At 60.5% G+C, this 57,671-nt stretch carries 51 protein-coding genes (1 of these 51 running past the window's edge); 27 read left to right on the forward strand and 24 right to left on the reverse strand.

Annotated features, from left to right (window positions below; translation table 11 throughout):
- Positions 1–34: 34 nt before the first annotated feature.
- Complete coding sequence (gene tyrS / locus NTD89_RS20145; protein ID WP_145157402.1) at positions 35–1,234, reverse strand: tyrosine--tRNA ligase; 1,200 nt, start codon at positions 1,232–1,234, stop codon at positions 35–37.
- Between the two features lie 209 nt (positions 1,235–1,443).
- Here tyrS and NTD89_RS20150 point away from each other — a divergent pair, with 209 nt between their 5' ends.
- Positions 1,444–2,856 (forward strand): peptidoglycan DD-metalloendopeptidase family protein, encoded by a 1,413-nt coding sequence (locus tag NTD89_RS20150; RefSeq protein ID WP_262209296.1) that lies wholly within the window; start codon positions 1,444–1,446, stop codon positions 2,854–2,856.
- Between the two features lie 3 nt (positions 2,857–2,859).
- Positions 2,860–3,951: an anhydro-N-acetylmuramic acid kinase gene (locus NTD89_RS20155; RefSeq protein ID WP_262209297.1), complete on the forward strand. Its 1,092-nt coding sequence runs from the start codon at positions 2,860–2,862 to the stop codon at positions 3,949–3,951.
- A gap of 63 nt (positions 3,952–4,014) precedes the next feature.
- On the opposite strand, the gene erpA is transcribed toward NTD89_RS20155, so the two are convergent.
- Both erpA and argC read right to left on the reverse strand, forming a co-directional pair.
- Positions 4,015–4,365, reverse strand: coding sequence for an iron-sulfur cluster insertion protein ErpA (gene erpA, locus NTD89_RS20160; RefSeq protein WP_003176443.1), 351 nt, complete (start codon positions 4,363–4,365; stop codon positions 4,015–4,017).
- Between the two features lie 165 nt (positions 4,366–4,530).
- The gene (gene argC / locus NTD89_RS20165) at positions 4,531–5,565 is read right to left on the reverse strand and encodes an N-acetyl-gamma-glutamyl-phosphate reductase (RefSeq protein WP_145157408.1); all 1,035 of its coding nucleotides are present in this window, start codon (positions 5,563–5,565) and stop codon (positions 4,531–4,533) included.
- Between the two features lie 136 nt (positions 5,566–5,701).
- Between argC and hemJ the strand changes: the two genes are divergently transcribed.
- The 6 genes from hemJ (at position 5,702) to coq7 (ending at position 10,154) form a co-directional block, all read left to right on the forward strand.
- Positions 5,702–6,130 (forward strand): protoporphyrinogen oxidase HemJ, encoded by a 429-nt coding sequence (gene hemJ, locus NTD89_RS20170; RefSeq protein ID WP_119737710.1) that lies wholly within the window; start codon positions 5,702–5,704, stop codon positions 6,128–6,130.
- Positions 6,131–6,154: 24 nt separating this feature from the next.
- Positions 6,155–7,117 carry an NAD(P)H-dependent flavin oxidoreductase gene (locus NTD89_RS20175; RefSeq protein WP_262209299.1) on the forward strand — a complete coding sequence of 321 codons (963 nt, stop codon included), beginning with the start codon at positions 6,155–6,157 and terminating at the stop codon, positions 7,115–7,117.
- Positions 7,118–7,188: 71 nt separating this feature from the next.
- Positions 7,189–8,154, forward strand: coding sequence for a DUF805 domain-containing protein (locus NTD89_RS20180; RefSeq protein ID WP_262209301.1), 966 nt, complete (start codon positions 7,189–7,191; stop codon positions 8,152–8,154).
- Positions 8,155–8,216: 62 nt separating this feature from the next.
- Positions 8,217–9,005, forward strand: a complete 789-nt coding sequence (locus NTD89_RS20185) for an SDR family NAD(P)-dependent oxidoreductase (protein ID WP_145157415.1) — start codon at positions 8,217–8,219, stop codon at positions 9,003–9,005.
- Positions 9,006–9,050: 45 nt separating this feature from the next.
- Positions 9,051–9,389, forward strand: coding sequence for a histidine triad nucleotide-binding protein (locus NTD89_RS20190; RefSeq protein WP_106575496.1), 339 nt, complete (start codon positions 9,051–9,053; stop codon positions 9,387–9,389).
- Positions 9,390–9,506: 117 nt separating this feature from the next.
- Positions 9,507–10,154 (forward strand): 2-polyprenyl-3-methyl-6-methoxy-1,4-benzoquinone monooxygenase, encoded by a 648-nt coding sequence (gene coq7, locus NTD89_RS20195; protein ID WP_262209304.1) that lies wholly within the window; start codon positions 9,507–9,509, stop codon positions 10,152–10,154.
- 66 nt (positions 10,155–10,220) lie between these two features.
- On the opposite strand, the gene NTD89_RS20200 is transcribed toward coq7, so the two are convergent.
- Complete coding sequence (locus NTD89_RS20200; protein ID WP_005792019.1) at positions 10,221–10,643, reverse strand: OsmC family protein; 423 nt, start codon at positions 10,641–10,643, stop codon at positions 10,221–10,223.
- A 250-nt stretch (positions 10,644–10,893) separates the two neighbouring features.
- On the opposite strand from NTD89_RS20200, the gene crp reads away from it, so the two are divergent.
- Entirely contained in the window at positions 10,894–11,538 is a 645-nt protein-coding gene (crp, locus tag NTD89_RS20205) for a cAMP-activated global transcriptional regulator CRP (protein WP_106575498.1), read from the forward strand.
- Here the strand turns inward: crp and NTD89_RS20210 are convergent.
- From NTD89_RS20210 to NTD89_RS20225, 4 genes are all read right to left on the reverse strand, one after another.
- A complete protein-coding gene (locus NTD89_RS20210; protein WP_262209306.1) occupies positions 11,535–12,230 on the reverse strand; it encodes a biotin/lipoate A/B protein ligase family protein in 696 nt (231 codons plus the stop codon). The genes crp and NTD89_RS20210 overlap by 4 nt on opposite strands.
- A 157-nt stretch (positions 12,231–12,387) precedes the next feature.
- Positions 12,388–13,224: an indole-3-glycerol phosphate synthase TrpC gene (trpC, locus tag NTD89_RS20215; RefSeq protein ID WP_145157423.1), complete on the reverse strand. Its 837-nt coding sequence runs from the start codon at positions 13,222–13,224 to the stop codon at positions 12,388–12,390.
- Positions 13,221–14,270, reverse strand: coding sequence for an anthranilate phosphoribosyltransferase (trpD, locus tag NTD89_RS20220; protein ID WP_010206948.1), 1,050 nt, complete (start codon positions 14,268–14,270; stop codon positions 13,221–13,223). Before trpD ends, trpC begins: the two co-directional genes overlap by 4 nt.
- Before the next feature lie 9 nt (positions 14,271–14,279).
- The gene (locus tag NTD89_RS20225) at positions 14,280–14,873 is read right to left on the reverse strand and encodes an aminodeoxychorismate/anthranilate synthase component II (protein WP_262209308.1); all 594 of its coding nucleotides are present in this window, start codon (positions 14,871–14,873) and stop codon (positions 14,280–14,282) included.
- A gap of 421 nt (positions 14,874–15,294) precedes the next feature.
- On the opposite strand from NTD89_RS20225, the gene estP reads away from it, so the two are divergent.
- Positions 15,295–17,217 carry an esterase EstP gene (estP, locus tag NTD89_RS20230; protein WP_262209310.1) on the forward strand — a complete coding sequence of 641 codons (1,923 nt, stop codon included), beginning with the start codon at positions 15,295–15,297 and terminating at the stop codon, positions 17,215–17,217.
- 133 nt (positions 17,218–17,350) lie between these two features.
- Here the strand turns inward: estP and trpE are convergent, their stop codons facing one another.
- The 10 genes from trpE to NTD89_RS20280 form a co-directional block, all read right to left on the reverse strand.
- Entirely contained in the window at positions 17,351–18,832 is a 1,482-nt protein-coding gene (trpE, locus tag NTD89_RS20235; protein ID WP_262209311.1) for an anthranilate synthase component I, read from the reverse strand.
- Between the two features lie 68 nt (positions 18,833–18,900).
- Complete coding sequence (locus NTD89_RS20240) at positions 18,901–19,719, reverse strand: phosphoglycolate phosphatase (RefSeq protein WP_145157430.1); 819 nt, start codon at positions 19,717–19,719, stop codon at positions 18,901–18,903.
- Complete coding sequence (gene rpe, locus NTD89_RS20245) at positions 19,716–20,390, reverse strand: ribulose-phosphate 3-epimerase (protein WP_262209313.1); 675 nt, start codon at positions 20,388–20,390, stop codon at positions 19,716–19,718. Before rpe ends, NTD89_RS20240 begins: the two co-directional genes overlap by 4 nt.
- Positions 20,391–20,474: 84 nt before the next feature.
- Complete coding sequence (locus NTD89_RS20250; RefSeq protein WP_242201934.1) at positions 20,475–21,623, reverse strand: iron-containing alcohol dehydrogenase; 1,149 nt, start codon at positions 21,621–21,623, stop codon at positions 20,475–20,477.
- Positions 21,624–21,818: 195 nt separating this feature from the next.
- Positions 21,819–22,643, reverse strand: coding sequence for an ABC transporter permease (locus NTD89_RS20255; RefSeq protein ID WP_028618151.1), 825 nt, complete (start codon positions 22,641–22,643; stop codon positions 21,819–21,821).
- Between the two features lie 12 nt (positions 22,644–22,655).
- Positions 22,656–23,903, reverse strand: a complete 1,248-nt coding sequence (locus NTD89_RS20260; protein ID WP_242201933.1) for an ABC transporter permease — start codon at positions 23,901–23,903, stop codon at positions 22,656–22,658.
- A gap of 213 nt (positions 23,904–24,116) precedes the next feature.
- Complete coding sequence (locus NTD89_RS20265) at positions 24,117–25,157, reverse strand: ABC transporter substrate-binding protein (protein ID WP_262209317.1); 1,041 nt, start codon at positions 25,155–25,157, stop codon at positions 24,117–24,119.
- A 43-nt stretch (positions 25,158–25,200) separates the two neighbouring features.
- Entirely contained in the window at positions 25,201–26,313 is a 1,113-nt protein-coding gene (locus NTD89_RS20270) for an ABC transporter ATP-binding protein (RefSeq protein WP_145157440.1), read from the reverse strand.
- Positions 26,314–26,542: 229 nt separating this feature from the next.
- Complete coding sequence (locus NTD89_RS20275; protein WP_106575511.1) at positions 26,543–27,172, reverse strand: response regulator transcription factor; 630 nt, start codon at positions 27,170–27,172, stop codon at positions 26,543–26,545.
- An 18-nt stretch (positions 27,173–27,190) separates the two neighbouring features.
- Positions 27,191–29,185 carry an ATP-binding protein gene (locus tag NTD89_RS20280; RefSeq protein ID WP_262209318.1) on the reverse strand — a complete coding sequence of 665 codons (1,995 nt, stop codon included), beginning with the start codon at positions 29,183–29,185 and terminating at the stop codon, positions 27,191–27,193.
- A 77-nt stretch (positions 29,186–29,262) separates the two neighbouring features.
- Here NTD89_RS20280 and NTD89_RS20285 point away from each other — a divergent pair, with 77 nt between their 5' ends.
- Positions 29,263–30,237: an alpha/beta hydrolase family protein gene (locus NTD89_RS20285; protein ID WP_262209320.1), complete on the forward strand. Its 975-nt coding sequence runs from the start codon at positions 29,263–29,265 to the stop codon at positions 30,235–30,237.
- Between the two features lie 56 nt (positions 30,238–30,293).
- Here the strand turns inward: NTD89_RS20285 and NTD89_RS20290 are convergent, their stop codons facing one another.
- The 3 genes from NTD89_RS20290 to NTD89_RS20300 are packed head-to-tail and all read right to left on the reverse strand — an operon-like array spanning position 30,294 to position 32,759.
- Positions 30,294–31,061 (reverse strand): TerB family tellurite resistance protein, encoded by a 768-nt coding sequence (locus NTD89_RS20290; protein WP_145157446.1) that lies wholly within the window; start codon positions 31,059–31,061, stop codon positions 30,294–30,296.
- Position 31,062: 1 nt separating this feature from the next.
- On the reverse strand, positions 31,063–31,737 hold the full coding sequence (murU, locus tag NTD89_RS20295; RefSeq protein WP_262209322.1) for an N-acetylmuramate alpha-1-phosphate uridylyltransferase MurU: 675 nt from the start codon (positions 31,735–31,737) through the stop codon (positions 31,063–31,065).
- Positions 31,734–32,759, reverse strand: a complete 1,026-nt coding sequence (locus NTD89_RS20300) for an aminoglycoside phosphotransferase family protein (RefSeq protein WP_242201927.1) — start codon at positions 32,757–32,759, stop codon at positions 31,734–31,736. Before NTD89_RS20300 ends, murU begins: the two co-directional genes overlap by 4 nt.
- A 130-nt stretch (positions 32,760–32,889) precedes the next feature.
- Here NTD89_RS20300 and NTD89_RS20305 point away from each other — a divergent pair, with 130 nt between their 5' ends.
- The 11 genes from NTD89_RS20305 to NTD89_RS20355 all read left to right on the forward strand — a co-directional run bounded on the left by NTD89_RS20305 (position 32,890) and on the right by NTD89_RS20355 (position 47,072).
- On the forward strand, positions 32,890–35,715 hold the full coding sequence (locus tag NTD89_RS20305; protein WP_262209324.1) for an LPS-assembly protein LptD: 2,826 nt from the start codon (positions 32,890–32,892) through the stop codon (positions 35,713–35,715).
- A complete protein-coding gene (locus NTD89_RS20310; RefSeq protein ID WP_119737679.1) occupies positions 35,690–37,030 on the forward strand; it encodes a peptidylprolyl isomerase in 1,341 nt (446 codons plus the stop codon). The genes NTD89_RS20305 and NTD89_RS20310 overlap by 26 nt, the downstream gene beginning before the upstream one ends.
- The gene (gene pdxA / locus NTD89_RS20315) at positions 37,027–38,016 is read left to right on the forward strand and encodes a 4-hydroxythreonine-4-phosphate dehydrogenase PdxA (RefSeq protein ID WP_145157456.1); all 990 of its coding nucleotides are present in this window, start codon (positions 37,027–37,029) and stop codon (positions 38,014–38,016) included. The genes NTD89_RS20310 and pdxA overlap by 4 nt, the downstream gene beginning before the upstream one ends.
- Positions 38,013–38,825: a 16S rRNA (adenine(1518)-N(6)/adenine(1519)-N(6))-dimethyltransferase RsmA gene (rsmA, locus tag NTD89_RS20320; RefSeq protein ID WP_197626593.1), complete on the forward strand. Its 813-nt coding sequence runs from the start codon at positions 38,013–38,015 to the stop codon at positions 38,823–38,825. The genes pdxA and rsmA overlap by 4 nt, the downstream gene beginning before the upstream one ends.
- A gap of 231 nt (positions 38,826–39,056) precedes the next feature.
- A complete protein-coding gene (gene apaG / locus NTD89_RS20325) occupies positions 39,057–39,437 on the forward strand; it encodes a Co2+/Mg2+ efflux protein ApaG (protein ID WP_106575521.1) in 381 nt (126 codons plus the stop codon).
- Positions 39,437–40,285 (forward strand): symmetrical bis(5'-nucleosyl)-tetraphosphatase, encoded by an 849-nt coding sequence (locus NTD89_RS20330; RefSeq protein WP_262209328.1) that lies wholly within the window; start codon positions 39,437–39,439, stop codon positions 40,283–40,285. The genes apaG and NTD89_RS20330 overlap by 1 nt, the downstream gene beginning before the upstream one ends.
- Before the next feature lie 9 nt (positions 40,286–40,294).
- Positions 40,295–40,624, forward strand: coding sequence for a thiosulfate sulfurtransferase GlpE (gene glpE / locus NTD89_RS20335; RefSeq protein ID WP_262209329.1), 330 nt, complete (start codon positions 40,295–40,297; stop codon positions 40,622–40,624).
- A 285-nt stretch (positions 40,625–40,909) separates the two neighbouring features.
- Entirely contained in the window at positions 40,910–42,832 is a 1,923-nt protein-coding gene (locus tag NTD89_RS20340) for a PrkA family serine protein kinase (protein WP_003194732.1), read from the forward strand.
- A gap of 113 nt (positions 42,833–42,945) precedes the next feature.
- Positions 42,946–44,217: a YeaH/YhbH family protein gene (locus NTD89_RS20345; RefSeq protein ID WP_106575524.1), complete on the forward strand. Its 1,272-nt coding sequence runs from the start codon at positions 42,946–42,948 to the stop codon at positions 44,215–44,217.
- A complete protein-coding gene (locus NTD89_RS20350; protein ID WP_106575525.1) occupies positions 44,214–45,779 on the forward strand; it encodes a SpoVR family protein in 1,566 nt (521 codons plus the stop codon). The genes NTD89_RS20345 and NTD89_RS20350 overlap by 4 nt, the downstream gene beginning before the upstream one ends.
- Before the next feature lie 63 nt (positions 45,780–45,842).
- The gene (locus tag NTD89_RS20355) at positions 45,843–47,072 is read left to right on the forward strand and encodes a multifunctional CCA addition/repair protein (RefSeq protein ID WP_262209331.1); all 1,230 of its coding nucleotides are present in this window, start codon (positions 45,843–45,845) and stop codon (positions 47,070–47,072) included.
- 191 nt (positions 47,073–47,263) lie between these two features.
- Here NTD89_RS20355 and folK read toward each other — a convergent pair whose 3' ends face one another.
- Together folK and folB are read right to left on the reverse strand one after the other, a co-directional pair.
- Positions 47,264–47,782 (reverse strand): 2-amino-4-hydroxy-6-hydroxymethyldihydropteridine diphosphokinase, encoded by a 519-nt coding sequence (folK, locus tag NTD89_RS20360; protein ID WP_262209333.1) that lies wholly within the window; start codon positions 47,780–47,782, stop codon positions 47,264–47,266.
- Positions 47,773–48,126 carry a dihydroneopterin aldolase gene (folB, locus tag NTD89_RS20365; protein ID WP_106575528.1) on the reverse strand — a complete coding sequence of 118 codons (354 nt, stop codon included), beginning with the start codon at positions 48,124–48,126 and terminating at the stop codon, positions 47,773–47,775. The genes folK and folB overlap by 10 nt, the downstream gene beginning before the upstream one ends.
- 72 nt (positions 48,127–48,198) lie before the next feature.
- Here folB and plsY point away from each other — a divergent pair, with 72 nt between their 5' ends.
- Positions 48,199–48,768, forward strand: coding sequence for a glycerol-3-phosphate 1-O-acyltransferase PlsY (plsY, locus tag NTD89_RS20370; RefSeq protein ID WP_262209336.1), 570 nt, complete (start codon positions 48,199–48,201; stop codon positions 48,766–48,768).
- Between the two features lie 32 nt (positions 48,769–48,800).
- On the opposite strand, the gene tsaD is transcribed toward plsY, so the two are convergent.
- Positions 48,801–49,826 (reverse strand): tRNA (adenosine(37)-N6)-threonylcarbamoyltransferase complex transferase subunit TsaD, encoded by a 1,026-nt coding sequence (gene tsaD, locus NTD89_RS20375; protein WP_106575530.1) that lies wholly within the window; start codon positions 49,824–49,826, stop codon positions 48,801–48,803.
- 203 nt (positions 49,827–50,029) lie between these two features.
- Here tsaD and rpsU point away from each other — a divergent pair, with 203 nt between their 5' ends.
- The 4 genes from rpsU to NTD89_RS20395 all read left to right on the forward strand — a co-directional run.
- Entirely contained in the window at positions 50,030–50,245 is a 216-nt protein-coding gene (rpsU, locus tag NTD89_RS20380; RefSeq protein WP_002551877.1) for a 30S ribosomal protein S21, read from the forward strand.
- Positions 50,246–50,688: 443 nt separating this feature from the next.
- Positions 50,689–52,659: a DNA primase gene (gene dnaG / locus NTD89_RS20385; protein WP_262209338.1), complete on the forward strand. Its 1,971-nt coding sequence runs from the start codon at positions 50,689–50,691 to the stop codon at positions 52,657–52,659.
- A 67-nt stretch (positions 52,660–52,726) separates the two neighbouring features.
- On the forward strand, positions 52,727–54,577 hold the full coding sequence (gene rpoD / locus NTD89_RS20390; RefSeq protein WP_106575532.1) for an RNA polymerase sigma factor RpoD: 1,851 nt from the start codon (positions 52,727–52,729) through the stop codon (positions 54,575–54,577).
- Between the two features lie 135 nt (positions 54,578–54,712).
- Positions 54,713–57,671 carry the 5' portion of a bifunctional diguanylate cyclase/phosphodiesterase gene (locus NTD89_RS20395; protein ID WP_145157467.1) on the forward strand. 785 nt of this gene lie beyond the right edge of the window, so the window shows 2,959 of its 3,744 coding nt (coding positions 1–2,959); it begins with the start codon at positions 54,713–54,715; its stop codon lies off the right edge, out of view.

Consider the following 57,671-nt stretch of genomic DNA (forward strand, 5'->3'; position numbering starts at 1 on the left):
AGATATAAAACGCCGTCAACACTTAATTTCAGGTTTATTCGGATTTAAGCGTAATACGCGCAAATGCCTTCTTACCTGCCTGGCAAACGTGGGTAGCCCCCAGCTCGTATATAAAGGTGCGATCAACAACCTCACCATCTATACGCACGCCGCCGGAACCCAGCAGGTCACGCGCAACCGCCGAGTTCTTCACCAGGCCAGCCTTATTAAGGACAGCAGCGATCGGCATAGCTTCAGCAGCAGTCAGTTCGATCTCCGGCAGATCATCCGGTAACTCGCCATCCTTCATGCGATTGCCTGCCGCACGGTGAGCACTTGCCGCAGCCTCTTCACCATGAAAGCGCGCCACAATCTCTTCGGCCAACTTGATCTTCACGTCACGCGGATTGGCACCCGCCTCGACATCAGCACGCAGCGCATTGATCTCGTCCATCGAGCGGAAACTCAACAGCTCGAAGTAACGCCACATCAACGCATCCGGAATCGAAACCAGCTTGCCGTACATCACACCCGGCGCTTCCTGGATGCCTACATAGTTACCCAAGGACTTGGACATCTTCTTGACGCCATCCAACCCCTCCAGCAACGGCATGGTCAGAATGCACTGCGCCTCTTGCCCATACGCACGCTGCAGCTCACGCCCCATCAGCAGGTTGAACTTCTGATCGGTACCCCCCAACTCAACGTCCGCGCGCAACGCCACCGAGTCATACCCTTGAACCAGCGGGTACAGGAACTCGTGAATCGCGATCGGCTGATTAGTGGAGTAGCGCTTGTCGAAGTCATCGCGCTCAAGCATGCGTGCCACGGTGTACTGGGATGTCAGGCGGATAAAGTCAGCCGGCCCCATCTGGTCCATCCAGGTGGAGTTGAAGGCCACTTCGGTCTTGGCCGGATCGAGAATCTTGAACACCTGAGTCTTGTAGGTCTCGGCATTATCGAGAACCTGCTCACGGGTCAGCGGCGGGCGCGTCGCGCTCTTGCCGCTTGGATCACCGATCATCCCGGTGAAGTCACCTATAAGGAAGATGACTTGATGCCCCAGCTCCTGGAACTGACGCAGCTTATTAATAAGCACGGTGTGGCCCAGGTGCAGATCCGGCGCCGTTGGATCGAAGCCAGCCTTAATACGCAGGGGTTGGCCACGCTTGAGCTTTTCGATCAGCTCGGCCTCGACCAACAGTTCTTCCGCACCACGTTTTATCAGCGCTAGCTGCTCTTCAACCGACTTCATAACAGACCCGCAAGGCTCAGATTCAAAAGGGAACCAACCATACAAGATCAGGGACTAATTACAAGTTTTGCCCTGCGCACGGACACCGTTCAGCAAGCCCAGCATTCGCAAGCTTGCGCCACAGATGATTTGGTTATATTTTATACAGTTATTTCATCTTCATCATGTCATTCATCTTTTCCATTTCATCTTCAAAGTCAAAATTACTTATGACCACAGAACCGTCTAAAGCGCCGCCGCTTTACCCGAAGACCCACCTGCTCGCCGCAAGTGGTATCGCCGCTCTTCTCAGCCTGGCACTCCTGGTATTCCCTTCCAGTGACGTAGAAGCCAAACGAACATCCCTGAGCCTTGACCTGGAAAGTCCCGTTGAACAACTGACACAAGATCAAGACGCTGCCGACGCGCAACAAGCCACAAATGCACCCACTGAATCACCCTTTGCGCAGATAGAAAGCACTCCCGAAGACACTCAACACGCCACTCAAGAGCCGCCTGCGCCCGTCGCGACCAAGAATTCCCTGCACCGCGAAGTGATCGTGGCCAAAGGCGACACTCTCTCGACGCTGTTCGAGAAAGTGGGCCTGCCCGCCTCTACTGTTAATGAGGTGCTGGCCAGCGATAAACAAGCCAAGCAATTCACTCAACTCAAGCACGGGCAGAAGCTTCAGTTCGAGTTGGCACCCAACGGCCAGCTGAACAACCTGCACAGCAATGTCAGCGACCTCGAAAGCATCACGCTGACCAAAGGCGCCAAAGGCTTTGCCTTCAACCGCGTCACCACCAAACCGGTGATGCGCTCGGCCTACATACATGGCGTGATCAACAGTTCGCTGTCGCAATCGGCCGCCCGCGCGGGCTTGTCCCACAGCATGACCATGGACATGGCCAGTGTGTTTGGCTATGACATCGACTTCGCTCAGGACATTCGCCAAGGCGACGAATTCGACGTGATCTACGAGCAGAAAGTCGCCAACGGCAAAGTGGTCGGCACCGGCGCCATCCTTTCCGCGCGCTTCACCAATCGTGGCAAGACCTACACCGCCGTTCGCTATACCAACAAACAAGGCAACACCAGCTACTACACGGCTGATGGCAACAGCATGCGCAAGGCCTTCATCCGTACGCCGGTAGACTTCGCCCGCATCAGCTCGCGTTTCTCCATGGGCCGCAAACACCCGATCCTCAACAAGATCCGCGCTCACAAAGGCGTCGACTATGCCGCCCCGCGTGGCACGCCGATCAAAGCAGCCGGCGATGGCAAGGTGCTGCTGGCTGGGCGTCGCGGTGGCTACGGCAATACCGTGATCATCCAGCACGGCAACACCTACCGCACGCTGTATGGCCACATGCAAGGGTTCGCCAAAGGCGTATCCACAGGCAGCAACGTCAAGCAAGGCCAGGTGATCGGCTACATTGGCACCACTGGGCTGTCCACTGGGCCGCACTTGCACTATGAATTCCAGGTAAATGGCGTCCACGTCGATCCATTGGGCCAGAAGCTGCCAATGGCCGACCCGATCGCCAAAGCCGAGCGCGCACGCTTCCTGCAGCAAAGCCAGCCGTTGATGGCCCGCATGGACCAGGAGCGCTCTACCCTGCTGGCCTCGGCGAAGCGCTAAGGTATGCCGCGCTATATAGGTGTGATGTCCGGGACCAGCCTTGATGGCCTGGATATCGCCCTGATCGAACAAGACCCGGCGATCAACTTGATCGCCACGCACTACATCCCGATGCCCGAGACCCTGCGCGCCGAGTTGCTAAGCCTGTGCGCCAGCGGCCCGGACGAGATCGCCCGTTCAGCGATTGCCCAGCAACACTGGGTAACGCTCGCCGCCCAAGGCATCCATGCCTTGCTGCAACAGCAGAACCTCAAGCCCGAAGACATTCGCGCCATTGGCAGCCACGGGCAGACGATCCGCCACGAGCCGGCCCGCGGCTTTACCGTGCAGATCGGTAACCCTGCGCTGCTCACCGAGCTGACAGGCATCACCGTGGTCAGCGACTTCCGCAGCCGCGACGTCGCCGCCGGCGGCCAGGGCGCGCCGCTCGTGCCGGCCTTTCATGAAGCGTTGTTCGGTGAGCGTACCGGCAACCGTGCCGTATTAAACGTTGGCGGGTTCAGCAACCTCAGCCTGATCGAGACCGGCAAACCGGTGGCCGGCTTCGACTGCGGCCCCGGAAACGTCTTGCTGGATGCCTGGATTCACCAACAGCGCGGCGAGCACTTTGACCGTGACGGCCAGTGGGCCGCCAGTGGCAAGGTTGAGCCTCAGTTGCTCAGCCGCCTACTCAGCGACCCCTTCTTCCTCACCCAAGGCCCGAAAAGTACCGGACGTGAAGTCTTCAACCTGAGCTGGCTGCAGCACCACCTTGGCACACTGCCCACGTTTAAGCCTCAGGACGTACAGGCAACCCTGCTTGAACTCACGGCGCTGACCATCGTTGAATCCTTGCAAACTGCACAGTCCGAGACTGAAACGCTACTGGTCTGTGGTGGCGGCGCGCATAACGCCACACTGATGAACCGTCTGGCGGCGCTGCTGCCGTCCACCCAAGTCAGCAGCACCGCCACTTATGGCGTCGATCCCGACTGGGTCGAAGCCATGGCCTTCGCCTGGCTGGCCCATTGCTGCCTTGAAGGCATTGCCGCCAACCGCCCCAGCGTCACCGGCGCACGCGGGCTGCGGGTACTGGGCGCGATTTACCCGGCCTAACTCCCAGACAGCAAAACGCCGCTTGGCTTTCAAAGCCAAGCGGCGTTTTTTATCTGCCGTGGATCAGATCGAGAACGAAGACCCGCACCCACATGTCGTGGTGGCATTCGGGTTCTTGATCACGAAACGCGAACCTTCCAGACCTTCCTGATAATCCACCTCGGCACCTGCCAGGTATTGGAAGCTCATCGGGTCCACGACCAGGCTGACGCCTTCGCGCTCGACGATAGTGTCATCATCGGCCACATCTTCATCGAAGGTAAAACCGTACTGAAACCCTGAACAACCGCCGCCCGTAACAAATACGCGCAGCTTCAAGCGATCATTACCCTCTTCATCGACCAGGCTCTTCACCTTGTGCGCAGCACCGTGGGTGAATTGCAAAGCCGTGGGGGTGAAGGACTCAACGCTCATGCTGATAATCTCCCGGCGTACCGCCGCCATATGCGTAATGGCGGGCATTATCCGCTTCTCCTAGAAAAGCGGTCAACTATTGTTACGGTATATCAATCTGCGTTGCCGCCATTAAAAACACAAAAGGCCCGATCAACGGGCCTTTTGCACACCAGCAGTCAAGCCTTACGGCAGCATGCCCGCGTGGGACAGGCCCAGCTTCTCATCCAGACCAAACAGGATGTTCAGGTTCTGCACCGCCTGGCCCGAGGCGCCCTTGACCAGGTTGTCGATGACCGACAACACCACCACCAGGTCGCCATCCTGGGGACGGTGCACGGCGATGCGGCAAACGTTGGCACCGCGCACGCTGCGGGTTTCCGGATGGCTGCCAGCTGGCATTACATCGACGAACGGTTCGTTGGCATACCGCTTTTCAAACAGCGCCTGCAGATCTACCGAACGATCGACCACGGTTGCGTACAGCGTGGAGTGAATGCCACGAATCATCGGCGTCAGGTGCGGCACGAACGTCAGACCGACATCCTTGCCAGCAGCACGCCGCAGCCCTTGACGAATTTCCGGCAAGTGGCGGTGCCCTTTTACCGCATAGGCCTTCATGCTTTCCGACGTTTCGGAGTACAGCGAACCTACAGCTGCCCCGCGACCGGCGCCGCTCACACCCGACTTGCAGTCTGCGATCAGGCGCGAAGTGTCCGCCAGCCCGGCTTCGAGCAATGGCAGGAAACCCAACTGCGTGGCAGTCGGATAGCAACCCGGCACCGCGATCAGGCGTGCTTGCTTGATCTGCTCGCGATTGACTTCAGGCAGACCGTATACCGCCTCTTCCAGCAATTGAGGCGCGCCGTGCGGCTGGCCGTACCACTTGGCCCATTCGTCAGCATCCTGCAGACGGAAATCGGCCGACAGGTCGATGACCTTGGTGCCCGCCGCCAGCAGTTCACCGGCCAGTGCATGCGCCACCCCGTGAGGCGTCGCGAAAAACACCACGTCACAGGCGCCAAGGGTCTTGATGTCCGGCACGCTGAACGCCAGGCCGTCGTAGTGGCCTCGCAGGTTCGGGTACATATCGGCCACGGCCAGCCCGGCCTCGGATCGGGAAGTGATAACCACCACCTCAGCTTGCGGATGCTGAGCCAACAGACGCAGCAATTCGACACCGGTGTAACCCGTGCCGCCGACGATACCGACCTTGACCATAAACCTGCCCTCAACGAACCCACTGGAAAGCCGTCGATAATAGGGGCCACATCGTCCTGCGACAACCGTCAACGTGACGTACGGGCGCATGAGCCACTACTATCTTCAGTTACCGTGAACCTGGGAATAACTAGAAATGCTCTATCTATGGATCAAAGCCTTCCACATCGTCGCCATCGTCTGCTGGTTTGCCGGGCTGTTCTACCTGCCACGCCTGTTCGTCTATCACGCCCAAAGTGAAGACACCGTCAGCAAGGAACGCTTCAGCGTCATGGAGCGCAAGCTCTACCGCGGCATCATGGGCCCGGCGATGATCGCCACGCTGATATTCGGCGGCTGGCTGATCTACCTCAACCCTGCGATCTTTCAATCCGGTGCCTGGATCCACGCCAAACTGACTCTGGTGGTGCTGCTCATCGGTTACCACCATATGTGCGGCGCACAGGTAAAACGCTTTGCCCGTGGCGAAAACACCCGCAGCCATGTCTTTTATCGCTGGTTCAATGAAGTACCGGTTCTGATATTGCTGGCTATCGTAATTTTGGTCGTGGTCAAACCGTTCTAACTTCAATCACTCGGGGTACCTCCAATGTCGCTGCCCGCTTTGCTTGAACAACGTCTGCGCCTGCCCGTGGTGGCAGCGCCGATGTTCCTGATTTCCAACCCGCAACTGGTACTGGCCTGCTGTCGCAATGGCGTGGTCGGGAGTTTCCCGGCACTGAACCAACGTGAAAGCAGCGGCTTCAAGGCCTGGCTGGAAGAAGTCGAAGCAGGCCTGGCGCAGCTGGATAACCCCGCGCCGTATGCCGTCAACCTGATCGTGCACAACAGCAACCCTCGCCTGGAGGCCGATCTGGCGATCTGTGTGGCGCACAAAGTGCCGATCGTCATCACCAGCCTGGGTGCGGTGAAAGAACTGGTCGATGCCGTGCACAGCTACGGCGGTCTGGTGTTTCACGACGTCACCACGCGGCGCCACGCCGAGAAAGCCGCAGAGGCCGGTGTCGACGGCCTGATCGCCGTGGCTGCAGGCGCCGGTGGCCATGCCGGCACCTGGAGTCCGTTCGCGCTGATCGCCGAGATTCGACAGTTCTTCGACAAAACCCTGCTGTTGGCAGGCTGCCTCAACCATGGCCACGAGATCCTCGCCGCCCAGTTGTTAGGCGCAGACCTCGCTTACTTCGGTACACGCTTTATCGGCACCACTGAAAGCCATGCCCCGGATGCGTATAAAGAGATGCTGCTCACATCGCGTGCTGCCGACATCGTGCACACTCCCGCTGTGTCCGGCGTGCCCGCCAGCTTTATGCGCCAGAGCCTGGAAAACGCCGGTTTCGACCTCGCAGCCTTACAGGGCAAAGGCGAAGTCAACTTCGGCTCCAAGCTCAAGCCGTTGAGCGACGAGGCCAAGGCATGGAAAACGGTGTGGTCTGCGGGCCAGGGCGTCGGTGAGATTGATGATCTGCCCGGCGTCGATGAACTGATTGCCCGCCTGGATGCCGAATACCGCAAGGCCCGCGAACAGGCGACACAACTGCGCTGGCCACGCTGATACACTCGCCAGGCCTGCCGATTGAAGCGGGCCGGCAACTCCCCTCCTTTACCAGTGACAAGGATGCCCGCATGAGCGACAACCGTTTCAAGATCGTGTTTGACGGAGCCTTGCTCCCGGGTGTCGAAAGCACCACGGCCAAACTCAACCTGGCCGAGCTGTTCAAGAGCGATGTCGAGTCGATCGAAAAGCTCTTCACCGGACGCCCGGTTGCGCTCAAGCGTGACCTGTCGCGCGCCGATGCCGAGACCTACCTGACGGCGCTGAAAAACGCCGGTGTTGATGCCCGCATCGAAGATGAACAACCCGTGGCGTTCAGCCTTGCCGAAACCCACGAAACGCAGACCAGCGCCGCTGATTTTTCGCGCGCCGCCTCCTCGCCTTACGCGCCACCCCGTGCAGCCGTGGGGGACAACACCGAGGCATTCGCAACGCTCAAGGTTTTCACCATTCACGGGCGTATCGGTCGCCTGCGCTACCTGGCCTGGACGCTGGTATTGACCCTCGCCATGCTGGTCGCCGCGGGCATCATCAGCACCGCCAGTTTCGCCGTGGCCACCGCCTCGCCAACAGCCGGCGCTATTCTCGGCGCGCTGCTGGGTTTCGCGTTGTTTGTTGCGCTGGTCTGGGTCAGCGTGCAAATCGGCGTGCAACGCCTGCACGATCTGGGCTGGTCTGGCTGGCTGTATTTCCTGAACCTGGTGCCATTTGTGAACAGCATTTTCCCGCTGTTGCTGCTGGTGCTGCCCGGTAATCCAGGTGCCAACCAATACGGCCCTCCGCCACCACGCAACTCCACTGCGGTGAAGGTGCTGGCTACCTTGTGGCTGGCGTTCATTCCGGTGATGCTCGCCATCCTGGTCACACTGGGCATGAACGGCTACCTGAATCAACTCGAAGCCAACATGAGCAATAGCTACGAAAGCAGCTCCATCAATGCCGATGACGACACCGATCAAAGCGTCATCGTTGATGAAGAAGACGGCGCGCAAAGTGCTGACGACGCAGCCGAACCTGTAGACTCTCCAGAACAGTGAGAAACGCCCGGCGCCTGTGATGCCTCTGTCACAGGCCCGGCGGCGTTGCGATGGAGAAAGGCATGACCCGTTACGCTCTGATCACCGGTGCCTCCAGCGGCATTGGCCTGGCCTTGGCCGAAGCATTGGCCCGTCGCGGCCGCAGCTTGATTCTGGTGGCCCGCCAGCGTGATCAGTTGGAAAGCATTGCAATCGAATTGACTCAACGCTTCGGCGTCGAGGTGTTGTTTCGCGCCTGCGATCTGGGCGAACCGCTGCGCTTGTCCGGGTTCCTGCTGGAGCTTGAAGAGGGCGAGCGGCAGATCGATCTGCTGGTCAACTGCGCCGGCATCGGCACCAGCGGACCATTCCTGGCCCAGGACTGGATGACCGAACAAGACCTGATCGAAGTCAACATCCTGGCCCTGACCCGTATGTGCCATGCCCTGGGCAATGCCATGGCGCTGCATGGCGGCGGGCAGATTCTGAACGTTGCTTCGGTCGCCGCGTTTCAGCCGGGCCCCTGGATGAGCAGCTATTACGCCAGCAAGGCGTATGTGCTGCACTTCTCCGAAGGGCTGCGCGAAGAATTGAAGACCTGTGGCATCAAGGTCTCGGTGCTGTGCCCTGGCCCTACGCGCACAGCCTTTTTTGGTACCGCGCAAATGGACACCGCCAAACTCGACCGCAGCCAACAACTGATGAGCCCGGAAGAAGTCGCGCTCTATACCGTGCGGGCCTTGGAAAGAAACAAAGCCATCATCATTCCCGGGCGGCGTAACCGTTGGCTGGCGTTCAGCCCACGCCTGAGCCCCCGCTGGCTGACGCGCAAGATTGCCGGCGCCATCAACAAGGCCTATTGCCCACGTTGACGGCCTGGGTACACTCCCCTGCACTTTCACAATGGAGAAAAAGCTGTGGATACTCTGTTCACCAAGATCATCAACAGGGAAATACCGGCGAAGATCATCTATGAAGATGACCAGGTCCTCGCTTTCCACGACATTGCCCCGATGGCGCCCGTGCATTTTCTGGTCATTCCAAAAAAGCCGATCCGCACCCTCAATGACCTCACCGAAGACGATAAAGCCCTGGCTGGCCATATTCTGTTTACCGCTCAGCGTCTGGCTGTGGAACAGGGCTGCGAGAAAGGCTTTCGCGTGGTGATGAACTGCAATGAAGAAGGCGGGCAGACCGTTTATCACATTCATATGCACGTGCTGGGGCAGCGCCAGATGAACTGGCCACCGGGCTGATCAGCCTTCCTGCAGAGGTCGCGGCCCAGGGCTGCGACTTCATGCCCTTGACTCAGCGCAAACGCTTCGCCCTCTCTTGCGGTAAACTGGCCGCCGAGATTCTTCCCGGAGGTCAGCATGACTACCCAACGTCACTACTCGCCGATTGATCGTCTGTTGCTGCAAGCCGACATGGCCATGCGCACGCTGTTGCCGTTCAGCGGCCAACCGTACCGCCCATCGCCCGCAATCGTGCAGCCGGATTCGCAGATGAGCAAGACCGACACCCGCCACGTCGTCGGCCTGATGCGCATCAACCATACCGGCGAAGTCTGTGCCCAGGCGCTGTACCAGGGCCAGGCGCTGACCGCCAAGCTGCCGCAGGTGCGTGCGGCGATGGAACATGCCGCCGAGGAAGAAATCGACCACCTGGCCTGGTGTGAGCAGCGCATTCGTCAGTTGGGCAGCCATACGAGCGTGCTGAACCCACTGTTTTACGGTTTGTCGTTTGGTATCGGCGCCGCTGCCGGCCTGATCAGTGACAAGGTCAGCCTGGGCTTTGTCGCTGCGACGGAACATCAGGTGTGCAAGCATTTGGATGAACACCTGGAACAGCTGCCGGCCGAGGATGAAAAGTCCCGGGCCATCCTCGAGCAGATGCGCATCGATGAAGAACACCACGCAGAAAGCGCACTGGATGCGGGGGGGTTCCGCTTCCCGGCACCGGTGCGGTTTGGCATGAGCCTGTTGGCCAAAGTCATGACCAAGAGCACCTATCGCATCTAAGTGCATTGAATCTGAGTCACAAAAAAGGGCACCACACAGGCGCCCTTTTCTTTTGCCGTTTGGCGATCAACCCAACTCGATGATTTCATAATCATGAGTGATTGCCACACCGGCCGCGCCCAGCATGATCGACGCCGAGCAATACTTCTCGGCCGACAGCTCGATGGCACGCTTGACCTGCGCTTCTTTCAGCGCCCGGCCCTTCACCACGAAATGCATGTGGATCTTGGTGAACACCTTCGGGTCTTCAGTGGCGCGCTCGGCTTCCAGGAAGGCTTCGCAGCTTTCCACGGCCTGGCGGGATTTCTTCAGGATGCTGACCACGTCGAAATTGCTGCAACCGCCGACACCCAGCAGGAGCATTTCCATCGGACGTACGCCCAGGTTACGGCCGCCGGCTTCCGGCGGGCCATCCATGACCACCACATGGCCACTGCCCGACTCACCGAGGAACATGGCTTCGCCCGCCCATTGGATGCGTGCCTTCATCGCCCAGACTCCACTGCTAAAAAAGGGTCGCCAGCTTAGCACAGGGCCTTGGAACCGCAGCGTCCTGCCTGCAAAGCGATCAATGACAGCGTTTGCTCGGTAAATTCCTTAATCGAGGCAGAATGTGTCTGGTAAGCTGGCGCCAATTCAATGGCGCATTGCCATCCTTTGTACAGCGTGTATCAATGCCGACATCGCTGGATAAAAAAATAAATCCAACCACACCGTGCAGTCTTTCCGGGATACAACCATGGTTGCTCTTACTCCCACACCCAAGATCAAGAATCTCGACAAGCTGCTGATGCACTGCCAGCGCCGACGTTATCCGGCCAAGCACAACATCATCTGCGCGGGCGAACGTTCCGAAACACTGTTCTTCATCATCAAAGGCTCGGTCACCATCCTGATCGAGGATGAAGACGGTCGCGAGATGATCATCGCCTACCTCAATACCGGCGATTTCTTCGGGGAGTTGGGGCTGTTCGAACAAGCCGGCAAAGAGCAGGAACGCAGCGCCTGGGTGCGCGCCAAGATTGAATGCGACGTTGCCGAAATCAGTTACGCGAAATTCCGCGAATTGGCCCAGCATGATCCCGACATCCTTTACGCCCTGAGCGGCCAGATTGCCCAGCGCCTGCGCGACACCACGCGCAAAGTCGGTGACCTGGCGTTCTTTGACGTCACCGGCCGCGTGGCCCGCTGCCTGCTGGAGCTGTGCAAGCAACCGGATGCCATGACCCATCCGGACGGCATGCAGATCAAAGTCACGCGCCAGGAAATCGGGCGCATTGTCGGCTGCTCACGGGAAATGGTCGGTCGCGTACTCAAGGACCTGGAAGAGCGCAACCTGGTGCACGTCAAAGGCAAGACCATGGTGGTGTTCGGTACGCGTTAACCCGGCAGGAAGCCGGCCAGCATTTGACGGTACAAGGTATCCAGCCGGCTGATCGCATCCGGCGCGGGAAAGGCTTCATGCAGCGCGATATGGCTGTCGGCACGTACGCGCTGGTCGAGGCCGCAGGCTTCATTGAAACGGTTGACCGCTGCAATCAATTCTTCGCGATCGTCATCCAGCAACAGGGCGCCGTGCACCAACCCCACCGGGCGGCCGCCGCTCTGTCGCCAGCGCTGGGCGGTGCCCACCATCTTGCGACCGTTGAGGTTGACGTTGTAACGACCGTCGCAAAACGCTCCGTCGACTTCACCGACAGACGCGTCACCGCCCAACTCAATCAATAAGTCGCAGATCGGCTGGCACAAGCGCTGATAACCGGTTTCGATGCGCCCTTGATCACCTTCGCTGCGCGGCGGCGCGTAAACCAGGGCGATATTGACGGTAGCGCCAGACTGCGGCACCGGCTCGCCGCCGGTTTCACGTAGCAATACCGGCCAACCGGCATCGGCTGATACGTGGCTCGCGGCTTCAAACGCGGGCAAGCGGCTCAAGCGACGCGGCATGACCAGTGCTTGGTCGCTGGGCTGCCAGAACAGCAGCCCGAACGCTCGCTCGCCAGCGCAAACGGCCGCCAACAGGTCTTGTTCGGCAGCGAGGCCTGCTTCGACGGTCATCGATAGGGGTTGAATCATCAAACACCTACTTCTCTGGATAGACACAAAACTAATGTGGGAGCTGGCTTGCCTGCGAGACAGGCACCTCGGTGTATCAGTTACACCCAGGTGATGCTATCGCAGGCAAGCCAGCTCCCACACAAGCCCGCTCTCACATTTTTGACCGCATTCCAAATCAGTCTAATGTGGAGCCGCTAACCGCCACACCGCGCTCAGGGAAGAACAAACGCTGCAGTTCCGCCCCCGGGTTCTCGGCGCGCATAAAGGTCTCGCCCACCAGGAACGAGTACACACCGCTGATTTCCATCAGCTCCACATCAGCGCGGTTGAGGATGCCACTCTCGGTGATCACCAGACGGTCACGCGGGATACGCGGCAGCAAGTCCAGCGTGTTTTCGAGGCTAACTTCGAAGGTGTGCAGGTTACGGTTATTGACCCCCACCAACGGCGTATCGAGGGTTTTCAGTGCACGTTCCAGCTCATTGCCGTCGTGGACTTCCACCAGCACATCCAGGCCAACGCTTTTGGCCACGGCCGCCAACTCAGCCATCTTCACGTCATCCAGTGCAGAGACGATCAGCAGCACGCAGTCGGCGCCCAAGGCACGGGCCTCGACGATCTGGTAGGGGTCAACCATGAAATCCTTGCGGATCACCGGCAACTTGCACGCCGCGCGGGCCTGTTGCAGGAACAGGTCGCAGCCCTGGAAGAAGTCGATATCGGTCAGTACCGACAGGCAGGTTGCGCCGCCCTTCTCGTAGCTCTTGGCAATGTCTTCAGGATTAAAGAGCTCGCGGATTACGCCCTTGCTGGGTGAGGCTTTTTTGATCTCGGCAATGACCGCGGGCTGCTTGTCCTTGGCCTGCTTTATCAGGGCGTTGGCAAAACCACGCGGCGCATCGGCGATCTTCGCTTGAGCTTCCAACTCGGCCAGGCTGACGCGGGCGCGACGCTCGGCGACTTCTTCAGCCTTGCGGGCCAGGATTTTTTCCAGAACGGTCGGCACACTCATCCTTCATTCTCCATCTTGAACACCGCAGTAAAGGCACCCAGTTCTTCGAGCTTCTCGCGAGCGAGCCCAGTGTGCAATGCATCATGTGCGAGGGCCACGCCCTCTTTGAGACTGTAGGCGTGATCGGCGGCGTACAGTGCCGCGCCGGCATTGAGCACGATCATTTCGGCAGCTTTCTGGCCGTTTTCCGTTTTGCGACGCCCCAGGGCATCCCGAATCAGTTCAAGCGAGGCGGCCGGGCTTTCCACCGCCAGGCCATGCAGGCTCTGGCTTTTCATGCCGAGGTCTTCGGGCTCGACCCAGTACTCGGTCACTTGGTCGTTCTTCAGTTCCGCCACAAAGGTCGGGGCGGCCAGGCTGAACTCGTCCAAACCGTCTTTGGAATGCACCACCAGCACGTGCTTGCTGCCCAGGCGTTGCAACACCTCGGCCAACGGGCGGCACAGCGCCTGACTGAACACACCCACCACCTGATGTTTCACACCGGCCGGATTCGTAAGCGGGCCGAGCATGTTGAACAGGGTGCGCAGGCCAAGGTCCTTGCGCGGGCCGGCGGCGTGTTTCATCGCACCGTGGTGGGATTGGGCAAACATGAAGCCAATGCCGACACTGTCGATGCAGCGCGCCACTTGTACCGGCGTCAGGTTCAGGTAGATCCCGGCCGCTTCCAGCAAGTCGGCGCTGCCGCTCTTGCCAGAGACCGCGCGGTTACCGTGCTTGGCCACGGTGCAACCGGCCGCCGCGACCACAAAGGAGGAAGCCGTCGATACGTTGAAGATATTCGCACCGTCACCGCCGGTGCCGACCACGTCGACCACGCCGTCGAGGGTCTTGAGTTCGACCTTGTCGGCCAGCTCACGCATCACCGACACGGCGCCGACGATTTCGTCGATGCTTTCGCTCTTCATGCGCATCGCCATCATGAACGCGCCGATCTGCGCGTCGGTGCATTGGCCGGTCATGATCTCGCGCATCACATCGCTCATTTCAGCGGTGCTCAGGTCCAGATGGCCGACGATACGGCTCAGGGCAGTCTTGATATCCATGGAAAGTCCTTAGCGCGTGCCGCCGCTCTGCTTGAGAAAGTTAGCGAACAGCTCGTAGCCCTGCTCGGTCAGGATCGACTCGGGGTGAAATTGCACCCCTTCGATATTCAGTGTCTTGTGGCGCAGGCCCATGATCTCATCGACCGAACCGTCTTCCAGCTGGGTCCAGGCGGTCAGCTCCAGGCACTCAGGCAGGGTCTCACGCTTGACCACCAGCGAGTGGTAACGGGTGACCGTCACCGGCAGGTTCAGGCCATGAAATACGCCCAGGTCTTTATGGAACACCGGGCTGGTTTTGCCATGCATGACCTGGCGCGCGCGAATCACATCACCGCCAAAGGCCTGGCCAATGGACTGGTGGCCCAGGCACACGCCCAGGATTGGCAACTTGCCGGCGAAATACTTGATTGCTTCCAGGGACACACCGGCTTCGGTCGGCGTGCAGGGGCCTGGCGAAACCACGATGCGCTCCGGGTTCAGGGCGGCGATTTCGGCGACCGTCAGTTCATCATTGCGCACGACCTTGACCTCGGCACCGAGCTCGCCCAGGTACTGCACAACGTTGTAGGTAAAGGAGTCGTAGTTATCAATCATCAGCAACATGTGGGTTCAAACCTCTTGAATTCACTGATTTCGAATGACCGCCTTCCGGGAGTGACCCGCTGCCAGACGCACGTTCCGGTTGCCAGGGTGAGCCGGCAAGGGGCGTCAAACAACGGGTGAAGAAGGCAAATCGGTACAGGTCCGGCCAAGCCGGCAGAGAAAAATGTCAGGCGCGCCAACGCCAACGGGCGTGTGCCTTGACTACTCGCATCAAGAGTTTGCTGATGATCAACACGGGGAGGGTCTCGTTCATACGTTCAGGCACAGTAACGTAGCCTCGCCAGCGGTGCAATATGGAGCCGCGAATACGGGGTAATCACGACGAAATCTTTATAGGAAAAAACTGTTTTCTTCACAGAAAACCCTCACTACATTGCTAGTGTTTCGCTTCCGATACAAAAACAACTAAATGGAATTTTGCATGTTCAGACCTCCGTTTTTCGCACCGCTTGCCGGCTGCCTCTTGTCACTGGCCTGCGCGCAGGCGTTCGCAGCCTCCTCACCGTATTCAACCATGGTCGTTTTCGGCGACAGCCTGGCCGATGCCGGTCAGTTCCCCGATGGCTCGAATGGCGCCACGTTACGCTTTACCAACCGCACCGGGCCGACCTTCCAGGGCGATTACGGCCTGGTTTCGTCGACCTTGCTCGGTTCCCGGCTGGGCGTTACGCCAAACGACTTGAATGCCTCCACCTCGCCGGTTCGCGCGGCGCAAGGCTTGCCCGACGGCAACAACTGGGCAGTCGGCGGCTACCGTACCGACAACATCCTGGATTCCATTACCTCGGTCTCCAACGCGGCGATTCCGCCTGGCAACCCGGGTGGCGGTACGGTGCTTCGCAGTCGCCAGGGCTATCTCCCGGCAAACGGCGGGCGGGCCGACCCCAACGCGCTGTATTTCCTGTCCGGTGGCGGCAATGACTTCCTGCAAGGCCGCGTCCTCAGCCCAGGCCAGGCCGTTGCCGCCGGCGGGCGCCTGGCCGACAGCGCCCAAGCCCTGCAACAAGCCGGCGCGCGCTACATCATGGTGTGGATGCTGCCCGACCTGGGCCTGACTCCGGCCATCAACGGCACGCCGCTGCAGGCGTCGAGTTCGGCCCTGAGCAACCTCTTCAACCAGTCACTGGTGCAGCGCCTGTCTCAGATCGATGCGCAGATCATCCCGTTGAATATTCCGCTGCTGCTCAATGAAGCCTTCGCCAGCCCGGCCCGCTTTGGCCTGGCCACCGGACAAAACCTCACCGGCACCTGCTTCAGTGGCAACAGTTGCACCGCCAACCCGACCTACGGCATTGGCGGCACCAACCCAGACCCGACCAAGCTGATCTACAACGACTCGGTCCACCCCACCATCGCCGGGCAACGCTTGATCGCCGACTACGCCTATTCACTGCTTGCGGCGCCGTGGGAACTGACCTTGCTGCCGGAGATGGCCCAAGGCACGTTGCGCGCCCACCAGGACGAACTGCGCAACCAATGGCAGGCGGACAACGGCAACTGGCAAGCCGTGGGCCAATGGCGCGCCATCGTGGCCGGTGGCGGCCAGCGCCTGAACTTCGATGATCAAAACAGCTCGGCCAGCGGCGACGGCAGTGGCTACAACCTGAATGTCGGGGGCAGCTACCGGCTCGACGAAAACTGGCGCGTAGGCGTGGCAGCCGGCCTGTATCGGCAGACGCTTGAAGCCGGCGCCAGCGATTCGGACTACAAGCTCAACAGCTATATGGGCACCGCCTTCGCCCAATACCAGCAAAACCATTGGTGGGCCGATGCCGCGTTGACCGGCGGCAAACTGGACTTCGACAGCCTCAAGCGCAAGTTCGCCCTGGGCGTCAGCGAAGGCTCGGAAAAAGGCGACACCGACGGCTGGCTCTGGGCCCTCAGCGGCCGAGTGGGTTACGACATTGCCGGCGCCGGCAGCGACTGGCACCTGTCACCGTTCATCAGCGCCGACTATGCGCGGGTCGAGGTCGATGGCTATTCGGAAAAGGACAACCGCTCCACCGCACTGACCTTTGATGATCAACAACGCGACTCCAAGCGCCTGGGCGTCGGCCTGCAGGGCAGCTACCGTGTCACGCCGCAAACCCAGGTGTTTGGCGAAGTAGCCCATGAGCATGAATTCGAAAACGATACCCAGAAGGTGAAGATGTCGCTCAACAGCGTGCCAGGGATCGATTTCAAGCTGGACGGCTACACGCCGCGCAGCAATTCGGATCGCTTAAGCCTCGGCGTCAGCCACAAACTGACTCAGGAGCTGGCGCTACGGGCGGCGTATAACGTGAGGAAGGATGACAATTTGACCCAGCAAGGGGTGAGTGTCGGGGTGAGCCTGGATTTCTAAAACGGTCTAGAGCACATCACAAAACAACTGTGGGAGCTGGCTTGCCTGCGATGCAGACACCTCGGTGATCAGATAGACCGAGGTGATGCTATCGCAGGCAAGCCAGCTCCCACAGTTGGATCTCTATCTGGCTTTAGTTTTGCGGGGTTTGCTCGGCCAACGCCACCGCACGGAACATCGCGCGGCGCTTGTTCAGGGTTTCTTCCCATTCCAGCGCCGGCACCGAGTCAGCCACAATTCCGCCACCGGCCTGCACGTGCAGTTCGCCATCCTTGATCACCGCCGTACGAATCGCAATCGCGGTGTCCATGTTGCCGTTCCAGGCGAAATACCCCACGGCGCCACCGTACACACCACGCTTGACTGGCTCCAGTTCGTCGATGATTTCCATCGCGCGAATCTTCGGCGCGCCCGACAAGGTGCCTGCCGGCAGAATCGCGCGCAGCGCGTCCATGGCGGTCAAGCCTTCCTTCAGCTCGCCGGTCACGTTGGAGACAATGTGCATCACGTTGGAATAGCGCTCGATGACCATCTTCTCGGTGAGCTTCACCGAGCCGATTTCCGAGACGCGGCCAGTGTCATTGCGGCCCAGGTCGATGAGCATCAAGTGCTCGGCGATTTCCTTGTCGTCGCTCAGCAGGTCTTCTTCCAGCGCCAGGTCGGCCTCTTCGGTCGCGCCGCGTGGGCGTGTGCCGGCAATCGGGCGCACGGTGATCAGGTTGTCTTCGACGCGCACCAGCACTTCCGGCGAACTGCCCACCACGTGGAAGTCGCCGAAGTTGAAGAAGTACATGTACGGCGTCGGGTTGAAGCAACGCAGCGCGCGGTACAGGTCGATCGGTGCGGCCTTGAAGTCGATGGACATGCGTTGCGACGGCACCACCTGCATGCAGTCACCGGCGAGGATGTATTCCTTGATGGTATCCACCGCGCGCTCGTAGTCATCCTGGGTGAAGCTGGAGCGGAACACCGGGTCGGCAGCCGGAGGACGGCTGAGGTCCAGGCCACGGCGCGGGGTGATTGGCTGGCGCAGTTTTTCCAGCAGCGCTTCCAGGCTGGCCTGGCCTTGCTCGAAGGCGTCGGCCTGGGAAGGGTCCGCCAGCACAATCGCGTGCATTTTGCCGGCGAGGTTGTCGAACACCACCACCGCGTCGGAGACCATCAGCAGAATGTCCGGCACGCCCAGCGGGTCCGGGTTCGGGCATTTGCCCAGGCGTTTTTCCACGTAGCGCACGCAGTCGTAGCCGAAGTAGCCCACCAGGCCGCCGTTGAAGCGCGGCAAGCCAGCGATGGTCGGCACGTTGTAGCGCGCCTTGAAGGCTTCGACGAAGGCCAGCGGGTCTTCAACGTCGTGGCTTTCGATCTCGACGCCATCGTGCGTGATGCTCACATGATGGTCGTGCACCCGCAGCACGGTGCGGCACGGCAGACCGATGATCGAGTAACGGCCCCACTTCTCGCCGCCTTGTACCGATTCCAGCAGGTAGGAGTTGGGCTCGTCGGCCAGTTTCAAGTAGATCGACAGCGGCGTATCGAAGTCGGCCAGGGTTTCGCAGGCCAACGGGATACGGTTATAGCCGGCAGCGGCCAAACGCAGGAATTCTTCGCGGATCATGAGGTGCCTCGTGGCTTGAGGGTCAAACGGTCAGGTGTGCAAACGTGCCGCAGCGCGGCCAGGATCAGTCAGGCGCGCCAACGCCAGCGGGCCAGGGCCTTGATGACTTTCATCCAGAGTTTGCGAGTGACCACCACGATGGCGTTTCCAGAAGGGGTTGGTTCGATGTCGGGCAACGTTATCTCAGCGCCCGCTCCCAAGCAACCGGGGATTAGCAGCCGCAGGTCATCAATCACCAGCGCCGGCGCTTCTTCGGCAATCGGTCGGCCATGGTTATAGCCATAACTGAGCGCCACACACTGTACGCCCGCGGCTTTGGCGGCCAGCACATCACTGCGCGAGTCACCGACAAACAACGACTGGGAGGCCGGGATATTGGCCATTTTCATCACGAAGAACAGCGCCGCCGGGTCGGGTTTCTTCTGCGGCAACGTATCGCCACCGATGATCCAGCGGAAGTAACGGCCAATCTTCATGTGATCCAGCAGCGGCGCGACAAAACGCTCCGGCTTGTTGGTGATCAGGGCCATTTCCACGCCCTGCTTGTGCAGCCACTTGAGCGTGTCGCGTACGCCGGGGTAAACCACGGTCAGCTCGTGGCCGTTTTCATAGGCCGCGTTGAACAATTCCAGGGCGTGTTCGGCCTCCACTTCATCGACACCTTCGGCATCGATGTTGTTGGCCAAGGCCCGGCGCACCAGCATCTGCGCGCCGTTGCCGACCCACATGCGTACCGACTCGATCCCTGCAGGCTTGCGCCCCAGCTTGAGCAGCATCTGGTCCACCGCCGCTGCCAGGTCAGGCACCGAATCGATCAACGTACCGTCCAGATCGAACATCACCAGCCGTGGAAGTTTGCCGGGGAACAGCTGCTCAAAGCCGCTCATGGACGCGCCAGCGCCAGCTCGGCACGCATCTGGTCGATGACGGCCTGGTAGTCCGGGGCATTGAAGATCGCCGAGCCGGCCACAAAGGTGTCGGCGCCGGCGGCGGCGATTTCGCGGATATTGTTGACGTTGACCCCACCGTCGATTTCCAGGCGGATGTCACGGCCCGACGCATCGATCAGCGCACGGGCTTCACGCAGTTTGTTCAGGGTGCCGGGGATGAATTTCTGCCCGCCAAAGCCTGGGTTGACGCTCATCAGCAAGACCATGTCGACCTTGTCCATCACGTACTCAAGCACGCTCAGCGGCGTGGCCGGGTTGAACACCAGGCCTGCCTTGCAGCCGCCTTCGAGGATCAGTTGCAGGGTGCGATCGACGTGCAGCGTGGCTTCCGGGTGGAAGGTGATGTAGGTCGCGCCGGCCTCGATGAAGTCACCGACAATACGGTCCACCGGGCTGACCATCAGGTGCGCATCGATCGGCGCGGTGATGCCGTACTTGCGCAGCGCCGCGCAGACCATCGGGCCGATGGTCAGGTTGGGCACGTAGTGATTGTCCATGACATCGAAGTGCACGAAGTCGGCGCCGGCGGCCAACACCTTGTCCACTTCTTCGCCCAGGCGGGCGAAATCGGCGGAGAGAATCGATGGAGCGATAACGAAGGGCTGCATGACGCACCTTTTTTGAGCTAAATCACGATGGCGCGCATTGTATACCTCATGCTTTGCTGCGCGCACCGTGACCTAACTCAACGGTTAATACGCAGCCCGGTAGATTTTCTCGATATCCGCCGCGCTGAGCTTGCGCGGGTTGTTGCGCATCAGGCGTTCAATACCCGCCGCTTCCGTGGCCATGGCAGGGATCGCGTCCTCGGGCACCCCGAAGCTGCGCAGGCCTGCCGGGATTTCTACGGCGGCGCACAGTCGCGTCATCGCCTCGACGGCCTGGTCGGCGGCGTCGTTGACACTCAAGCCGCTGACATTCACGCCCATGGCCTGGGCAATGTCCTGCATGCGCTCCACACACGCCAACTTGTTCCAGTGCATCACATAGGGCAGTAACAGCGCGTTGCTCACGCCGTGGGCGATATTGAAACGCCCGCCCAGCGGGTACGCCAAGGCGTGCACGGCGCCGACGCCGGCATTGCCGAACGCCATGCCGGCCATCAGGCTGGCGGTGGCCATGTCGTCGCGGGCCTGCAGATTGGCCGGGTTGGCGTAGGCTTTGGGCAGCGCGTTGGCGATCAGCTTGATCGCGCCAATCGCCAGGGCGTCGGTGATCGGCGAGGCATTCAGCGACAGGTAGGATTCGATGGCATGCACCAACGCATCCACGCCACTGGCGGCGGTGACACTGCGCGGGCACGTAAGGGTCATTTGCGGGCTGATCAGCGCGACGTCCGGCAGCAGGTAATCGCTGACGATGCCCTTTTTCAGCTGTGCAGCCTTGTCGGAGAGGATCGCCACATTGGTCACCTCCGAGCCGGTGCCGGCCGTGGTCGGGATGGCGATCAGCGGCGGGCCCTTGCGCGGCACCTGGTCGACGCCGAACAAATCCGCCAGCGCGCCGTGGTAACCGGCGTAGGCCGCGACGCTCTTGGCAATGTCGATGGCACTGCCGCCGCCCACGCCGATCAAGCCGTCATGCCCGCCTTCGCGGTACACGCGCATGCAGTCTTCGACGATGGCGATTTCCGGGTCGGGCAGCACGCGGTCGAAAATTTCATAGGTACGCTCGCCCAAGTGTTCGAGCGCCAGCGCCACGGTGCCGGATTTGACCAACGCGGCGTCGGTGACAATCAGCGGGTTATCCACATCCAGGCGCGTGAGCTCAAAGGCCAGCTGTTCGATGGCGCCGGCGCCGGTCAGCAGTTTGTGGGCGATCTTGAATGAGGAAGTACTCATGTGCGCGGCCTCTTATTAATGATGGGCTGGCACAAGAGTAGCTGGGGATTTTCGGTTGTGAACTATTCACCCACTGAATGGCACGATCAATGTGGGAGCTGGTTTGCCTGCGATGCGGGGACTCGGTGTCACAGGCAAACCGAGGTGATGCTATCGCAGGCAAGCCAGCTCCCACAGTTGATCCGGTTCCGACCGTTACACTTGGGCGGTGCGCAGCTTTTCGCTACGGCCGCGCAGCCATTCAAGCGTCAGCAACAACAGCACCGAGAAGGCAATCAGCAGCGTGGCCGCCGCCGCAATCGTCGGGCTGAGGTTTTCGCGGATGCCGCTGAACATCTGCCGAGGCAGGGTGGCTTGCTCGGGGCCGGCGAGAAACAGCGTCACCACCACTTCATCAAACGAGGTGGAAAAGGCAAACAGCGCCCCCGATATCACCCCCGGCGCGATCAGCGGCAAGGTCACGCGGCGGAACGCGGTCAGCGGCGAAGCGCCCAGGCTGGCTGCCGCCCGCACCAGGTTATGGTTGAAGCCCTGCAACGTCGCCGACACGGTGATGATCACAAATGGCACGCCCAGCACCGCGTGCACCACGATCAACGAGAAGAAGCTGTTGCCCAGCCCCAACGGCGCAAAGAACAAGTAACTGGCCACACCGATAATCACCACCGGCACCACCATCGGTGAAATCACCAGGGCCATCACCAGCGCCTTGCCGGGGAAGTTGCCGCGCGTCAGGCCAATCGCCGCCAGCGTGCCGAAGACCATGGCCAGCACCGTGGCCGCCGGGGCGACGATGATGCTGTTCTTCAGCGCGCGCATCCATTCGGCCGAGGCGAAGAAATCCTGATACCAGTGCAGCGAGAAGCCTTGCAGCGGGTACACCAGGAAACTGCCGCTGTTGAACGACAGCGGGATAATCACCAGCACCGGCAAAATCAGGAACAGCAGGATCAGGCCGCACAGGATCCGCAAACTGTAGAACCACACCCGCTCCACCGGTGACATATAAGGGCTCAGCATCGCAAGGTCTCCTCAGCTCAGGCGCAGGCGACTGGCGCCCACCAACCGGTTATAGATCAGGTACAGCACCACCGTCGCCAGCAGCAGCAAGCCGCCCAAGGCCGTGGCCATGCCCCAGTTGATGCTGGTGTTGGTGTAGAACGCGACGAAGTAGCTGACCATCTGGTCGTTCGGGCTGCCGAGCAGCGCCGGGGTGATGTAGTAACCAATCGCGAGGATGAACACCAGCAGGCAGCCGGCGCCCACCCCGGCGTAGGTCTGCGGGAAGTACACGCGCCAGAAGCTGGCGAACGGGTGGCAACCCAGGGAAATCGCCGCGCGCATGTAGGTGGGCGAGATGCCCTTCATCACGCTGTAGATCGGCAGAATCATGAACGGCAACAGGATGTGCACCATCGAGATGTACACCCCGGTGCGGTTGAACACCAACTCCAGAGGCTGATCGATCAGGCCCATGCCCATCAGTGCGCTGTTGATCAGGCCGCCGGACTGCAGCAACACGATCCACGCCGCCACCCGCACCAGAATCGAGGTCCAGAACGGCAGCAGCACCAGGATCATCAGCAGGTTGCTTTTGCGGGCCGGCAGGTTGGCCAGCAGGTAGGCCAATGGATACGCCAGCAGCAGGCAGACGAAGGTGATCACCAGGCCCATCCAGAACGTGCGGGCAAAGATGTCCAGGTAGATCGCCTGATCAGGCGTGGCCGGGGCCACTTCGCCGAGGTCGTCGATGCGGTGATCGACCGCCGCCAGCAGGTAGTAAGGCGTGAGGCTGCTGGTGTTGCGCCGGATCGCCTGCCAGTACGCCGGGTCGCCCCAGCGTTCGTCGAGGCTTTCCAGCGCTTCTTTATAAGAGCCGGGCGCTTCGGTAAACGGCAGCGCCCGCGCGGTTTTGGTCAGCAGGCTACGGTAGCCGGCCAGTTCCATGTTCAAGCGTTTGGACAGATCGCCCAAGGTCTGGTTTTTGCGCGCTTCGCCCAGATCTTCGCTGAGCGCCTGGTAGACCGGCTCACCTGGCAGGCCACGACCGTCCCAGGTCTTGACCGCCACCACGGTACGCGGCAAACCGCCCACCACTTCCGGGTTGCCGACGCTTTTGTAAAGCAGCGCAACAATCGGCACCAGAAACACCAGCAGCAAAAACAGCACCAGCGGCGCAATCAAGGCCTGGGCCTTCCAGCGGTTAAGCCGCTCGGCACGCGCCAGGCGCTGCTTGAGGGTGGGGCTGTTGACCTCGTTGGAGGGAACGGCGATGGCCATGGCTGACTCCGGAATACTGAAAAATGACCACAAACCTATGTGGCCTGGGCCTACGCTGTGGCGAGCGGGCTTGCCCCGCGTTGGGCTGCAGAGCAGCCCCAAACCAACCGCCGCGTTCTGGCTGAACGAACTCGGTGAATTCAATGGGGCCGCTGCGCGGCCCAACGCGGGACAAGCCCGCTCGCCACAGGGAACAGGCTCGACTGAAGGCCGTTACTTGGCCGCCCACGAATTGAAGCGCTGCTCGAGCTGCTCGCCGTTATCCGCCCAGAAGCTCACGTCGATCTGCACCTGGTTGGCGATGTTTTCCGGCGTGGTCGGCATATCCTTCAGCACATCCTTGGCCAGCAACGGCACGGCCTGGGTGTTGGCCGGGCCGTAGGCGATGTTTTCCGAGTAGGTCTTCTGCTGCTGCGGCTGTACCGAGAAGGCGATGAACTTCTTCGCCGCTTCGGCGCGGTCCTTGGCCAGGCCCTTGGGAATGGCCCAGGCATCGAAGTCGTAGATGCCGCCGTTCCACACCACTTTCAGGTTGCTTTCTTTTTGCACGGCAGCAATGCGGCCGTTGTAGGCCGAGCTCATCACCACGTCACCCGAGGCGAGGTACTGCGGCGGCTGTGCGCCGGCTTCCCACCACTGGATCGACGGCTTGAGCTCGTCGAGCTTTTTGAACGCGCGGTCCTGGCCGTCTTTACCGGCCAGCACTTTGTACACGTCTTTGGGCGCCACGCCGTCGGCCATCAAGGCGAATTCCAGGGTGTACTTGGCGCCCTTGCGCAGGCCGCGTTTGCCCGGGAATTTCTTGGTGTCCCAGAAATCCGCCCAACTGGTCGGGGCGGTGGCCAGTTTGTCGGCGTTGTAGGCCAGCACCGTGGACCACACAAAGAAGCCCACACCGCACGGCTGGATCGCGCCTTTCACGTAGTCGGCGCCATTGCCGAACAGTTTCGGGTCGAGCGGCTCGAACATGTCTTCGTCGCAGCCACGGGACAGTTCCGGCGATTCAACTTCGACCAGGTCCCAGGACACGCTCTTGGTGTCGACCATGGCTTTGACCTTGGCCATTTCACCGTTGTACTCACCGGCGACGATCTTGCCGTTGCCCGCGCTTTCCCACGGTGCGTAAAAGGCTTTGACCTGGGCCGCCTTGTTCGCGCCACCAAAGGACACGACTGTCAGGTCCGGGCCTGCCATGGCCTGTGTCGCGCCCATCAAGCCAATGAACAGGGCGGAATATTTAAGGGATCTCAACATTGTTGTTCTCTCCACGTGCAGGGTTGGTGAAGCCATGGGGCGATTAATTCGCCTCTAGAAGTGGGTCGAGTGCGCGAACGTGCTCGACTTGCCAGCCAATCGGTACCACGTCGCCGACCGCCAGGGCTGGGTCCAGCTCGGCAATCGGTTGTTTCACAAAAAAGTCGGTCTTGCCGCAGACTTCCAGGCGCACACGCACGTGGTCGCCCAAGTAGATGAACTCGGCCACGCGCCCGGAGAAGCGGTTCACGCAGGATTCGCTGGAGCCATTGAGGCTGACGCGCTCCGGGCGTACCGACAACGTCACCGGGCCGCCGAGCTGGCCGACATTCACCGCCAGCGCCTCGACCTTTTCACCGCGCGCCAGCTCCACCACGCAACGCTCGCCTGTGTGGCTGTGCAGGCGGCCATTGAGGCGGTTGTTCTCGCCAATGAAGTTGGCCACAAAGGTGTTTTTCGGTTCTTCGTACAACGTGCGCGGCGCGGCGATCTGCTGGATCTCGCCCTGGTGAAACACCGCCACGCGGTCGGACATGGTCAGCGCTTCGCCCTGGTCGTGGGTCACGTACACCACGGTGACACCCAGGCGCTGGTGCAGGTGCTTGATCTCCATCTGCATGTGTTCGCGCAGTTGCTTGTCGAGGGCGCCGAGGGGTTCGTCCATCAGCACCAGCTGGGGTTCGAACACCAGCGCTCTCGCCAAGGCCACGCGCTGTTGCTGGCCGCCGGAGAGTTGCGCCGGGTAACGCTGGGCGAAGGCATCGAGCTGGACCATGCTCAGCACGCGCTTGACCCGCTCGCTGACGTCGGTCTTGCTCAGGCCACGCACCGACAGCGGGAACGCCAGGTTCTCGGCGACGGTCATGTGCGGGAACAACGCGTAGTTCTGGAACACCATGCCGATGTCGCGCTTGTGCGGCGGCACGTGGTTGATGGCACGCCCGGCCAACAGGATTTCCCCGGCGGTGGGCGTCTCGAAACCGGCGAGCATCATCAGGCTGGTGGTCTTGCCCGAACCGGACGGCCCGAGCAGGGTGAGGAACTCGCCCTTGCGAATCTCCAGGTTGAGGTCTTTGACGATCAGGTTCTCGCCGTCGTAGCTCTTCTGCACGCCACGAAAGCTGACCAGCACATCATTTGAATCCACCTCGCTCATACCCACACCTTTTTGTTTTGGACGGCTGTGGCACAAGCGTAGTCCAGGCGCGAGGCCCCGGAAATCGGGGGCCAGGAGAGATTTGCATCAGCAGGATGGAAGGTTCGGGGTAGGGATTGCCCTACACGGATGGCGGGCACAGAACAGTGCAGCGGCAATCATCAGCGTCTGCCGGCAAAGCCCGTGTCGTAAACAGACACGCGCCTCTGTTGGAGCCGGTTTGCCGGGCTTACAGAAGTTTGTGCTCCATGGCGTATTTCACCAGCTCGGCCAGCGAGGTGATATTGAGCTTTTGCATCAGCCTCGCCTTGTGCGTGCTGATGGTCTTGCTGCTCAGCGCCAACTGCTGGGCGATGTCATTGACATTGGCACCCTGGGCCAGGCGCTCGAACACCGAGAACTCACGCTCCGACAGCAGCGAATGCAGCGGCCGCGCGTCGGTAAGGCCGACCTCAAAGACCATGCGGTCGGCCAGGTCCGGGTCGATGTAACGCCCGCCCGCCGCGACCTTGCGAATCGCCGTCAGCAGCAGCGCCGGATCACTGTCCTTGGTGGCGTACCCGGCCGCGCCGACTTTCAAGGCGCGAGCGGCCATCTGCGCTTCATCGTGCATCGACAGCACCAGAATCGCCGGCGGATTGTGCAACGCGCGGATGCGCGCAATTGCTTCCAGGCCATTCACGCCGGGCATCGAGATATCCAGCAACACCACCTCGCACGCGACATGGCGCAAGGTCTCCAGCAATTGCTCGCCGTTGCTGGCCTCGCCGACCACCAGCAGGTCTTTGGCCAGGCCGATCAATTGCTTGATGCCTTCACGGACAATGGTGTGGTCTTCGGCTACCAATACGCGAATCACAGGGGCTTCCTCTTGTGGTTATGCATCCAACGGCACCGTGACGCTCAAGGTGGTGCCCTCCCCCGGTTCGCTGTGCAGGCTCAGTTGCCCGCCCATCATCAATACGCGCTCGCGCATGCCGACGACGCCAAAGGACACCGGCCGGCCCTGGGTTTCGACAAACCCGACGCCGTCATCGCTGATGGTCAGCCGCAGGTCGGCGCCCTCCACGCTCAAGGTCAGCTCGACAGTATGCGCCTGGGCATGGCGCATCACATTGGTCAGCGCCTCCTGCAGGATGCGGAACAGGCCGATGGCTTTGGCATCGCTCAGGGCCGGCAGGTTTTCCGGGACTTGTACCAGGCAGGGGATGTGGGTGCGGGCCTCGAATCGCCGGGCTTGCCATTCGATGGCCGAGGCGATGCCGGCGTCAAGAATCGGCGGGCGCAGCGCGGTCGCCACATCGCGCACAAGCTGAAACAGCTGGGCGATCAGGCGCTTCATGCTGTTCAAGCGCTCGTTCAGGCCTGGGTCCAGTTGGGCATAGGCCAGCTCGCACATCGAGGTTTCCAGCTTGAGTACCGTGAGCATCTGCCCGAGTTCGTCGTGCACCTCACGGGCGATGCGCGCCTTTTCTTCTTCGCGCACGGTTTCCAGGTGGGCCGACAGCTCGCGCAGCTGTGTTTCGCTTTGCAGCAGGGCGGCCACATAACGGCGGCGCTCGGTGACGTCATTCAGGTAGACCACCAGGTATTCGGCATCGGCAAAGCGCAGGAAACTCAACGACACGTCGGCCGGCAGGATGCTGCCGTCGGCGCGCACGCAATTGGCCGCGAAGGTTTGCGGGCCTTCTTCGCTGGCACGCGCGCGCTTCCACACATTGAGCCAGCGGTCCATGTTCAGGGTCGGGTCGAAATCGATCAGCGGTCGCTCGATCAGCGCGCCCGGCCCATAACCCAACATGGTTTCGGCGGCGCGGTTGGCGTAACGCACGTGGCTGTCCCAATTGACCCACAGGATGCCAACGGTGCTTTGATCGATGGAGAACTGCGTCAGCCGCAAGGCTTCGGCGCCGGCAGCGCGTGCGGCACTCTCTTCGCGGGCAGCCAGCAGGTTGTGTTCGAGCACACGCTGGTGACGGCGTTGCCAGAACACCACTGCGAGGCTGGCGAGCAAGAACATCGCCAACAGCAGGCTGAGGTTTTGCCACAGACCCGGCGATTGCGTCAGCTGCGGGTATTTAGGTTGCAGCCAGCGGCTGTGCAATTGGTCGAGGTCGCGGGCCGGTATCGCGCGCAACGCGCTTTGCATGATGCCGGCCAGTTCCGGCCATTCGCGGCGGGTGGCCACGCGCAGCAATTGCGGCAGGCCGATATCGCCGACCACCGTCAGCCCGGCAAACTCGGCCTCACCGGACAAACGGCTCAATTGCGCCTCATCCACCACGGCATAACGCGCCTGCTGGCTCACCAGCAATTGCAGGGCCTGGCGCTCCATGGGCACGCCTTGCAGGTTGAGGTTGGGATAGTTGCTGCGCAGGTAATCGGCCAGCGTGCTGGGCATGCGTACGGCAACGCGAGAACGCTCGTCGAGTTTTTCCAGCTCCACCGCGCCGCCGCCTTCGCGGATGCCGACGATATGCTGGGGCACGCGCATGTAAGGGTCGCTGAATAACCAGAGGCGCAAGCCGGCCGGTGTTTGCTGAAGGCCAGGGGCGATATCCACCTCGCCGTCGCGCACCGCAGCGTCCAATTGCTCCTGGCTGGGGAAGTTGCGCCAGGTCAGCTCGATGTTCAGGGCTTTGGCCAGCCACTGCATCAACTCGACATTGGCCCCGGACAAGCGCTGCAGGCGCCGATCGTATTGCGCGTACGGCGCCTGCAATACCAGGCCCACGCGCAGCTCCGGATGCTGGGCCAGCCACTCACGCTGCTGCGCATTGAGCGGCGCCTGCGGTATGGCAGGCGCGGGCGCAGCGTTCGCCATCAAGGCCAAGCACAAACCGCCGATAACCAGCAGACAGCGAAAACCCATGATCCACGTCTCACATCACTGACAAATACTGACCAACCCATTAGGCTGCTGGAATCACTTCTGGCCGGGAATTAACGATGCTCTTTATCCACCGTTCGGCACTGCCAGCATTGTGCCTGTCGCTGCTATTTACCAGCGCCTTTTCTGTTCAGGCCGCCGACGCGCCTGCACCCGCCGCCGAAAAACCGGTTGAACGCCAACCCCTGCCCGAGCGCAGCCAGGAAGAAGCCAGCGCCCTGGAGCGTCAGGTGCCGCAACAGGAACAGCAACAATTGCAGGCCGGCAGCGATTCATTCCTGGCCCTGTGGAAGCCGGCCAACAGCGCCGAGCCCGAAGGCGTGGTGATTATCGTGCCGGGCGCCGGGGAAAGCGCTGACTGGCCGCAAGCAATCGCACCGTTGCGGCGCAAATTACCCGACGCCAACTGGGGCACGCTGAGCCTGTCACTGCCGGACGTGAACGTCGACACCTTGCCGCCGCGCGTCCTGGAATCGCCCAAGGCCGCCGTCGATACCAGCAGCAAAGACGGCAGCACCGCGGCCAAACCCATCGAACAAGCCGCCAGCGCCGAAGCCGAAGGCACTGATCCTGCGGTAGTGCCGGGCGCCGATGAACAAGACAAGACCGACGCCAAACGCATTTTCGACCGTATCGATGCCGCCGTTGCCTTTGCCCAGACCCAGAGCGCGCGCAGCGTGGTACTGCTTGGCCATGGCACGGGCGCCTGGTGGGCGGCGCGTTACCTGAGCGAGAAACAACCGGCCCAGGTGCAAAAGTTGGTGATGGTGGCAGGCAAGACGCCGGCGGCCAGGCAGCCAGACCTGCAACAACTGGCCCCGGCGCTGAAGGTGCCGACGGCGGATGTTTTCTATCAGGACGACGCCCAGGCGCGCAAAAACGCACTGGCACGCGTCCAGGCCGCCAAGCGCGGGAAGAATGACGGCTATAAACAGGTGTCACTCAAGACCTTGCCCGGCAACAGTTCGGCTGAGCAGGAGCAGTTGTATCGGCGGATCCGCGGGTGGTTGAGCCCGCAGGCCGTTGCTGAGTGACCTTGATCTGATAACCCAATCAACTGTGGGAGTTGGCAACTCAGGATTTGTGCTGGCTAGCGAAAATCCCGACGCTCGCGAATCAACGCATAGGCGTTATGCAGCTCACGGGTTCGCTCGGTCGCTTCGCGCACCTGGGCGGCGCTGGCGCCAGTGCCGGCAATCTTGTCCGGGTGGTGGCGACTGAGCAGGCGACGATAGGCGCGTTTGATCACACTCGGCTCGCTGGTGGACGTGACCCCCAAAATTCGCATCGCGTCCTGATAAGCGCCCGCGCGATTGGCCAACGGCTTGCGCTCCTGCACGTAGTCGGCAGCCAGCGCCTGCAACTGTTGCGGCGTCCAGCCGAGCCATTTGCCCCACAGGTCGATCAAGTCGCGCTCGGCGTTATCCGCCTTGCCGTCCGCCCAGGCCATGCGCCAACAGGCGCGCAGTAAACCCTCTGCGGCATGGGGCTGGGCCTTGAGCACGCGCAGGTAATTGCGCACCCGGTCGGAACCGGACTTGCCCCGATTGAACGCGCTGATCGCCCGGCGCTGGGCCGATTCGGTCATGTCCAGCGCACGCATCTCCTGGCGCGCTTGCTGGATATGCCCATCCACCACGCGGCCATTGCTCTTTGCCAGGCGCCCCAACAGCACGAACAGCAGTTCGTCATTGCGCAACGCCGGGCGCCCGCCCAGCCGCTCGCGCAGTTGCGCCCAACTTTGCAGCTGAAGGCGGCGATCCAGCGCCTGCCCCAGCAATGCCCCCAACAAGGCCCCCGGAATACTGGCAATGGCAAAGCCAGCCCCGGCACCGATCAGTGTCCCTGGCCACAACATCTTATTGCCCCGCAGTCAGCAAGGTTTCAACCTGTGCCAGACGCTCCAGCGTGCCGACATCAATCCAGCGTCCCGTCATGTGTTCCCCCGTTACCAGACCTTTGGCCATGGCCGCCCGCAGCAGCGGCGCCAGCTTGAAGGCACCGGCGCTGCAACCCGCGAACAATTGAGGGTCGAGCACTGAAATGCCACTGAAGGTCAGGTTATCGGCACCGGGCGCCGCATCATGAAGCAACCCTTGATCCAGGTAGAAATCGCCGCCGGTTGGGTGATGCGCCGGGTTATCCACCATCACCAGATGCGCCAGGCCCTGTAGTGGCCGGCGCAATTGGGTGAAGTCGTAGTCGGTCCAGATATCGCCATTGACCACCAGGAAGGGCTCGTCCCCCAGCAACGGCAATGCCTGGAAAATCCCGCCGCCGGTTTCCAGCGGCTCGCCTTCGGCCGAATACTGGATGCGCAGGCCAAACTGCGCACCATCGCCCAAGTAGCTTTCGATCTGCTGGCCGAGCCACGCATGGTTGATCACGATTTCGCTGAAGCCGGCCTTGGCCAGCGCCTCAAGGTGATACTCGATCAGCCGCTTGCCGCCCGCCTGCACCAGGGGCTTGGGCGTGTGCAAGGTCAGTGGGCGCATGCGCTCACCCTTGCCGGCCGCCAGGATCATGGCTTTCATACGCTCGCCTCGACAGGTTGGCGCAGGCTGGCGAGCAGTTCGCCCAACTCGGCCAGCTCAGGACGGTCTGCCAGCACCGCTTCTATATAAGCAAAGAAGCGCGGCACGTCCGCCAGGTAGCGTGGCTTGCCGTCGCGATGGCAGATACGCGCGAAAATACCGATCACCTTGAGGTGACGCTGCACGCCCATCAAGTCACTGGCACGCTGGAATTCTTCGAAATCGGCCTGCACGGGAATGCCCAATTGCCCGGCACGTTCCCAATAGCCCCGTTGCCACGCGCGTACGCGCGCTTTCGGCCAGCTGAGGAAGGCATCCTTGAACAGGCACGTGATGTCGTAGGTGACCGGGCCGTAGACGGCGTCCTGGAAATCCAGCACACCGGGGTTCGGTTCGCTGATCATCAGGTTGCGCGGCATATAGTCGCGATGCACCAGCACTTTAGGCTGGGCCAGGGCGCTGTCGATCAAGTGATCGCTGACGCGCTGCCACAAGGCCTGTTGCTGGGTATCCAACTCGATACCCAAGTGCCGGCGAACGTACCATTCCGGAAACAGTTCCAGCTCTCGGCGCAACAAGGCGACGTCATAGCTGGGCAGCGGCGCGTCCATCGGCAATTGCTGAAAAGCCAGCAACGCGTCGATGGCATCGGTGAACAATTGATCGGCGTTTTGCTCGTCAATCACGTCCAGATAGGTTTTTTTGCCCAGGTCATTGAGCAAAAGAAAGCCGCGCGGCAAATCTTCTGCATAAATTTTTGGCACATTTATTCCTGATTTCGCCAGCAAATCAGCGATATCGACGAAAGGTTTGCAGTTTTCCTGGGGGGGTGGCGCGTCCATAACGACGAAACTTTGCCCACCGCCTTCCCACCGGAAGTAACGCCTGAAACTCGCGTCGCTGCTGGCCGCGGTCAATGTGGCCGGGGGTACGGCGCCCCAGTCCTGAGCGTTGAAAAGGATCGGCAACTGCTCATCCAGCCAGACTTTCAGCTGTTGTAAACGTAGATCTTGCTCGGGCATTACAAGGGTCTCCGACGGCGCTAGCCGTCAAGCGGGTCATGCTTTATTATCACGCATCTTTTTCAGACCATCGAGAGGCGTGCGGCCCACACCGCGGGCAGATGGCACGCAGGAAGCCCGGACTAATAAGATGGCATTGAAATCCCCCGCGTTTCGTAGAAAATTTCCGTTGCTGGTAACCGGCAGTCTGCTGGCCATGCAACCTTTCGCCACCTCATTCGTGGTCGCCGCGGAACAGTATGACTGCTCAGTCTCTGCTTCGGGTGCCTGGGATTGCGCGCCGAAAACCGCCGCAGCCCCGTTGCCACCACGCCCGGTGCATGACGGCGCAGCCGTCAGCTCGGCCGGCAGCACGGCGCAAGCCAATGCTGGCGGCAGCGCCGAGGCCGAACCGAAGACCGCTCTGGTCACCGAAGCCAAGGGCCGTGGCCTGCGTTCGCGCAGCGCCGACTACAGCCACCTGGACTGGGTGCCTCGCGAGAAGCTGACCGCAGCCCAACTGGCTGAAACCGGTCCTTATTGCTCCGGCGCGTACATCGAACCGGTTCGTCCTGGCATGAACGACAAGACGAACAAGAGCGATGCGCCGACCTTCATCGGCGCCAAGGCCTCGCGTTACGAGCAGGAACAACAGGTCGCGACCCTGGCCGGTGACGTCGTCATGCGTCAGGGCAGCATGCAGCTGGAGGCTCAGGAAGCCAGCCTGTATCAGGCCGAGAACCGTGGCGAGCTGAACGGCGACGTGCGTCTGCGCGACAACGGCGCCCTGATCGTGGGCGACCATGCCCAGGTCCAGCTCGACACCGGCGCCGCCCAGATCGACAACGCCGAATACGTGCTGCACAAGTCGCGTATCCGCGGTAACGCGCTGTACGCCAAGCGTGCCGAGAACGCGATCATCCGTCTCAAGGACGGTACGTACACCACCTGCGAGCCGGACAGCAACGCCTGGCAGCTCAAAGGCAACAACATCACGTTGAACCCGGCCACCGGTTTCGGTACGGCGACCAACGCGACGTTGCGGGTCAAGAACATTCCGATCCTGTACACCCCGTATATCTACTTCCCGATCGACGACCGTCGTCAATCCGGCTTCCTGCCGCCAAGCTTCAGCACCGGCAGCGAAACCGGCTTTACCCTGGTTACGCCGTACTACTTCAACCTGGCACCGAACTACGATGCCACGTTGTATCCGCAGTACATGACCAAGCGTGGTTTGTTGATGGAAGGCGAATTCCGCTACCTCACCAAATCCAGCGAAGGTCAGTTCGGCGGCGCGTACCTGAATGACGATAGCGACGAGCGGGAAAAACAGACCGACTCAGAAAAAACCCGCTATATGCTCAACTGGCAGCATAAAGGCGGGCTTGATTCGCGTATTGCGACTCAGGTCGACTACACCAAAATCAGCGATCCTTTCTACTTCCAGGACCTGAAAAGCTACCAGGAAGGTATCCAGACTCAGGACTTCGTCAACCAGCAGGGGTCTGTGACCTATCGCGGCGATTCTTTCCAAGCCCGACTGAACCTTCAGGCCTATCAACTGGCGACGATCTCCCAGATCACCCCGTATGACCGGCTGCCGCAGATCACCTTCAACGGAACGCTGCCCTACCACCCGGGCGGCGTGAACTTTACTTATGAGACTGAGGCCGTTCGGTTTGATCGTGACCTCAGAAGCGGCAACGTTTTTGATAAGGATGGCGGCCCACTGCCCAACGGCACGCCGCGACTTGATGACCTTGTCAACGGCTTGACTCGTGCAAATGGCGATCGCTTGAATGTCGCTCCGGCTGTTGAATATCCAATGACCTGGACCTACGGTTTTATTACGCCGAAGCTCAAGTATGTCTACACCAAGTACGATCTGGACTTGGACGGCAGGGGCAAGGATGACATTGTTGCGCAACAAGCGGCAGCAGTTGCGGCAGGTACTCAGTACGCAGGCGGCGTTTTCAAAAGCTCCCAAGACCGTGCAATCCCAATCGCCAGTGTCGACAGCGGCCTGTACTTCGACCGCAACACCAACTGGTTCGGCAAAGACTATCGCCAGACCCTGGAACCGCGTGCCTACTATCTCTACGTGCCTAACAAGGACCAGAGCGATATCCCGGTATTCGACACCAGTGAATACTCGTTCAGCTACGCCTCGCTGTTCCGCGACAACCGCTTCAGCGGCACTGACCGGATCGGCGATGAGAACAAACTATCCTTGGGTGTGACCAGCCGCTGGATCGAAGACAATGGCTTTGAACGTCAGCGCGTGTCCGTGGGCCAAGCGGTGTACTTCAAGGATCGCCAGGTTCAACTTCCAGGCATCCTTGCGTCCGACCGTGCAGATGCACAGTCTGACGTTTCCCCTATCGCTCTGGAATACGAATACCGCTACAACCGCGACTGGCGCGCAACCGCCGACTACAACTGGGATACCGAGGAGCACAGCGCTCGTTCCGGCAGCGCGATGCTTCACTACCAGCCAGAAGACAATCCGAACAAGATCATCAACGTCGGTTACCGCTACCGCAACGACCAAGTGGTCTACAACCAGCTGACCGGCAAATGGCAGTTTGGTGGCGACTACGGCACCGAGGGGCAGCCAAACTTCATCAAGGATTACTACAAAATCCAGCAACACGATTTCTCGATGATGTGGCCGATCATTCCTCAGTGGAACCTGATCACCCGTTGGCAGTATGACTATGCACGCAACCGTACCCTGGAAGCCTTTGGTGGTTTCGAGTACGACAACTGCTGCTGGAAACTGCGCGTCATCAACCGTTACTGGGTTTCCAACGACGAATACAGCCAGATCGCCCCGCTGAACGAAAAGGGTGACCACGGGCTCTTCTTCCAGATCGTCCTTAAAGGACTCGGCGGCCTGACCGGCGCCAAGGTAGAGAGCTTCCTCGACAAAGGCATTCAAGGTTATCGTGAACGTGAAGATCAAGCTTTCTGATTGTCTGCGCCCACTCGTGCTGGGCGCACTGTTCCTGGGGACCGCTTCGGCACACGCTGCGGTCCAGCCGCTGGACAAGGTTGTGGCCATCGTCGATAACGACGTGATCATGCAGAGCCAACTCGACCAACGGGTCAAGGAAGTTCAGCAAACCATCGCCAAGCGTGGCGGCGGCGTACCGCCTACCAGCGTGCTGGACCCGCAGGTACTGGAGCGCCTGATCGTCGAAAACCTGCAACTGCAGATCGGCGATCGTTCCGGCATCCGTATTTCGGACGAAGAGCTGAACCAGGCGGTCGGTACTATCGCTCAACGCAACAACATGAGCGTTGACCAGTTCCGCGCGGCGCTGGCTCACGACGGTTTGTCCTATGAGGACGCCCGTGACCAGATCCGCCGTGAAATGATCATCAGCCGTGTGCGTCAGCGCCGTGTGGCCGAGCGGGTTCAGGTGTCCGAGCAGGAAGTGAAGAACTTCCTGGCATCGGACCTTGGCAAGATGCAGCTTTCCGAAGAACTGCACCTGGCCAATATCCTGATCCCGACGCCAGACAGCGCCAACGCCGAACAGCTCAATGCTGCCGCCGCAAAAACCCAGGCTGTTTATGACCGCCTGAAAGCCGGTGCAGACTTTGCCCAGACGGCAATTGCCGTCTCCGGCAGTGACAACGCTCTGGACGGCGGTGACATGGGCTGGCGTAAAGCTGCTCAACTGCCACCTCCGTTCGACCGTGAGCTGAGCGCGATGAACGTGGGTGACATTACCCAGCCAGCACGTACGCCAGGCGGCTTTATCATCCTCAAGTTGCTCGGCAAGCGCGGCGGCGAGACCTCGCTGAAAGACGAAGTTCATGTTCGTCACATCCTGGTCAAACCAAGCGAAATCCGCACCGAAGCGCAAACCAAGGAACTGGCCCAGAAGATCTATGACCGCATCGAAGGCGGTGAAGACTTCGCCACATTGGCCAAGAGCTTCTCGGAAGACCCGGGTTCGGCCCTCAACGGTGGCGACCTGAACTGGATCGACCCGAAAGCGCTGGTGCCTGAGTTCCAGGACGTGATGGCCAAGACCCCGCAAGGCGTTCTGTCCAAGCCGTTCAAGACTCAATATGGCTGGCATGTACTGGAAGTCCTTGGCCGTCGCGCCACTGACAACACCACGCAGGCCCGCGAGCAGCAAGCACTGACCGTGTTGCGTAACCGCAAATACGATGAAGAGCTGCAAACCTGGTTGCGTCAGATCCGTGACGAAGCTTACGTGGAAAACAAGCTGCCAGGCGCCGAGCAAACAGGCACCGACCAGGCAGCACAGTGAAACCCCAGCGTTTCGCGGTAACACCCGGCGAGCCGGCCGGCATTGGTCCTGACCTGTGCCTGCTGCTCGCCTCGCACCCTCAGCCACACCCCCTGATAGCCATTACCAGCCGCGACCTGCTCCTTGAGCGGGCCGCGCAACTGGGTGTGACCGTCAATCTGCTGGACGTGTCGCCGGGCAATTGGCCCGACCTGCCGGCACCTGCGGGCAGCCTGTACGTTTGGGACACTCCGCTTGCAGCCAAGGTGGTTGCCGGGCAACTGAACAAGGCCAATGCGGCCTTTGTACTGGAAACCCTGACGCGCGCCGGTCAAGGCTGCATCGACGGTGACTTCGCCGGCATGATCACCGCGCCGGTACACAAAGGCGTGATCAACGAATCCGGTATTGCCTTTTCCGGCCACACCGAATTCCTCGCCGAGCTGACCCATACCGCTCAAGTGGTGATGATGCTGGCCACACGCGGCCTGCGCGTTGCACTGGTGACGACGCATTTGCCGTTGCGTGATATCGCCGATGCGATCACCGCCGAGCGCCTGGAGCGCGTCACGCGCATCCTGCACGCCGACCTGCAACAGAAATTCGGCATTGCCCAACCGCGCATCCTGGTCTGCGGGCTCAACCCGCACGCCGGTGAAGGCGGCCATTTGGGCCATGAAGAAATCGACATCATCGAACCGACATTAGAGCGTCTGCGCCAAGAAGGCATGGACCTGCGTGGCCCGCTGCCTGCAGACACTCTGTTTACCCCCAAGTATCTGGAGCACTGCGACGCAGTGCTGGCGATGTACCATGACCAGGGGCTGCCCGTGCTGAAATACAAAGGCTTCGGCGCCGCAGTCAACGTGACACTGGGCCTGCCGATCATCCGTACCTCCGTCGACCATGGCACTGCCCTGGACCTGGCGGGCAGCGGCAAGATCGATACCGGCAGCCTGCACGTGGCCCTGGAAACCGCCTATCAGATGGCCGAGACCCGTATATGACTGAGCATTACCAACACCGGGCGCGCAAGCGCTTCGGGCAAAACTTCCTGCACGACGCTGGCGTAATCGACCGCATCCTGCGCTCCATCCACGCCAAGCCGGAAGACCGCCTGCTGGAAATCGGCCCGGGCCAGGGCGCCTTGACCCAAGGCCTGTTGGCCAGTGGCGGGCAACTGGACGTGGTGGAGCTGGACAAGGACTTGATCCCGATCCTCAACCAGCAGTTTGCTGACAAACCCAATTTCAACCTGCACCAGGGCGACGCGCTGAAGTTCGACTTCAACAGCCTTAATGCCGCGCCCAACAGCCTGCGGGTAGTGGGCAACCTGCCGTACAACATCTCCACGCCGCTGATTTTTCACCTGCTGAACAACGCAGGGATCATCCGCGACATGCACTTCATGCTGCAAAAAGAAGTGGTTGAGCGTTTGGCGGCCGGCCCTGGCGGTGGTGATTGGGGCCGTCTGTCGATCATGGTTCAGTACCATTGCCGCGTTGAGCACCTGTTCAATGTCGGCCCTGGCGCGTTCAACCCGCCGCCGAAGGTCGACTCGGCCATTGTGCGCCTGGTGCCTCACGCCGTGCTGCCGCACCCGGCCAAGGATCACAAACTGCTGGAGCGCGTGGTACGCGAGGCGTTCAACCAACGCCGCAAAACCCTGCGCAACACGCTCAAGGCACTGCTCAGCAACGCCGAAATCGAAGCCGCCGGCGTCGATGGCAGCCTGCGCCCCGAGCAACTGGACCTGGCTGCGTTTGTGCGCCTGGCCGACCAGCTCGCCATCCAGCCCGCGCCGACCGCGGAATAAGCTGTAACTCGATACAAAGGTGGGAGCGGGCTTGCCCGCGATGGGGGTGCATCAGTTACACATTCAGTGACTGACACTGCGCATTCGCGGGCAAGCCCGCTCCCACATTTGCTCAGCGTTATACCGATAACGCTTGCCGGCTGCCCGACACATGTCTGGCCTAGTGCCCTCCTCATGGCCTAGACTGATCCGCATCTGCTGTCCTCCGCTTTTGCTTTTAAGGCCTCTTGCATGTCCGATCCTCGCTACCAGATCGACGTCAGCGTCGTCACCCGCTTCCTGGCGGACCAATCGCAACCCGAACACAACCGTTTCGCCTTTGCCTACACCATCACGGTGAAGAACAACGGGCAGGTGCCGGCCAAGCTGCTGTCGCGCCATTGGGTGATCACCGACGGTGACGGCCAGGTCGAGGAAGTGCGCGGCGCCGGCGTGGTTGGCCAGCAGCCGTTGATCGACATTGGCGCCAGCCATACGTATAGCAGTGGCACGGTGATGACCTCCAAAGTCGGCACCATGCAGGGCACTTATCAGATGAAAGCCACTGACGGCAAACTGTTCGACGCTGTCATAGCGCCCTTCCGGCTCGCCGTGCCGGGAGCCCTGCACTGATGACGACGTACGCGGTCGGCGACCTGCAAGGCTGCCTGGAACCCCTCAAGTGCCTGTTGGAGCAAGTTGCGTTCAACCCGGCGAGCGACCGCCTGTGGTTGGTGGGTGACCTGGTCAATCGCGGGCCCGAATCCCTGCAAACCCTGCGCTACTTATATAGCCTGCGTGATTCGCTGGTATGCGTACTGGGCAACCACGACCTGCACCTGCTGGCGGCCGGCAATAACATCGAGCGTTTGAAAAAGGGCGACACGCTGCGCGAGATCCTCGAAGCGCCGGATCGCACCGAGCTGCTGGAGTGGCTGCGTCGGCAAAAGCTCATGCATTACGACGAAGGCCGCAACATGGCTCTGGTCCATGCGGGCATCCCGCCCCAGTGGACGGTGAAAAAAGCCCTTAAGTGCGCCGCCGAAGTCGAGAGCGCCCTGGCCGATGACAACCTCTACACCGCCTTTCTCGACGGCATGTACGGCAATGAGCCGGTCAAGTGGGACAACGACCTTACCGGCGTGGCCCGCCTGCGCGTGATCACCAACTACTTCACCCGCATGCGCTTCTGCACCGCCGAAGGCAAGCTGGACCTCAAGAGCAAGGAAGGCGCCGACACCGCCCTGCCCGGCTACAAACCCTGGTTCGCCCACAAGGAGCGCAAGACCCGTGACACGAAGATCATCTTCGGCCACTGGGCAGCCCTGGAAGGCAAATGTGATGAACCCGGCGTGTTCGCCCTCGACACCGGTTGCGTGTGGGGCGGCGCCATGACCCTGATGAACATCGACACCGGCGAGCGCCTGAGCTGCCAGTGCGAATCCCCCCTTTCTCTGACACAGCCGGCCGCCAAGCCATAGGAGCCCGCCATGAGCGAATTCAAACGTATCCCTCCCGAACAAGCCCAGGCGCTGCGCGAGCAAGGCGCGGTGGTGGTCGACATCCGCGATCAGCCGACGTATGCCGCCGCGCATATCAGCGGTGCGCAGCATGTGGATAACACCAACATTGCTGACTTCATCCGCGCTGCCGACCTCGACGCGCCGGTGATCGTCGCCTGTTACCACGGCAACTCCAGCCAGAGCGCGGCCGCCTACCTGATCAGCCAGGGCTTCTCTGACGTGTATAGCCTGGACGGCGGCTTTGAGCTGTGGCGTGCGACCTATCCTGCAGAAATTGCCTCAGGCGATTCGCAATAATTTTTTTCACACCCCGCTACCCCGCGTGACGCTTGGGCTCGCGCCGTTTCTGACGAACGGCGCAGCCAAACTAATTACGTATCCCGCCTTGACCTCCCGGATTCCGAACTATCCTTAAGCGCAGGCCATCCGAATCAGGGGAGAGCCGGTACACCGGCGTACGGGTCAACGGTAGCGTTTCAGGGTGTTTGGGGGGAAAACGGCCATTGGTTGATCACCAATGACTGCCAGCATCGACTGATTGACCCGGCGTCGGCTCCACGTATCGAGCGAGGTGACGACGTCATGAGTATCTTTAGCCACTTCCAACAACGCTTCGCGTCCACACAGCAGGAAGAACTCACGCTGCAAGAGTATCTCGAGCTGTGCAAACAGGACCGCAGTACCTACGCGTCTGCCGCCGAACGTCTGCTATTGGCGATTGGTGAGCCGGAGCTGGTGGAAACCGCGAATAATTCGCGCCTGTCGCGAATATTTTCCAACAAGGTGATCCGCCGCTATCCGGCCTTTGAAGACTTCCACGGCATGGAAGAATGCATCGACCAGATCGTCTCCTACTTCCGCCACGCCGCCCAAGGCCTGGAAGAGAAGAAACAAATCCTCTACCTGCTCGGCCCCGTCGGCGGCGGTAAATCGTCTCTGGCTGAAAAGCTCAAACAGCTGATCGAGAAGGTGCCCTTCTACGCGATCAAGGGCTCGCCGGTGTTCGAGTCGCCTTTGGGCCTGTTCAACGCCACGGAAGATGGCGCGATCCTCGAAGAAGACTTCGGCATTCCACGGCGCTACCTCAACACCATCATGTCGCCTTGGGCCACCAAGCGCCTGGCGGAGTTTGGCGGTGACATCAGCCAGTTCCGCGTGGTGAAACTCTACCCGTCGATCCTCAACCAGATCGGCGTGGCAAAAACCGAACCGGGCGATGAGAACAACCAGGACATCTCGGCGCTGGTGGGTAAGGTCGATATCCGCAAACTCGAGGAATTCCCGCAGAACGACGCCGACGCCTACAGCTACTCGGGCGCGCTGTGCCGGGCCAACCAGGGCCTGATGGAATTCGTGGAGATGTTCAAAGCGCCAATCAAGGTGCTGCACCCACTGCTGACCGCCACCCAGGAAGGCAACTACAACAGTACCGAAGGCCTGGGCGCGATTCCGTTCACCGGGATCCTGCTGGCCCACTCCAACGAATCGGAATGGCACACCTTCCGCAACAACAAGAACAACGAAGCCTTCATCGACCGGATCTACATCGTCAAAGTGCCCTACTGCCTGCGCGTCAGCGATGAGATCAAGATCTACGACAAGCTGTTGTTCAACAGCTCGCTGGCCAAGGCGCATTGCGCGCCCGATACCTTGAAGATGCTCGCCCAGTTCACCGTGCTGTCGCGCCTCAAGGAGCCGGAGAACTCGAACATCTATTCGAAGATGCGTGTCTACGACGGCGAAAACCTCAAGGACACCGATCCCAAGGCCAAGTCGATCCAGGAATACCGCGACACCGCGGGCGTGGATGAAGGCATGAACGGTCTTTCCACTCGTTTCGCGTTCAAGATCCTGTCCAAGGTCTTCAACTTCGACCCGCACGAAATCGCCGCCAACCCGGTGCACCTGCTGTATGTGCTGGAACAGCAGATCGAACAGGAACAGTTCCAGGCTGAAACCCGCGAGCGCTACCTGCGCTTCCTCAAGGAATACCTGGCGCCGCGCTACATCGAGTTTATCGGCAAGGAAATCCAGACCGCTTACCTGGAGTCCTACAGCGAGTACGGCCAGAACATCTTCGACCGCTACGTGCTGTATGCGGACTTCTGGATTCAGGACCAGGAATACCGCGATCCGGAAACCGGCGAAATCCTCAACCGTGTGGCCCTCAACGAGGAACTGGAGAAGATCGAAAAACCCGCCGGCATCAGCAATCCGAAGGATTTTCGCAACGAAATCGTCAACTTCGTGCTGCGCGCCCGCGCCAACAACAACGGCAAGAACCCAACCTGGCTCAGCTACGAGAAGCTGCGGGTGGTCATCGAGAAGAAAATGTTCTCGAACACCGAGGATCTGCTGCCGGTCATCAGCTTCAACGCCAAGGCCAGCAAGGAGGACCAGCAAAAACACAACGACTTCGTCACTCGAATGGTCGAGCGTGGCTACACCGACAAACAGGTACGGCTGCTCTCCGAGTGGTACCTGCGGGTTCGTAAATCACAGTAAGGCAGCGACAGGCGTGTACTGCCGGGCCTTTGGCCTGGCAGCTGACCGCTTGTCTCTAAGCTTCCAGCTCGCGGCTTGAAGCTTGTAACGTGAAGCTGCCCGGAGGGCTCCCCATGAGCTATGTGATCGACCGACGCCTCAATGGCAAGAACAAGAGCACGGTAAACCGCCAGCGTTTCCTGCGGCGTTACCGTGACCACATCAAAAAGGCCGTTGAAGAGGCCGTCAGCCGCCGCTCCATCACCGACATGGAGCATGGCGAGCAAATCAGTATTCCTGGACGCGACATTGACGAACCGGTGCTGCACCACGGTCGCGGCGGCAAACAGACCGTCGTGCACCCGGGCAACAAGGAGTTCACCACCGGCGAACATATCCAGCGCCCCCAAGGCGGTGGCGGCGGTAAAGGCCCAGGTAAAGCGGGCAATTCCGGCGAAGGCATGGACGAGTTTGTGTTCCAGATCACCCAGGAGGAATTCCTGGAGTTCATGTTCGAAGACCTGGAGCTGCCCAACCTGGTCAAACGCAACCTGACCGGCACCGACACCTTCAAGACCGTTCGCGCCGGCATCAGCAACGAAGGCAACCCTTCCAGGATCAACATCATCCGCACGCTACGCTCGGCCCACGCTCGGCGTATCGCGCTGTCAGGCAGCAGCCGCGCCAAATTGAAACAGGCGAAGGAAGAGTTGGCGCGTTTAAAACGCGAAGAGCCAGACAACTTCGGCGATATCCAGGCAATCGAGGCAGAAATCGAGAAGCTCAGTGCGCGCATTCACCGCGTGCCGTTTCTCGACACCTTCGACTTGAAATACAACCTGCTGGTCAAACAACCCAACCCCAGCTCCAAGGCCGTGATGTTTTGCCTGATGGACGTGTCCGGCTCGATGACCCAGGCGACCAAGGACATCGCCAAGCGCTTTTTCATCCTGCTGTATCTGTTTCTGAAGCGGAACTACGACAAGATCGACGTGGTGTTCATCCGCCATCACACCAGCGCCCGGGAAGTCGACGAAGAGGAGTTTTTCTACTCGCGGGAGACCGGCGGCACCATCGTATCCAGTGCGTTGAAACTGATGCAGGAGATCATGGCCGAGCGCTACCCGGCCAATGAATGGAATATCTACGCAGCTCAGGCGTCCGACGGCGACAACTGGAACGACGACTCGCCGATCTGCCGCGATATCCTGATCAACCAGATCATGCCGTTTGTGCAGTACTACACGTACGTCGAAATTACTCCCCGTGAGCACCAGGCCCTGTGGTTCGAATATGAGCGTATCGGTGAAGCCTTTGCCGACACGTTCGCCCAACAGCAACTGGTCTCGGCCGGCGATATCTACCCGGTCTTCCGTGAACTCTTCCAGCGCAGGTTAGTGACATGACCGCCAAAAAAGAGCATAAGCGCCAACCCATTTCCACCGGCTCCGAGTGGACCTTTGAACTGATCCAGGCCTATGACCGGGAAATCAGCCGCATCGCGGCAGGTTATGCCCTGGACACCTACCCCAACCAGATCGAAGTGATCACCGCCGAACAGATGATGGATGCCTACGCCTCGGTCGGCATGCCGTTGGGTTATCACCATTGGTCCTACGGCAAACACTTCCTGAGTACGGAGAAGTCCTACACTCGCGGCCAGATGGGCCTGGCCTACGAGATCGTCATCAACTCCGACCCGTGCATCGCCTACCTGATGGAAGAAAACACCATCTGCATGCAGGCGTTGGTGGTCGCCCACGCGTGCTACGGGCACAACAGCTTTTTCAAGGGCAACTACCTGTTCCGCACCTGGACCGATGCCAGTTCGATCATCGATTACCTGGTATTCGCCAAGCAGTACATCATGCAATGCGAGGAACGCCACGGCATCGACGCGGTTGAGGACCTGCTCGACTCCTGCCATGCGCTGATGAACTACGGCGTTGACCGCTACAAGCGCCCGTACCCGATTTCCGCCGAGGAAGAGCGCCTGCGCCAGAAGGAGCGCGAGGAGCACCTGCAGAAGCAGATCAACGACCTGTGGCGCACCATTCCGAAGAAAACCGGGAAAAACAGCGATAAAGACAATGCGCGCTTCCCCGCCGAACCTCAGGAAAACATCCTGTATTTCCTGGAAAAACACGCGCCACTGCTGGAGCCATGGCAGCGCGAAATCGTACGCATCGTGCGCAAGATCGCCCAGTACTTTTATCCACAGCGCCAGACCCAGGTGATGAACGAAGGCTGGGCGACGTTCTGGCACTACACCTTGATGAATGACCTGTACGACGAAGGCCTGGTCACCGACGGCTTTATGATGGAGTTCCTCACTTCCCATACCAGCGTGGTGTTCCAACCCGGCTTCGACAGCCCGTACTACAGCGGCATCAACCCCTACGCGCTGGGCTTTGCCATGTACCGCGACATCCGGCGCATGTGCGAACACCCCACCGAAGAGGATCGCCGCTGGTTCCCGGAAATCGCCGGCAGCGATTGGTTGTCGACCATCAAGTTCGCCATGAGCAGCTTCAAGGACGAGAGTTTCATCCTGCAGTACCTGTCACCCCAAGTGATTCGCGACCTCAAACTGTTCAGCATCATGGATGACGACCTCAAGGACGACCTGCTGGTGCCGGCAATTCACGACGAGCCCGGCTACCGCACCATCCGCGAGACATTGGCGGCGCAATACAACCTGGGCAACCGCGAGCCTAACGTGCAGATCTACAGCATCGATGTGCGCGGCGACCGCTCGTTGACCCTGCGTCACCAGCAGCACGACCGCAAACCCTTGGGCGAATCCACTGAGGAAGTGCTCAAGCACCTGCATCGGTTGTGGGGCTTCGATATTCACCTGGAAACCCTGCAGGGCGACCAGGTGATGAAGACTCACCATGTGCCACCGCGCAGTGATCACAGCGACAACGACTACGGCCGCCTGGACCTGGCCGTCGTTCATCTCTGACACAGCAAAGCCTCCATTGGTCAGGCACAGGCGGTATCCTGTGCCGCTAATGGAGGCTTTTTCATGAAAATCTACACAGTTGGCGGCGCGGTGCGTGATCGTTTGCTCGGCATCGAGGTCACCGATATCGACCGCGTGGTCGTCGGCGCAACCACTGAAGAAATGCTCGCCAAGGGCTACAAGCCGGTGGGTGCTGACTTCCCGGTGTTCCTGGACCCGAAAAACGGCGATGAGTACGCCCTGGCCCGCACCGAGCGCAAGAGTGGCCGGGGTTATGGTGGCTTTGTGTTTCATGCCAGCCCCGAGGTCACGTTGGAAGAAGACCTGATGCGTCGCGATCTGACCATCAACGCGATGGCGGAGGACGGCGACGGCAACCTGACCGATCCTTACCACGGCCAGCGCGACCTGCAGGCGCGCATTCTGCGTCATGTTTCCCCGGCGTTCGCCGAAGATCCCTTGCGTGTACTGCGTGTTGCGCGCTTCGCAGCGCGTTATGCCTCCCTGGGTTTCACGGTAGCGCCCGACACGCTCGGACTGATGCGCCAACTCAGTGAGTCCGGCGAGTTGGAAGCCCTGACGCCCGAGCGAAGCTGGAAGGAAATCTCCCGGGCCTTGATGGAAGATCAACCTCAGGTGTTCATCCAGGTGCTGCGCGACTGCCATGCGCTGAAAACCTTGATGCCGGAAGTGGACGCGCTGTTCGGCGTGCCGCAGCCGGAGGCCCATCACCCCGAGATCGACACCGGCCTGCACACCTTGAGCGTGCTGCAACAGGCCGCCCTGCACAAACAACCCCTCACGGTACGCTGGGCCTGCCTGCTGCATGACGTGGGCAAGGGCCTGACGGCTGTGGATAAGTTGCCGCAGCATATTGCTCATGAAAAGACAGGCTTGACGCTGATCAAGGCGGTCAACGAACGCTTCAAGGTGCCAAGGGACTGCCAGGAGCTGGCGCTGCTGGTGGGCCAATATCACACCCATGGTCATCGCGCCCTGGAGCTGAAAGCCTCGACATTGCTGGAGCTGCTGCAGAGTTTTGACGTGTACCGCCGGCCGCAGCGCTTTGAGGAATTTGTGGCGAGCTGTGAAATGGATGCACGCGGCCGCAAAGGCCTTGAGCAACGAAGTTATCCACAGGCGGATTATTTACGCGGCGCGGCCAAGGTTGCGCGCGAAGTCGCGGTGGCGCCGTTGCTGGAGAAAGGCTTCAAAGGCCCTGAGCTGGGCGAGGCGCTCAAGCGCGAGCGGCTCAAGGCGCTGAAAGCCTACAAGGAACACCACAACGTGTAGCGAGCAAGCTTTGTGGCGAGCGGGCTTGCCCCGCGTTGGGCTGCGCAGCGGCCCCAGTAAAGACACCGAGGTTTTCCTGGTAAACCTCAGCGCCTGTTGTGGGGCTGCTACGCAGCCCAACGCGGGGCAAGCCCGCTCGCCACAGGGGATTTGCTAGCCAGCGTCCACGTTTGAATCCGGGCAGACGAGCGTTACAGGAGATTTTTCGGGGTGAGTGGCTGGTTTTGCCATTCAAACGCGACAGGTGCCAGCACCTGTTCGATCTGCGCATCACGCCACAGCTCGGCCAATGTCTCGCCCACCTCGGGATGCACGCGATTCGGCGCCATCAACGACAACGGCCACAGCACAAAGGCGTTTTTGAGGATTTCTGCGCGCGGCAGGACCAAGCCGTCGAAATTCCCGACCAGTTCGCCATACAGCAGCACGTCGATATCCAGCGGCAGCCCTTTGCGGTCCGGCGCGTAGCGGCCATTGTCGGCCTCGATGAATTTCAACCGACGATCCAGCTCCATCAACGGCAAATCGGTATAGGCCGACACCACCAGGTTGAAAAACGGCCCGCTTTTGATCCCCACCGGCTGGCTTTCGAACACGGGCGAGCAGCGCATATCCGTCAAGAAGCTCGCCAGCGTATCCAGGCCAGCGCGCAGATGGCGCTCGCGCTCGATATTGCTGCCAAGGCCAAGGTAAACCTGAGTTAGCGACATCCGCGCTCGATCTCCACGCCCACGCCTTTGGCTGCCGGCACGGCACCCGGCTTGGTCAGCTTGAGGCGCAACCAGGGAATCTGGAACTCGCTCATCAGCACTTCGGCCAGGCGTTCGGCGAAGGTTTCTACCAGTTGGTACTGGGACTGCTCGGCAAAGGCCTGAATACGCGCGGACACGCTGGCGTAATCGAGCGCCAGGGTCAGGTCGTCACCCGCAGCAGCAGGGCGATTGTCCCAGGCGAAGCTCAGGTCCAGGCGCAGGCATTGCTTGATGCCGCGCTCCCAGTCGTAGGCCCCGATCACGGTGTCGACTTCCAGGCCTTCGATAAACACTCTGTCCAAGCTCTTCTCCGCAGCACGACAAGGGCGCGTTGCCCCGTTAGAATCAGGGCGTCCTCGCCCGGAATAGTTAGCATGTTTTGGTCACTGGCGATTCTCGCCTACCTGCTCGGCTCGCTGTCCTTCGCCATTTTGCTCAGCCGCCTGACGGGAAATCCCGATCCGCGAATGAGTGGCTCAGGCAATGCCGGTGCCACCAACGTGTTGCGCCTGGCCGGCAAAAAACTCGCCGTGCTGACGCTGCTGGGCGATATCTGCAAGGGCCTGTTGCCCGTACTCATCGCCAGCCTCGCCGGCCTCACCCTGCAACAGCAGGCCTGGGTGGGCGTGTGCGCTGTCCTCGGCCATCTGTTTCCGCTGTACTTCCGCTTTCGCGGCGGCAAGGGTGTCGCCACGGCGGCCGGCATGCTGCTGGGGATTTACCCTCCAGCAGCGCTGTTGGCCGTGCTGGCCTGGCTGTTGACGTTCTACCTGACCCGCACCAGCTCATTGGCCGCATTGATCGCCACACCGCTCACCCTGCCATTGCTGGCCTGGCAGGCGCCTGCAGCGCTGTTGCCGATGAGCGTGCTGACACTGCTGATCGTCTGGCGCCACCGCGGCAATTTACGCGACCTGTTTGCCGGGCGCGAACGGCATTTTTAAATACGCTCGATGAGCCCGGCTCACGTGAGCCCTTACAGCGGTGAAAGTTGCTCCATCGGCCAGCGTGCCTGCACGCTGATCGCCAGGCTTTCATGCTGGCCGGCCTGCAGACGCTGGCAACCGGCGTAGGCGATCATTGCACCGTTGTCGGTGCAGAACTCAGGGCGCGCATAAAACACGTCGCCCTGCATGTCGCCGAGCATTTTTTCCAACGAGGTGCGCAACGCTTTGTTGGCACTGACGCCGCCGGCGATCACCAGGCGCTTCATGCCCGCCTGTTTCAGGGCGCGCTTGCACTTGATGGTCAAAGTCTCCACCACGGCCTGCTGGAACGCCAGTGCGATGTCGCAACGGGCTTGCTCACTGTCGTCCCCGGCGCTGACGCTTTGCTGCCAGGTGTTCAGTGCGGAGGTTTTCAAACCGCTGAAACTGAACATCAGGCCCGGGCGATCGCACATTGGACGCGGGAAGGTGTAACGGCCCGGTACGCCTTTTTCGGCGAGACGTGCGATTTCCGGACCGCCCGGATAATTGAGGCCCATCATCTTCGCGGTCTTGTCGAACGCTTCACCGGCGGCATCGTCCAGAGACTCGCCCAACAGCGTGTATTGGCCAATCGCATCGACCTGAACCAGCTGCGTATGCCCACCGGAAACCAACAAAGCGACGAACGGGAACTGTGGCGGTGTTTTTTCCAGCATGGGTGCCAGTAAATGGCCTTCCATGTGGTGCACGCCGAGGGCCGGAATGCCCCAGGCAAACGCCAGCGCCTGGGCGCAAGAAGCCCCAACCAGCAGGGCTCCGACCAATCCGGGGCCGGCGGTGTAGGCAATCGCGTCGATCTCGGTCGGCACGCAGCCGGCCTCGTCCAACACCTGGCGAATCAACGGCAGCATGCGCTTGACGTGATCGCGGCTGGCGAGCTCCGGCACCACACCGCCATAGGCTCGGTGCAGGTCGATCTGGCTGAACAGTGCATCGGCCAAAAGCCCGCGTTCACTGTCGTAAAGTGCGACACCGGTTTCGTCGCAGGAGGTTTCAAGTCCCAGTACTAGCATGGGTTTGCGCCTTGTAGAGGCTGAATTCGAAGGCGCGCATAATAGTCGCCACTCCCCCTCCCGACTAGCGGTTTTCGATCAGAGGCTTTGCATTCCGGGCAATGAGGGGTTAACATCCGCAACCCTTAAAAACCGACGACCTCAGCCGCGAATTTTTTGCGACGAGAACGTTGATTCCCGGTAATGAAAGAAGGTAGCTCTGGATGCCAGCCGTCAAAGTAAAAGAGAACGAACCCTTCGACGTAGCTCTGCGTCGTTTCAAGCGCTCCTGCGAAAAAGCCGGTGTTCTGGCTGAAGTTCGTAGCCGCGAATTTTATGAGAAGCCAACTTCTGAGCGTAAGCGCAAAGCAGCAGCCGCTGTTAAGCGTCACGCTAAGAAAGTTCAGCGCGAGCAGCGCCGCGCCGTTCGTCTGTACTAATACACAGACTTACGTAGCAAGCTTCTGCCAAGCCCGGCCCTCAGCCGGGCTATTGGCATTTGCGGATATCGCTTGATGCTTCACCGTCGACGCCGCACACGCGACCGAGACACTGCTTCACACGTCAGGACTGGCTCTTTTGCCAGCGGTGCGCGTCTCTTCTGACGAGCCTAACAAGGCTACTGACGAGCACACTCATTCTTCAAACAGACGATCAACCGTGTCGGCTGTGCCCAACGATGCGTTTCCGAGGCCCGCCATTGGCCAACACCGGACGCCCGGGCAACATTTCCAGGCCGAACACTGATAGAAATTAACGTCAGTGAATGTTCGGCAGATACACTCCCTGACAGCCCAACCAGACGACAGTTGATCGAGCCGCACAATGTGTGCGCCTGAACACTTCGCGGGCCTCATTGATACGCAGTGATGACGAGAACGCCATGGCCGGGCTAATTCCCCAGAGCTTTATTGACGACCTTCTGAACCGCACCGACATCGTCGATGTTGTCAGCTCGCGCGTGCAATTGAAAAAAGCCGGCAAAAACTACACCGCCTGCTGCCCGTTCCATAAAGAAAAGACCCCCTCGTTCAGCGTCAGCCCCGACAAGCAGTTCTACTACTGCTTCGGCTGCGGCGCGGGCGGCAATGCTCTCGGCTTTCTCATGGACCACGACAACCTGGACTTCCCCCAGGCTATCGAGGACCTGGCCAAAGCCGCCGGCATGGAAATCCCCCGCGAAGAAAGTGGCCGCACGCACAAACCGCGGCAGCCCACCGACTCGCCGCTGTACCCGCTGCTGACGGCCGCTGCCGACTTCTACCGCCAGGCGCTCAAAAGCCATCCGCAGCGCAAGGCCGCTGTCGAATACCTCAAGGGTCGCGGCCTTACCGGTGAAATTGCCCGGGACTTCGGCCTGGGTTTCGCGCCGCCAGGCTGGGATAACCTCTACAAGCACCTGAGCAGCGACACCCTGCAGCAGAAAGCCATGATCGACGCCGGCCTGCTGGTGGAAAACGCCGAGACCGGCAAGCGCTATGACCGCTTCCGCGACCGCGTTATGTTTCCGATCCGCGACAGCCGTGGCCGGATCATCGCGTTCGGCGGCCGAGTGCTCGGCGACGACAAACCCAAGTACCTGAACTCCCCGGAAACCCCGGTGTTTCACAAGGGTCAGGAACTCTACGGTCTGTTCGAAGCGCGTAAAAACAACCGCAATCTCGATGAAATCATCGTGGTTGAGGGCTACATGGACGTGATCGCCCTCGCCCAGCAAGGACTGCGCAATGCCGTAGCCACCCTGGGCACCGCCACCAGCGAAGAACACATGAAGCGCCTGTTTCGCGTGGTGCCCAGCGTGCTGTTCTGCTTCGACGGCGATCAGGCCGGCCGCAATGCCGCCTGGCGTGCGCTCGAAGCCACGCTGTCGAGCCTGCAGGATGGCCGCCGTGCACGTTTCCTGTTTTTGCCCGAAGGTGAAGACCCGGACACCCTGGTGCGCTCCGAAGGCACCGACGCGTTCCGCGCGCGCATCAATCAACATGCGCAGCCGCTGGCCGACTATTTCTTCCAGCAATTGACCGAAGAAGCCGATCCGCGGTCCCTTGAAGGCAAGGCCCACATGGCCACGCTCGCGGCACCGTTGATCGACAAAGTACCGGGCGCCAACCTGAAATCACTGATGCGCATGCGCCTGCTGGAAATCACCGGCTTGAGCGGCGAGGCCGTCAGCCAGCTGGTGCACAACGCGCCGCAAGACGCACCGCCGGCTTACGACCCAGGCATGGATTACGACGCCATGCCGGACTACTCGGACTTTCACCAACCGCAGGAGGCCTACGCGCCCCAGCAGGAGTGGACACCGAAGAAACCCGGCGCCGGCGGCAAGAAATGGGACAAGAAACCCTGGAGCAAGAACGGCAAGCGCGGCGATCGTGACGAGGCCTACGCGCCACGCACGCCGGTGGCGGTGGAAGCCCCGACGCTGATTGCGTTGCGCACGCTGATCCACTACCCGCAATTGGCGAAGAAAGTTGAGAGCGCCGACCATTTTGCCAACGAGAGCAACACTTACGCTCAGGTACTGATCGCCTTGATCGAGGCGGTACAGAAAAATCCTAAGCTAAACTCAATTCAGTTGATGGCTCGCTGGCATGGCACCGAACAAGGCCGCCTCTTGAAAGCACTCGCAGAAAAGGAGTGGCTAATTGACGGCGATAACCTTGAACAACAGTTTTTAGACACCATTACTAGGTTATCCGCGGGTCAGCACACGCAGACCCTCGATGAACTCATCAAGAGAGCAAGGCAGCCGGGATTATCGGCTGAAGAGCAGATTCAGATAGCAAAACAGATGCGCGACCTCTTAAAACAGAATGTTTCCGCATCAAACCCGACCTCAGCTGGCGTGTGAGGTCATAGCTCGGGTATAATCCTCGGCTTGTTTTTTGCCCGCCAAGACCTTCAGTGGATAGGGTGTTATGTCCGGAAAAGCGCAACAGCAGTCTCGTATCAAAGAGTTGATCACACTGGGTCGTGAGCAGGGTTACCTGACTTACGCCGAGGTCAACGACCACCTGCCTGAGGATATTTCAGATCCAGAGCAGGTGGAAGACATCATCCGCATGATTAACGACATGGGGATCAACGTATTCGAAACTGCGCCAGATAAGGATTCCCTTATGCTGGCCGACGCCGATACTGACGAGGCTGCGGCCGAAGAGGCAGCAGCAGCGTTGGCAGCAGTGGAGACCGATATCGGTCGCACGACGGACCCTGTGCGCATGTACATGCGTGAAATGGGTACGGTCGAGTTGCTGACACGCGAAGGCGAAATTGAAATCGCCAAGCGTATCGAAGAGGGCATCCGTGAAGTGATGGGCGCAATTGCGCACTTCCCTGGCACGGTTGACCACATTCTCTCCGAGTACACCCGCGTTACCACCGAAGGTGGCCGCCTGTCCGACGTTCTGAGCGGTTATATCGACCCGGACGATGGCATTGCGCCGCCTGCTGCCGAAGTACCGCCGCCTGTCGATGCGAAAGCCGCGAAAGCCGACGACGATTCCGAAGACGACGATGCTGAAGCCAGCAGCGACGACGAAGATGAAGTTGAAAGCGGTCCGGACCCGATCATCGCGGCCCAGCGTTTCGGTGCGGTTTCCGATCAAATGGAAATCACCCGTAAGGCGCTGAAAAAGCACGGTCGCGGCAACAAGCAGGCCATTGCCGAGCTGATCGCCCTGGCTGAGCTGTTCATGCCGATCAAGCTGGTGCCGAAGCAATTCGAAGGCCTGGTTGAACGTGTTCGCAGTGCCCTTGAACGTCTGCGTGCCCAAGAGCGCGCAATCATGCAGCTCTGCGTACGTGATGCGCGCATGCCGCGTGCTGACTTCCTGCGCCAGTTCCCGGGCAACGAAGTTGACGAAAGCTGGACCGACGCACTGGCCAAAGGCAAGGCGAAATACGCCGAAGCCATTGGTCGTCTGCAGCCCGATATCATCCGCTGCCAGCAGAAGCTGACTGCGCTTGAGACTGAAACCGGTCTGACGATTGCCGAAATCAAGGACATCAACCGTCGCATGTCGATCGGTGAGGCCAAAGCCCGCCGCGCGAAGAAAGAGATGGTTGAAGCGAACTTGCGTCTGGTGATCTCCATCGCCAAGAAGTACACCAACCGTGGCCTGCAATTCCTCGATCTGATCCAGGAAGGCAACATCGGCTTGATGAAGGCTGTGGACAAGTTCGAATACCGTCGCGGCTACAAGTTCTCGACTTATGCCACCTGGTGGATCCGTCAGGCGATCACTCGCTCGATCGCCGACCAGGCCCGCACCATCCGTATTCCGGTGCACATGATCGAGACGATCAACAAGCTCAACCGTATTTCCCGGCAGATGTTGCAGGAAATGGGTCGCGAACCCACCCCGGAAGAGCTGGGCGAACGCATGGAAATGCCTGAGGATAAAATCCGCAAGGTATTGAAGATCGCTAAAGAGCCGATCTCCATGGAAACGCCGATTGGTGATGACGAAGACTCCCATCTGGGTGACTTCATCGAAGACTCGACCATGCAGTCGCCAATCGATGTCGCCACTGTTGAGAGCCTGAAAGAAGCGACTCGCGACGTACTGTCCGGCCTCACTGCCCGTGAAGCCAAGGTACTGCGCATGCGTTTCGGCATCGACATGAATACCGACCACACCCTTGAGGAAGTCGGTAAGCAGTTTGACGTGACCCGTGAGCGGATCCGTCAGATCGAAGCCAAGGCACTGCGCAAGCTGCGCCACCCGACGCGAAGCGAGCATCTGCGCTCCTTCCTCGACGAGTGATACCAGAACCCCCGGCCCAGGCCGGGGGTTTTGCTTTGTGCAGATCACTTTCTACAGATTAACTGCCGCGCAACACCCCTCCCCCGCAATGCCCGTCTACACTCGAAACATTCCCCGTGCCATAACGAGACCGTTATGCCCAGACTGCCGACCGTGATACTGCTGTCGCTGCTCACCTGGACCGCAACGGCTGGCGCGTTGACTCTCACCGATGAAGAGCGTGGCTGGCTGGCGGACCATCAAGAGCTGCGACTGGGAGTGGACACCTCTTGGCCACCCTTCGAATACCGTGACGAAAATGGCCGTTATCAGGGCCTTGCCGCCGACTACGTACGCCTGATCCAGGACCGCCTGGGCGTCAGGATCAACCTGATCGAGCCCGCCAACTGGACCGCCGTGCTCGAACAGGCCAAAAACAACCAGCTCGACCTGCTGCCCGGCATCATGTCCACCCCGGAGCGCCAGGGTTTCCTGGCCTTCACGCGGCCGTATCTGGACTTTCCCATTGTCATCCTCGCCCACGAAGGCGGCGCCAAACCGCGCAACCTCAAGGACCTTTACGGGCTGAAGATCGCCGTGGTGGAGAACTACGCGCCCCACGAATTGCTGCGCACCCACCATCCCGACCTCAACCTGGTGGCCATGCCCAACGTCAGCTCGACGCTGCAAGCCCTGGCCACTGATGAAGTGGATGCCGTCGTCGGTGATCTTGCCTCCAGCGTCTGGAGCCTGCGCCAACTCAAACTCGATGGGTTATACGTCAGCGGTGAAACGCCCTACCGCTATCAACTGGCAATGGCCGTACCGCGCGATGAGAAAATGCTGGTGGGTATCCTGGACAAGGTGCTCGCCGACCTCAGTTCGGACGAAACCGACGCCATCCAGCAACACTGGGTAGGCAGCTTCACCGATCACCGCATGTTCTGGGCCGACCTGCTGATGTACGGCCTGCCAGCCGTGCTGCTGTTGAGTACCGTGCTGGCCATCGTGATTCGGATCAATCGTCGGCTCAGTTCGGAAATATCCCGGCGGGTTGCCCTTGAGCAAGAACTGCGCAGCAGCGAATACCACTACCGCGGCCTGGTGGAGAGCCTGTCCGCCATCGCTTGGGAAGCCAGCATCACGGACTTCACCTACAGCTATGTGTCGCCGCATGCCGAAGAGCTGCTCGGCTACCCCCGCGCGCATTGGCTGATTCCAGGGTTCTGGCGCAACATCATCCACCCCGCCGACCTGACGCGCGCCGAGGCTTACTGCTACCGGGAAACCCGCGCCAACCGCGACCACAGCCTCGATTACCGAGTGATCACTGCCGACGGGCGCTGCCTGTGGGTACGTGACATTGTCAGCCTTATCGAACACGGGCATGAGCCGGTGCTGCGCGGTTTGATGATCGATATCAGCGAAGCCAAGCGCACCGAAGAAGCCCTGCAGCTTTCCGAGCAGAAATTTGCCTCGGTGTTCCAGCAATGCCCGGACATCCTGGTGATTGCGCGGATGTCCGATGGCTGCCTGCTGGAGGTCAACAAGGCGTTCGAAGACCAGATCGGCCTGAGCGCCGAGCAAGTGGTGGGCAAGACCGCCACAGAACTGAATATCTGGGGCATTCAGGGCGTCGGGCCCGACCTGTTGCAACGCGTGCAGACCACCAGCATCCGCAACCTCGAAATGTCGTTCCGACGCAGCAACGGCCAGGCGTTTACGGGGCTGATCTCGGCGCAACCGTTCCAACTCGACACCACCGAAGCCCTGGTGGTGGTGGTGCGCGATATCACCCAGCTCAAAGAAACCCAGCAACAGCTGCAAACGTCCGAAGAGAAATTCGCCAAAGCCTTCCACGCCTCACCCGATGGCCTGCTGCTGAGCCGTCAACGTGACGGGCTGCTGATTGAAGTGAATGAGGGCTTCAGCCGTATTACCGGTTTCACCAGTGTGACCTCGCTCGACCAGTCAACCCTGGACCTGGGTATCTGGGTCGACCTCAACGAACGCAAACACATGTTGGAGCTGATGCAGCGCGACGGGTTTGTGCGCGATTTCGTCTGCCATATACGCCGCAACGACGGGCAGATTCGCCTCTGCGAAGTGTCCAGTCGCCCACTGCCGATCGGCGATGAAGATTGCATGTTGACCATTGCGCGAGACATCACCGAACGCCAGTTCATGCAGGAAAAACTGCAACAGGCCGCCACGGTGTTTGAGAGCACTGCCGAAGGTGTGTTGATCACCGACACCCGGCAGAACATCAGTGCCGTCAACCGCGCGTTCAGCGAAATCACCGGCTACAGCGAAGCCGAAGCCCTTGGCAGCACGCCGCGCCTGCTCGCCTCCGGCCTGCACGACAGCGCCTTCTATGCAGCCATGTGGCACCAGCTGACCGCTCACGGGCACTGGCAGGGCGAGATTTCCAACCGCCGCAAGAACGGCGAGCTGTACCCCAGTTGGCTGACCATCAGTGCCGTGCGCAACCGCGAACAGTTGATCACCCACTTTGTCGCCGTGTTTGCCGACATCTCCAGCCTCAAGCACGCCCAGGCGCGCCTCGACTACCAGGCACACCATGACCCACTGACCGGCTTGCCCAACCGCACCCTGTTCGAAAGCCGGTTGCAGGCCGCACTGAATGGCCAGCAGGAAAGCGGTAACCAAGGCGCCGTGCTGTTTCTGGACCTGGACCGCTTCAAACACATCAATGACAGCCTTGGCCACCCCATCGGCGACCTGCTGCTCAAGGACATCGCCGTGCGCCTCAAAGAGCAACTGCGCGATGTCGACACCGTGGCACGCCTGGGCGGCGACGAATTCATCATCCTGCTGCCCGGCCTGCAACACGCCAGCGATGCCGCGCACCTGGCCAACAAGCTGCTCGCCTGCTTCACTCCGCCGTTCCAGGCCGGCGAGCACGAATTCTTTATCAGCGCGAGTATCGGCACCAGCCTGTACCCGCAGGACGGCACTGACGTCGCCACCCTGGTGAAAAACGCCGACGCGGCGATGTACCGCTCCAAGGCCAAGGGCCGCAACCGCGTCGAAAGCTACACCCGTGACCTCACCGCCCAAGCCAACGAGCGCGTGGCCCTGGAACACGAACTGC

Origin of the sequence: Pseudomonas sp. 14P_5.3_Bac1 (assembly GCF_025466135.1) — a bacterium.
Taxonomy (GTDB): domain Bacteria; phylum Pseudomonadota; class Gammaproteobacteria; order Pseudomonadales; family Pseudomonadaceae; genus Aquipseudomonas.

Excerpts from the sequence above, each read along its gene's own strand:
- tyrS (WP_145157402.1), bottom strand. The coding sequence starts at position 1,234 with ATGAAGTCGGTTGAAGAGCAGCTAGCGCTGATAAAACGTGGTGCGGAA.
- NTD89_RS20150 (WP_262209296.1), top strand. The coding sequence starts at position 1,444 with ATGACCACAGAACCGTCTAAAGCGCCGCCGCTTTACCCGAAGACCCAC.
- NTD89_RS20155 (WP_262209297.1), top strand. The coding sequence starts at position 2,860 with ATGCCGCGCTATATAGGTGTGATGTCCGGGACCAGCCTTGATGGCCTG.
- erpA (WP_003176443.1), bottom strand. The coding sequence starts at position 4,365 with ATGAGCGTTGAGTCCTTCACCCCCACGGCTTTGCAATTCACCCACGGT.
- argC (WP_145157408.1), bottom strand. The coding sequence starts at position 5,565 with ATGGTCAAGGTCGGTATCGTCGGCGGCACGGGTTACACCGGTGTCGAA.
- hemJ (WP_119737710.1), top strand. The coding sequence starts at position 5,702 with ATGCTCTATCTATGGATCAAAGCCTTCCACATCGTCGCCATCGTCTGC.
- NTD89_RS20175 (WP_262209299.1), top strand. The coding sequence starts at position 6,155 with ATGTCGCTGCCCGCTTTGCTTGAACAACGTCTGCGCCTGCCCGTGGTG.
- NTD89_RS20180 (WP_262209301.1), top strand. The coding sequence starts at position 7,189 with ATGAGCGACAACCGTTTCAAGATCGTGTTTGACGGAGCCTTGCTCCCG.
- NTD89_RS20185 (WP_145157415.1), top strand. The coding sequence starts at position 8,217 with ATGACCCGTTACGCTCTGATCACCGGTGCCTCCAGCGGCATTGGCCTG.
- coq7 (WP_262209304.1), top strand. The coding sequence starts at position 9,507 with ATGACTACCCAACGTCACTACTCGCCGATTGATCGTCTGTTGCTGCAA.
- NTD89_RS20200 (WP_005792019.1), bottom strand. The coding sequence starts at position 10,643 with ATGAAGGCACGCATCCAATGGGCGGGCGAAGCCATGTTCCTCGGTGAG.
- crp (WP_106575498.1), top strand. The coding sequence starts at position 10,894 with ATGGTTGCTCTTACTCCCACACCCAAGATCAAGAATCTCGACAAGCTG.
- NTD89_RS20210 (WP_262209306.1), bottom strand. The coding sequence starts at position 12,230 with ATGATTCAACCCCTATCGATGACCGTCGAAGCAGGCCTCGCTGCCGAA.
- trpC (WP_145157423.1), bottom strand. The coding sequence starts at position 13,224 with ATGAGTGTGCCGACCGTTCTGGAAAAAATCCTGGCCCGCAAGGCTGAA.
- trpD (WP_010206948.1), bottom strand. The coding sequence starts at position 14,270 with ATGGATATCAAGACTGCCCTGAGCCGTATCGTCGGCCATCTGGACCTG.
- NTD89_RS20225 (WP_262209308.1), bottom strand. The coding sequence starts at position 14,873 with ATGTTGCTGATGATTGATAACTACGACTCCTTTACCTACAACGTTGTG.
- estP (WP_262209310.1), top strand. The coding sequence starts at position 15,295 with ATGTTCAGACCTCCGTTTTTCGCACCGCTTGCCGGCTGCCTCTTGTCA.
- trpE (WP_262209311.1), bottom strand. The coding sequence starts at position 18,832 with ATGATCCGCGAAGAATTCCTGCGTTTGGCCGCTGCCGGCTATAACCGT.
- NTD89_RS20240 (WP_145157430.1), bottom strand. The coding sequence starts at position 19,719 with ATGAGCGGCTTTGAGCAGCTGTTCCCCGGCAAACTTCCACGGCTGGTG.
- rpe (WP_262209313.1), bottom strand. The coding sequence starts at position 20,390 with ATGCAGCCCTTCGTTATCGCTCCATCGATTCTCTCCGCCGATTTCGCC.
- NTD89_RS20250 (WP_242201934.1), bottom strand. The coding sequence starts at position 21,623 with ATGAGTACTTCCTCATTCAAGATCGCCCACAAACTGCTGACCGGCGCC.
- NTD89_RS20255 (WP_028618151.1), bottom strand. The coding sequence starts at position 22,643 with ATGCTGAGCCCTTATATGTCACCGGTGGAGCGGGTGTGGTTCTACAGT.
- NTD89_RS20260 (WP_242201933.1), bottom strand. The coding sequence starts at position 23,903 with ATGGCCATCGCCGTTCCCTCCAACGAGGTCAACAGCCCCACCCTCAAG.
- NTD89_RS20265 (WP_262209317.1), bottom strand. The coding sequence starts at position 25,157 with ATGTTGAGATCCCTTAAATATTCCGCCCTGTTCATTGGCTTGATGGGC.
- NTD89_RS20270 (WP_145157440.1), bottom strand. The coding sequence starts at position 26,313 with ATGAGCGAGGTGGATTCAAATGATGTGCTGGTCAGCTTTCGTGGCGTG.
- NTD89_RS20280 (WP_262209318.1), bottom strand. The coding sequence starts at position 29,185 with ATGGGTTTTCGCTGTCTGCTGGTTATCGGCGGTTTGTGCTTGGCCTTG.
- NTD89_RS20285 (WP_262209320.1), top strand. The coding sequence starts at position 29,263 with ATGCTCTTTATCCACCGTTCGGCACTGCCAGCATTGTGCCTGTCGCTG.
- NTD89_RS20290 (WP_145157446.1), bottom strand. The coding sequence starts at position 31,061 with ATGTTGTGGCCAGGGACACTGATCGGTGCCGGGGCTGGCTTTGCCATT.
- murU (WP_262209322.1), bottom strand. The coding sequence starts at position 31,737 with ATGAAAGCCATGATCCTGGCGGCCGGCAAGGGTGAGCGCATGCGCCCA.
- NTD89_RS20300 (WP_242201927.1), bottom strand. The coding sequence starts at position 32,759 with ATGCCCGAGCAAGATCTACGTTTACAACAGCTGAAAGTCTGGCTGGAT.
- NTD89_RS20305 (WP_262209324.1), top strand. The coding sequence starts at position 32,890 with ATGGCATTGAAATCCCCCGCGTTTCGTAGAAAATTTCCGTTGCTGGTA.
- rsmA (WP_197626593.1), top strand. The coding sequence starts at position 38,013 with ATGACTGAGCATTACCAACACCGGGCGCGCAAGCGCTTCGGGCAAAAC.
- apaG (WP_106575521.1), top strand. The coding sequence starts at position 39,057 with ATGTCCGATCCTCGCTACCAGATCGACGTCAGCGTCGTCACCCGCTTC.
- NTD89_RS20330 (WP_262209328.1), top strand. The coding sequence starts at position 39,437 with ATGACGACGTACGCGGTCGGCGACCTGCAAGGCTGCCTGGAACCCCTC.
- glpE (WP_262209329.1), top strand. The coding sequence starts at position 40,295 with ATGAGCGAATTCAAACGTATCCCTCCCGAACAAGCCCAGGCGCTGCGC.
- NTD89_RS20340 (WP_003194732.1), top strand. The coding sequence starts at position 40,910 with ATGAGTATCTTTAGCCACTTCCAACAACGCTTCGCGTCCACACAGCAG.
- NTD89_RS20345 (WP_106575524.1), top strand. The coding sequence starts at position 42,946 with ATGAGCTATGTGATCGACCGACGCCTCAATGGCAAGAACAAGAGCACG.
- NTD89_RS20350 (WP_106575525.1), top strand. The coding sequence starts at position 44,214 with ATGACCGCCAAAAAAGAGCATAAGCGCCAACCCATTTCCACCGGCTCC.
- NTD89_RS20355 (WP_262209331.1), top strand. The coding sequence starts at position 45,843 with ATGAAAATCTACACAGTTGGCGGCGCGGTGCGTGATCGTTTGCTCGGC.
- folK (WP_262209333.1), bottom strand. The coding sequence starts at position 47,782 with ATGTCGCTAACTCAGGTTTACCTTGGCCTTGGCAGCAATATCGAGCGC.
- plsY (WP_262209336.1), top strand. The coding sequence starts at position 48,199 with ATGTTTTGGTCACTGGCGATTCTCGCCTACCTGCTCGGCTCGCTGTCC.
- tsaD (WP_106575530.1), bottom strand. The coding sequence starts at position 49,826 with ATGCTAGTACTGGGACTTGAAACCTCCTGCGACGAAACCGGTGTCGCA.
- rpsU (WP_002551877.1), top strand. The coding sequence starts at position 50,030 with ATGCCAGCCGTCAAAGTAAAAGAGAACGAACCCTTCGACGTAGCTCTG.
- dnaG (WP_262209338.1), top strand. The coding sequence starts at position 50,689 with ATGGCCGGGCTAATTCCCCAGAGCTTTATTGACGACCTTCTGAACCGC.
- rpoD (WP_106575532.1), top strand. The coding sequence starts at position 52,727 with ATGTCCGGAAAAGCGCAACAGCAGTCTCGTATCAAAGAGTTGATCACA.